The organism is Sphingomonas gellani, assembly GCF_900110035.1.
Lineage (GTDB): Bacteria > Pseudomonadota > Alphaproteobacteria > Sphingomonadales > Sphingomonadaceae > Sphingomonas > Sphingomonas gellani.
The window spans coordinates 1-42,852 of record NZ_FOCF01000013.1 but is presented as its reverse complement, the minus strand read 5'-3'; the positions used below and the strand labels follow the sequence as shown (position 1 = coordinate 42,852).

The 42,852-nt window shown below is 67.8% G+C and carries 36 protein-coding genes; 22 read left to right on the top strand and 14 right to left on the bottom strand.

The features are described from left to right. The 4 genes from BMX37_RS17635 to BMX37_RS17620 form a co-directional block, all read right to left on the bottom strand. Window positions 1-327: copper homeostasis protein CutC (locus BMX37_RS17635; RefSeq protein ID WP_280139194.1), on the bottom strand; the 327-nt coding region annotated here is incomplete at its 3' end. 1 nt (window position 328) lies between these two features. Next, window positions 329-1,330: a glycosylasparaginase gene (locus tag BMX37_RS17630; protein WP_093663458.1), complete on the bottom strand. Its 1,002-nt coding sequence runs from the start codon at window positions 1,328-1,330 to the stop codon at window positions 329-331. Between the two features lie 93 nt (window positions 1,331-1,423). Beyond that, entirely contained in the window at window positions 1,424-2,098 is a 675-nt protein-coding gene (locus BMX37_RS17625) for a spermidine synthase (RefSeq protein ID WP_093667097.1), read from the bottom strand. Window positions 2,099-2,165: 67 nt separating this feature from the next. Next, window positions 2,166-3,158, bottom strand: a complete 993-nt coding sequence (locus BMX37_RS17620; RefSeq protein WP_093667102.1) for an LLM class flavin-dependent oxidoreductase — start codon at window positions 3,156-3,158, stop codon at window positions 2,166-2,168. Window positions 3,159-3,270: 112 nt separating this feature from the next. Here BMX37_RS17620 and BMX37_RS17615 point away from each other — a divergent pair, with 112 nt between their 5' ends. The 4 genes from BMX37_RS17615 to BMX37_RS17600 all read left to right on the top strand — a co-directional run bounded on the left by BMX37_RS17615 (window position 3,271) and on the right by BMX37_RS17600 (window position 6,546). Beyond that, the gene (locus tag BMX37_RS17615) at window positions 3,271-3,936 is read left to right on the top strand and encodes a pyrimidine 5'-nucleotidase (protein ID WP_093667096.1); all 666 of its coding nucleotides are present in this window, start codon (window positions 3,271-3,273) and stop codon (window positions 3,934-3,936) included. Continuing rightward, the gene (gene dapD / locus BMX37_RS17610) at window positions 3,933-4,757 is read left to right on the top strand and encodes a 2,3,4,5-tetrahydropyridine-2,6-dicarboxylate N-succinyltransferase (protein ID WP_093667095.1); all 825 of its coding nucleotides are present in this window, start codon (window positions 3,933-3,935) and stop codon (window positions 4,755-4,757) included. The genes BMX37_RS17615 and dapD overlap by 4 nt, the downstream gene beginning before the upstream one ends. Window positions 4,758-4,828: 71 nt before the next feature. Next, complete coding sequence (glpX, locus tag BMX37_RS17605) at window positions 4,829-5,800, top strand: class II fructose-bisphosphatase (protein WP_093667094.1); 972 nt, start codon at window positions 4,829-4,831, stop codon at window positions 5,798-5,800. A 2-nt stretch (window positions 5,801-5,802) separates the two neighbouring features. Beyond that, window positions 5,803-6,546 carry a CPBP family glutamic-type intramembrane protease gene (locus BMX37_RS17600; RefSeq protein WP_139198151.1) on the top strand — a complete coding sequence of 248 codons (744 nt, stop codon included), beginning with the start codon at window positions 5,803-5,805 and terminating at the stop codon, window positions 6,544-6,546. Between the two features lie 22 nt (window positions 6,547-6,568). On the opposite strand, the gene BMX37_RS17595 is transcribed toward BMX37_RS17600, so the two are convergent. From BMX37_RS17595 to BMX37_RS17585, 3 genes are all read right to left on the bottom strand, one after another. Further along, window positions 6,569-7,258 (bottom strand): DsbA family protein, encoded by a 690-nt coding sequence (locus BMX37_RS17595; RefSeq protein WP_093667092.1) that lies wholly within the window; start codon window positions 7,256-7,258, stop codon window positions 6,569-6,571. Between the two features lie 45 nt (window positions 7,259-7,303). Next, window positions 7,304-8,659 (bottom strand): M48 family metalloprotease, encoded by a 1,356-nt coding sequence (locus BMX37_RS17590; RefSeq protein WP_093667091.1) that lies wholly within the window; start codon window positions 8,657-8,659, stop codon window positions 7,304-7,306. A 489-nt stretch (window positions 8,660-9,148) separates the two neighbouring features. Then, window positions 9,149-11,923, bottom strand: a complete 2,775-nt coding sequence (locus tag BMX37_RS17585; protein WP_093667101.1) for an Rne/Rng family ribonuclease — start codon at window positions 11,921-11,923, stop codon at window positions 9,149-9,151. 482 nt (window positions 11,924-12,405) lie between these two features. Between BMX37_RS17585 and BMX37_RS17575 the strand changes: the two genes are divergently transcribed. The 4 genes from BMX37_RS17575 to BMX37_RS17560 all read left to right on the top strand — a co-directional run bounded on the left by BMX37_RS17575 (window position 12,406) and on the right by BMX37_RS17560 (window position 18,783). Next, complete coding sequence (locus BMX37_RS17575; protein ID WP_093667089.1) at window positions 12,406-13,668, top strand: N-acetylmuramoyl-L-alanine amidase family protein; 1,263 nt, start codon at window positions 12,406-12,408, stop codon at window positions 13,666-13,668. 663 nt (window positions 13,669-14,331) lie between these two features. After that, the gene (locus BMX37_RS17570) at window positions 14,332-16,830 is read left to right on the top strand and encodes a penicillin-binding protein 1A (protein ID WP_093667088.1); all 2,499 of its coding nucleotides are present in this window, start codon (window positions 14,332-14,334) and stop codon (window positions 16,828-16,830) included. A gap of 110 nt (window positions 16,831-16,940) precedes the next feature. Then, window positions 16,941-18,068: a peptide chain release factor 2 gene (prfB, locus tag BMX37_RS17565; RefSeq protein WP_093667100.1), complete on the top strand. Its 1,128-nt coding sequence runs from the start codon at window positions 16,941-16,943 to the stop codon at window positions 18,066-18,068. Next, on the top strand, window positions 18,058-18,783 hold the full coding sequence (locus BMX37_RS17560) for a class I SAM-dependent methyltransferase (protein WP_093667087.1): 726 nt from the start codon (window positions 18,058-18,060) through the stop codon (window positions 18,781-18,783). Before prfB ends, BMX37_RS17560 begins: the two co-directional genes overlap by 11 nt. Window positions 18,784-18,815: 32 nt before the next feature. On the opposite strand, the gene BMX37_RS17555 is transcribed toward BMX37_RS17560, so the two are convergent. Then, a complete protein-coding gene (locus BMX37_RS17555; RefSeq protein WP_170842060.1) occupies window positions 18,816-19,214 on the bottom strand; it encodes a JAB domain-containing protein in 399 nt (132 codons plus the stop codon). A 76-nt stretch (window positions 19,215-19,290) separates the two neighbouring features. On the opposite strand from BMX37_RS17555, the gene BMX37_RS17550 reads away from it, so the two are divergent. The 6 genes from BMX37_RS17550 (at window position 19,291) to BMX37_RS17525 (ending at window position 25,448) form a co-directional block, all read left to right on the top strand. Then, entirely contained in the window at window positions 19,291-20,085 is a 795-nt protein-coding gene (locus tag BMX37_RS17550; RefSeq protein WP_093667085.1) for a thymidylate synthase, read from the top strand. Window positions 20,086-20,098: 13 nt separating this feature from the next. After that, the gene (locus tag BMX37_RS17545; RefSeq protein ID WP_093667084.1) at window positions 20,099-20,578 is read left to right on the top strand and encodes a dihydrofolate reductase; all 480 of its coding nucleotides are present in this window, start codon (window positions 20,099-20,101) and stop codon (window positions 20,576-20,578) included. A gap of 113 nt (window positions 20,579-20,691) precedes the next feature. Continuing rightward, window positions 20,692-21,618 carry a bifunctional riboflavin kinase/FAD synthetase gene (locus BMX37_RS17540; RefSeq protein ID WP_093667083.1) on the top strand — a complete coding sequence of 309 codons (927 nt, stop codon included), beginning with the start codon at window positions 20,692-20,694 and terminating at the stop codon, window positions 21,616-21,618. Between the two features lie 78 nt (window positions 21,619-21,696). After that, window positions 21,697-24,522, top strand: coding sequence for an isoleucine--tRNA ligase (ileS, locus tag BMX37_RS17535; protein ID WP_093667082.1), 2,826 nt, complete (start codon window positions 21,697-21,699; stop codon window positions 24,520-24,522). Then, window positions 24,515-25,039: a signal peptidase II gene (gene lspA, locus BMX37_RS17530; RefSeq protein ID WP_093667081.1), complete on the top strand. Its 525-nt coding sequence runs from the start codon at window positions 24,515-24,517 to the stop codon at window positions 25,037-25,039. Before ileS ends, lspA begins: the two co-directional genes overlap by 8 nt. Further along, on the top strand, window positions 25,032-25,448 hold the full coding sequence (locus BMX37_RS17525) for a DUF3035 domain-containing protein (protein WP_093667080.1): 417 nt from the start codon (window positions 25,032-25,034) through the stop codon (window positions 25,446-25,448). The genes lspA and BMX37_RS17525 overlap by 8 nt, the downstream gene beginning before the upstream one ends. Window positions 25,449-25,945: 497 nt before the next feature. Here BMX37_RS17525 and metC read toward each other — a convergent pair whose 3' ends face one another. After that, on the bottom strand, window positions 25,946-27,142 hold the full coding sequence (metC, locus tag BMX37_RS17520; protein ID WP_093667099.1) for a cystathionine beta-lyase: 1,197 nt from the start codon (window positions 27,140-27,142) through the stop codon (window positions 25,946-25,948). 61 nt (window positions 27,143-27,203) lie between these two features. Beyond that, window positions 27,204-28,055: a 3-mercaptopyruvate sulfurtransferase gene (sseA, locus tag BMX37_RS17515; RefSeq protein ID WP_093667079.1), complete on the bottom strand. Its 852-nt coding sequence runs from the start codon at window positions 28,053-28,055 to the stop codon at window positions 27,204-27,206. 119 nt (window positions 28,056-28,174) lie between these two features. Here sseA and queF point away from each other — a divergent pair, with 119 nt between their 5' ends. The 3 genes from queF (at window position 28,175) to BMX37_RS17500 (ending at window position 32,391) form a co-directional block, all read left to right on the top strand. Further along, window positions 28,175-28,621 carry a preQ(1) synthase gene (gene queF, locus BMX37_RS17510; RefSeq protein ID WP_093667078.1) on the top strand — a complete coding sequence of 149 codons (447 nt, stop codon included), beginning with the start codon at window positions 28,175-28,177 and terminating at the stop codon, window positions 28,619-28,621. Between the two features lie 172 nt (window positions 28,622-28,793). Continuing rightward, window positions 28,794-31,061: a glycosyltransferase family 4 protein gene (locus tag BMX37_RS17505; RefSeq protein WP_093667098.1), complete on the top strand. Its 2,268-nt coding sequence runs from the start codon at window positions 28,794-28,796 to the stop codon at window positions 31,059-31,061. Between the two features lie 49 nt (window positions 31,062-31,110). Next, window positions 31,111-32,391, top strand: a complete 1,281-nt coding sequence (locus BMX37_RS17500) for a glycoside hydrolase family 130 protein (protein WP_093667077.1) — start codon at window positions 31,111-31,113, stop codon at window positions 32,389-32,391. A 406-nt stretch (window positions 32,392-32,797) separates the two neighbouring features. Here BMX37_RS17500 and BMX37_RS17495 read toward each other — a convergent pair whose 3' ends face one another. Genes BMX37_RS17495 through BMX37_RS17485 form a run of 3 tightly spaced genes read right to left on the bottom strand, consistent with a single transcriptional unit; the run spans window position 32,798 to window position 36,088 of the window. Further along, window positions 32,798-33,397: a response regulator transcription factor gene (locus BMX37_RS17495; RefSeq protein ID WP_093667076.1), complete on the bottom strand. Its 600-nt coding sequence runs from the start codon at window positions 33,395-33,397 to the stop codon at window positions 32,798-32,800. Then, window positions 33,394-35,697 (bottom strand): sensor histidine kinase, encoded by a 2,304-nt coding sequence (locus BMX37_RS17490; RefSeq protein ID WP_139198150.1) that lies wholly within the window; start codon window positions 35,695-35,697, stop codon window positions 33,394-33,396. Before BMX37_RS17490 ends, BMX37_RS17495 begins: the two co-directional genes overlap by 4 nt. Next, window positions 35,687-36,088 (bottom strand): response regulator, encoded by a 402-nt coding sequence (locus tag BMX37_RS17485; protein WP_093667074.1) that lies wholly within the window; start codon window positions 36,086-36,088, stop codon window positions 35,687-35,689. Before BMX37_RS17485 ends, BMX37_RS17490 begins: the two co-directional genes overlap by 11 nt. Window positions 36,089-36,215: 127 nt before the next feature. Here BMX37_RS17485 and BMX37_RS17480 point away from each other — a divergent pair, with 127 nt between their 5' ends. The 5 genes from BMX37_RS17480 (at window position 36,216) to BMX37_RS17460 (ending at window position 40,201) form a co-directional block, all read left to right on the top strand. Beyond that, window positions 36,216-36,407: a hypothetical protein gene (locus BMX37_RS17480; RefSeq protein WP_093667073.1), complete on the top strand. Its 192-nt coding sequence runs from the start codon at window positions 36,216-36,218 to the stop codon at window positions 36,405-36,407. After that, entirely contained in the window at window positions 36,404-37,621 is a 1,218-nt protein-coding gene (locus BMX37_RS17475) for a sensor histidine kinase (protein ID WP_093667072.1), read from the top strand. The genes BMX37_RS17480 and BMX37_RS17475 overlap by 4 nt, the downstream gene beginning before the upstream one ends. Continuing rightward, window positions 37,618-38,247 carry a response regulator transcription factor gene (locus tag BMX37_RS17470; protein WP_093667071.1) on the top strand — a complete coding sequence of 210 codons (630 nt, stop codon included), beginning with the start codon at window positions 37,618-37,620 and terminating at the stop codon, window positions 38,245-38,247. The genes BMX37_RS17475 and BMX37_RS17470 overlap by 4 nt, the downstream gene beginning before the upstream one ends. A 117-nt stretch (window positions 38,248-38,364) precedes the next feature. Continuing rightward, a complete protein-coding gene (locus BMX37_RS17465) occupies window positions 38,365-39,789 on the top strand; it encodes a methyl-accepting chemotaxis protein (RefSeq protein WP_093667070.1) in 1,425 nt (474 codons plus the stop codon). 97 nt (window positions 39,790-39,886) lie between these two features. Then, window positions 39,887-40,201 carry a hypothetical protein gene (locus BMX37_RS17460; protein ID WP_093667069.1) on the top strand — a complete coding sequence of 105 codons (315 nt, stop codon included), beginning with the start codon at window positions 39,887-39,889 and terminating at the stop codon, window positions 40,199-40,201. On the opposite strand, the gene BMX37_RS17455 is transcribed toward BMX37_RS17460, so the two are convergent. Beyond that, window positions 40,171-42,621, bottom strand: a complete 2,451-nt coding sequence (locus BMX37_RS17455) for a TonB-dependent receptor (protein ID WP_093667068.1) — start codon at window positions 42,619-42,621, stop codon at window positions 40,171-40,173. The two genes, BMX37_RS17460 and BMX37_RS17455, sit on opposite strands and share 31 nt — an antisense overlap. Between the last annotated feature and the right edge of the window lie 231 nt (window positions 42,622-42,852).

Here is a 42,852-nt window from a genome sequence, read left to right as displayed (position 1 = left end):
GAGCCGCCGGTCGGCTTCGCTCGCGCCGATCACCACGCCGGCCAGACCCGCCTCGGCCGCGAGGCGGATGTCGTCGGCGACCAGCGCCCGTTCGGCGGTGGAGGCGATGAAGTCCCCTTCGCGGGGGCGGCAGAGCAGGTGGACGGGCAGGGTCCCCGCCGCGGCGGCGCGGATCAGCGACTCCGGCGGGGTCAGGCCGCCGATGCCCAGCGCGGCGCACAGCTCGATCCGGTCGGCGCCGCCCTGCGTGGCCGCGACGAGCCCCGCGACCGAATCGACGCACACCTCCAACAGGCGGCGCGGGGGCTTTGCTGGCGTCGGTGTCACCTCAGGCCCGGAACAGCGATCCGGCCTTGTGGACGACCGTGCGGCCGGCGGCGTCTGTCGCAGCATAGGTGAAGCCCGGCAACAGGCAGAACGCGCCCACTTCCCCTTGCGGGCCAAGCGCCAGGAAGCCGACCTGAACCCCCCGGATCGCGTCGCCGCGCAGGGAGGCGATGTGCCGCACCACCTCTTCGCAGGCGGCCTGCGGGGACAGGCCGGCGCGCATGGAGGCGACCACGCGTGCGGTGCCGGCCACGCGCGTCACCTCTTCGCCCAGGCCGGTGGAGGTCGCGGCACCCACACCGCGCTCCACGAACAGGCCGCAGCCGACCTGTGGCGAATCGCCGACCCGGCCGCGCATCTTGAACGCCATGCCGGAGGTCGTGCAGGCGCCCGCGAGCCGCCCGGCCGCGTCGCGCGCCAGGATGCCGATCGTGTCATGGTCCAGCGCGCCGCCAGGCGTTCGCGACACGCGGTTCTCGACATTCGCCTCCGGCCGGTAGTTCGCGGTGCGCAGCCAGTCGCGCCACGCCTTTTCCGCCTCCGGGGTGAGCAGCGCGCGCTGTGGAAAGCCCTGGTCGCGGGCGAAGCGGGTCGCGCCGTCTCCCACCAGCATGGTGTGCGGCGTCTTTTCCATCACCCGCCGCGCGACGGAGACCGCATGCACCGTGTCTTCCAGCGCCGCGACTGCGCCCACCTGACCGGTATCGTCCATGATGACCGCGTCGAGCGTCACATGCCCGTCGCGGTCGGGATAGCCGGAATAGCCGACCGAGTGATTGGCGGGATCCGCCTCCGGCACCATGCCGCCGGCCTCCACCGCGTCGAGCAGGGAACCGCCCGCGCTCAGCCGCGCAAACGCCGCCGCATTGGCCGCCGCGCCGAAATCCCAAGTCGACAGGACCGTCGCGCCAGGCCCCGCAGCGCGCTTGCGCCGTTGCAACGCGGCGGCAGGCGTCGCGGCCAACAGGCCCATGGCGGAGAGCAGAGAACGTCGATTGGTCATACGGGTCCCTAATGCGGAGTTCTCACAATGCCACATCCCGATTTCGTATGGAAAGTCACTAACCGGGAAGCGGCGCCTGATGGGGCAGGAACCCTAGCTGCGTCGGCCGAGCCAGATGACGTGCCGCGGGCCCTTGCCGTTGCTGCGGGCGCGGACCGCGACCTCTTCGGTGACGAAGCCGGCCTGTGCCATGCGCCGGGCAAAGGCGTTGTCAGGTGCGGCCGACCAGACCGCCAGGATACCGCCGGGCGCCAGCGCCCGCCGCGCGGCCATCAGTCCGGCGGGCGAATAAAGCCGGTCGTTCGCGTCGCGGGTCAGGCCATCGGGACCATTGTCCACGTCCAGCAGGATCGCGTCATAGTCGCCCACGCCGCGCCCGATCACCGCCGCGACATCGTCCGCCACCAGTCGAACCCGCGGGTCGTCGAGGCAGCCGGCGGCCAGCTCCGCCATCGGGCCCCGCGCCCAATCGATGATCTCCGGCACCAGTTCGGCGACCGTCACCTTTGCGCGCGCGTCCAGCCGGGTTAGCGCGGCGCGCAGGGTGAAGCCCATGCCATATCCGCCGATCAACAAGTGCGGCGGCTTCGACCCGTTCAGCCGGTCGCAGGTGAGCGTGGCCAGCGCCTCCTCCGACCCGCTCATCCGGCTGCTCATCAGCTCGTTGCGATCCAGCGCGATGATGAAGTCGCCGCCGCGTCGGAACAGGCGTAGCGTCTCGCCCCCGCCGGGGACGACGGCCGTTCCGATCAGCTCGCGCGGGGTCATGCTCAGTCCAGTTCCGGTTGCAGAATCCCTAAGCGCCTACACGCCCGCGTCATTCGACGCGAGCGGTTCAGGCGGTCAGTGCCTGCATCGCCTCCGCCGCGATGGCGATCGAACGCTTGCGGGCGGTGTGATCGTGGATGGCGCTGGTGATCATCACCTCGTCCACCTGCGTGCGATCGATGAACGCCTTCAGCCCGGCCTGCACCGTCTGCGGAGAGCCGATGGCCGAGCAGGCCAGCACATGGTCGAGGATCACGGCCTGCGCCGGCGGCAGGCTGGCGCGGTAGCCGGGCACGGGCGGGGGCAGCTGGCGTGGATTGCCGGTCCGGAGCGCGACGAACGCCTGTTGCTGGGATGAGGCGAGCAGCTCCGCCTCCGCGTCCGTGTCGGCCGCGAACACGTTGAAGCCCGCCATCGCATGGGGGCGATCGAGTTGCGCGGAGGGGCGGAAGTCGCGGCGATAGATGGCCAGCGCCTGATCCAGCGCGTCGGGCGCGAAATGCGAGGCGAAGGCGTAGGGCAGACCCAGCGCGGCGGCGAGCTGCGCCCCGAACAGGCTGGACCCCAGGATCCAGAGCGGCACGTTCGCCCCCGCGCCGGGGGTGGCGCGGATGCCGGTTTGGCCATCGTCGGCGAAATAGCTCATCACCTCCAGCACATCCTGCGGGAACGCGTTGGGGTCTGTTTCCAACGTCCGGCGCAGCGCCCGCGCGACCCGCTGGTCCGATCCCGGCGCGCGGCCAAACCCCAGGTCGATGCGACCCGGGAACAGCGCCTCCAGCGTGCCGAACTGTTCCGCGATCACCAACGGCGCGTGATTGGGCAGCATGATGCCGCCGGCACCAACGCGGATGGTGCTGGTCGCGGCGGCGACATGGCCGATCACCACGGCGGTGGCGGCGCTGGCGATGCCGGTCATGCCGTGGTGCTCCGCCACCCAGTATCGCCCATAGCCGAGCGTCTCTGCATGGCGCGCGAGATCGGCGGCGTTGGCGAGCGCGGTGCCCACCGTGCCGCCTTCGACGACGGGAACCAGGTCCAGCAGTGAAAAACGTGTCATGGGCGTGAACATGGGAAGCGGCTATGCGGCGCGCAATTGGTTGTTTCGGCAACCATGCCCGATCTTTCGGCCGCCTTGCCCCGCAACACCGCCACGCCTAGACGCCACAGCCATGATCGCGCGGCTGGCCCATGTCCGAAACTGGATCTTCGATCTGGACAACACGCTGTACCCGGCCCGCACCAACCTGTTCGCGCGCATCGACGCGCGCATGACGCGTTTCGTCGCCGACCTCTTGGGGATCGGGGAGGCGGAGGCGTACCGCGTCCAGAAGGATTATTTCATCGGCCATGGCACCACGCTGGCCGGGCTGATGGCGCATCATCAGGTCGATCCGCATGCCTTTCTCGACTATGTCCACGATATCGAGATGGACGTGCTGGAACAGGACGCGCCGCTCGCCGCCGCCATCGCGCGGCTGCCGGGTCGCAAGCTGGTCTTCACCAACGGCGACAAGCCTTATGCGCTGAAGGTGCTCGACCGGCTCGGCCTGGGCGAGAGTTTCGAGGCGATCCACGACCTGCACGCCATGGACCTGGTGCCCAAGCCGGCGGCCAGCGCCTATCGCGGACTGTGCGACGCGTTCGGGCTCGACCCGGCCGAATGCCTGTTCGCGGAGGACATGGCGCGCAATCTTAAACCGGCCAAGGCGATCGGCATGACCACCCTGTGGGTCGACAACGGGTCCGAACAGGACCCGGACGTCGACCGCGCATTCATCGACTTCACCACGGCGGACTTGTCCGCCTGGCTGCATCACATCCTGGAGGACCAATGACCGACCTTGCCGCCACCATCGACGCCGCATGGGAGGATCGTGCGAATCTGGGGTTCGATACCGGCGGCGAGGTGCGGGATGCGGTCGACGCGGCGCTAGAGATGCTGGACGCGGGCGAGGCGCGGGTCGCGGAGCCTGACGGGGCCGGCGGCTGGCGCGTCAACCAGTGGCTGAAAAAAGCGGTGCTGCTGAGCTTTCGCCTCAACGACAATGTGCTGATCGACGGGGGTCCGGGTGCGGGCCACTGGTTCGACAAGGTGCCGTCGAAGTTTTCCGGCTGGTCGCAGGACCAGTTCCGCGCCGCCGGTTTCCGCGCGGTGCCCGGCTCGGTCGTGCGCCGGGGCGCGTTCGTCGGCAAGGGTGCGATCCTGATGCCCAGCTTCGTCAACATCGGCGCCCATGTCGGGGAGGGGACGATGGTCGACACCTGGGCGACCGTGGGCAGCTGCGCGCAGATCGGCCGCAACGTCCATCTGTCGGGCGGCGCCGGCATCGGCGGCGTGCTGGAGCCGTTGCAGGCCGATCCCGTCATCATCGGCGACGGCGCGTTCATCGGCGCGCGGGCCGAGGTGGCGGAGGGCGTGCGCGTCGGTGAGGGCGCGGTGCTGTCGATGGGTGTGTACCTGGGCGCGTCGACCAAGATCATCGACCGCGACACGGGCGAGGTCTTCCGCGGAGAGGTGCCCCCCTATGCGGTCGTCGTGCCCGGATCGACCGGTGGCGAGAACGGGAAGCCATCCCTGTACTGCGCGGTGATCGTGAAGCGCGTCGACGAGCGCACCCGCGCCAAGACCAGCATCAACGACCTGTTGCGCGACTGACGCTTGCGGGGTGCTCCGCACGTCTCTACCTACGCGTTAAACGTGTTCAACACGAACGGCTGGAGAGCAGGATGACGACCCCGACGGTGAGCAGCGTCCTTGACCGCGTGCTGGTGCTGGAAATGGTGCGCGTGACGGAGGCGGCGGCGATCGCGGCCTCCACCCTGGTCGGGCGCGGCGATGAAAAGGCGGCGGACGCGGCGGCGGTGGAGGCGATGCGCGCCGCGCTGAACGAGCTCGACATGAACGGCACGGTCGTGATCGGCGAGGGCGAGCGCGACGAGGCGCCGATGCTGTTCATCGGGGAAAAGGTCGGCACCGGGCAGGGTCCCGCCATCGACATCGCGCTCGATCCGCTGGAGGGCACGACCATCTGTGCCAAGGCTGGCCCGAACAGCCTGGCCGTGCTGGCCATCGCGGAGGCGGGCGGCCTGCTCAACGCCCCCGACGTGTACATGCAGAAACTGGCGGTCGGTCCCGGTTACCCCGACGGGATCATCGACCTGGACAAATCCACGACGGAGAATGTCTGTGCAGTCGCGGCCGCCAAGGGTGTGGAGCCGCGCGACATCATCGTCTGTGTCCTCGATCGACCGCGCCATGAGGGGCTGATCGCAGAGCTGCGGGGCCTGGGCTGTGGCGTGATGCTGATCGGCGATGGCGACGTGGCGGGCGTGATCGCGACCAGCGATCCGGACACGACCATCGACATGTACATGGGTTCGGGCGGCGCACCGGAGGGTGTTCTCGCCTGCGCCGCGCTGCGCTGCGTCGGCGGCCAGTTCAAGGGCCGGCTGCTGTTCCGCAACGACGACGAGCGGGCGCGCGCGGCCAAATGGGGCGTCACCGACCTCGACAAGCAGTACGACCTGGACGACCTGGCGAAGGGCGACTGCATCTTCGCCGCGACCGGGGTCACGGACGGGTCGCTGCTGGCGGGCGTGAAGCGTCGGGCGGGCAAGATGACGACCGAAAGCGTGGTGATGCGCGCGTCCTCCGGCACGGTGCGCTGGGTGAAGGGCGAGCACCGGATCGGCGGGTGATCGTGCCTGCGCTCCTGCTGGCGGGGGCGTTGGCGGCCTATGGCTGGTTCCTGTGGGGCGGCCGGTTGCGTCGCGACTGGTTCCGGCCTCGCATGGCGCGATCCGGTGGTGGAGGCGAGCATCCGCTGGCGCGGACGGCGCGGCGAATGCTGTTGCTGTTCGGCGGCAGCGGTCTGGTCGGGCTGCTGCTGATCGGCCGGCTGGATGCGCCGGTGACGATGCCGAGCGTGTTCACCGACGCACAGGCGCTGGCGGCGCGCTGGACCGGCATTCCCGCACCATCGCCCTGGCCGGTCGGGACCCTGCTGGCCGCGATGGTGGTCGGCGGCGTAATCGCCGGACTGGTCGCGAGGATTCGGCGTCGTCCGCCCGCGACGCTGGGCCGCGCGGACATGCTGGTGCCGAAATCCTCCGGTGATCTGGGCTGGGCGCTTGTCGTGTCGGTTGTGGCGGGCACGTGCGAGGAGCTGTTCTTTCGCCTGTTGCTGCCGTTGCTGATCGCGCTTGTCGGCTTTGGTGCGCCGATCGGATTCGGGGTGTCCGCGATCCTGTTCGGGATCGCGCACCGGTATCAGGGCGTCGTCGGGGTGGTGACGACCGCCGTGCTCGCGCTGCTGCTCAGCGCCGCCTATCTGCTGACGGGCCAGCTATGGATGGCGATGGTGCTGCATACTGCGCTCGACCTCGTCGCGCTGATCGTGAGGCCGCTGGTCGCGGGGACGATGCGCCGCCCGCATCGAGGGTGACCGGGACGGTGCTGTCCGCCGGTCAGCGCCCGCGTGCTGCCGCGACCGCGCGTTGCAGTTCCTCCAGCGGCAGGGCGCCCGACAGGACCCGGTTGCCGATGATCCAGCTGGGCGTGCCGTTGATCCCCAGCTGCGCCGCCGCCTTCAGGTTGGCGGCGATCTCCGCCTCGTTCTTCGCGCTGCCCGCCTTGGACAGGTCCACGCCCGCCTTGGCCGCTGCACTTGCAATGCTGGCGTCGCTGACCGGGCCGCCGGTGTAGAGCGCGTCGTGGAATGCGGGCCAGCGGCCCTGGCGCGCGGCCGTCAGGCTGGCGCGCGCGGCGGCGTGGCTGGACTGGGCCAGGATCGGCAGTTCGCGGTACACGACCCGGACGTTCGGGTCCGCCTTCACCAGCGCGGCGATCACCGGCAGGCTGGCCCGGCAATAGCCGCAATTATAGTCGAAGAACTCAACGACGCTGACGTCGCCCTTCGGATTACCCGACAGTGCGTTGCCGATCGGCTGGGTCAGCGTCGCGTCCGCCTGTGCCACCAGCTTGCCGGTCTCACGATCCTGCAGCGCCTGCATCGCCTCCGTGATGATGTCGGGATGCGCGACCAGCGTACGGCGGATCGTCGCCTCGTCCGCCTGGCGACCGGCCACCGTCCACATGCCGAGCGCACCCAGGGCGGCGCCGATCAGCGCGACCAGCAGCATTGTCCATCGATTCATCGAATTCCCCGTCGTTCCGCCGTTCGGTGTATCAGCAACGATGCGTCACCGGCGGCGCTTGCGCGACTTGGGATCGTCGTCGATCGCGTTCTGCGACACCATGGCGATGTCCTGCGCACGAATCCAGTCGGGGGTGTTGGCCGGAATGCCGGCCATGGCGGCGCGGGCGCTTTGCACCGCCGTGCGGTTGTCGCCAGTCATGTTCGCCCGCTCCGCCGTGGCGAGCGACGCGCGTGCGACATCGCCGGTCCGTTCATAGGCGATGCCGAGCTGGTACCAGGCAAAGGGATTCTCGTCGTCGCGCGCCACGGCGGTCTTCAAAACCCGCTTCGCTTCCTCGTAATTCGCCTTGTCTTCGGTCGCGATCAGCGCGTGGCCGAGCGTGGTCGCGATCAGCGGATTGTTGCGCGACCCCGCGGTGGCCGCACGCAGCGGTACCAGCGCCTGATCGGGGTGTCCGGCCTCCAATAGGATCTGCCCCTGGATCTCCTGAAAGAACGGGTCGTGCGGGTCCGCGCGGATCAGCGCCGCCGCCTCCGCATCCGCTTTGTCGGGGTACCCGCCCTTGTGATAGGCATAGGCACGCGCATAGTGCGCGTAGATCGAATTGTCGCTTTCGGGATACGCGTTCAGCGTACGGCCCGGGTCCTGCACATAGCCGTTCAGCTTCGCCTTCACCCGGCGGAACCGTTCCTCCAGCGCGGGATCCGGCGTCTTGTCATAGGCGGCCGATTTCTGGATGTCGGCGGTCAGCGTCTGGATACGCTCCCCCGACAAGGGGTGCGACTGCATGAACGGGTCGATATTCTCCAGCCCGTAGCGATATTCCTGCTGCTGTAGCTTCTTGAAGAAGGCCAGCATCCCGCGCCCTGAAATGCCGGCGGTGTTCAGATACTTCACCCCGCTGGCATCGGCGGTCGATTCCTGCACCCGGCTGAAGGCGAGGTACTTGCCCATCGCCGCCTGCTGCCCCGCCGCCATGATGCCCGCACCCGCATCGCCGCTGCCCGCCGCCATCGCGGCCAGCCCTAGCACCATGGACAGGAGGTACATGCCCATCGCCGGCTTCGCCGCCGCCGCGCCCGACAGGACATGGCCGTCGGCGATGTGGCCCAGTTCGTGCGCGATCACGCCCTGCACCTGGTTGGCGTTGTCCGCCGCCTGGATCAGCCCGGTATGGACGTACACCGTCTGGCCCCCGGCGACGAAGGCGTTGATCGAATCGTCGTTGATGAGCACGACCTGCACGTTGCGCGGGGACAGGCCGGCCGCCTTGATGAGCGGCGCGGACATGTCGGCGAACATGGTTTCGGTTTCCGCGTCGCGCAGGATCGATTGCGCGGCGGCTGGCTGCGCCCAGAGCAGGACGATCGTGGCGAATGCGGCGAACGCGCGTTTCATGCGACGGACCTTAGCCGATACGGCGGTGGAACACAGGCGGGAAAAAACCCTGGCCGACTTTGACGCCGCACGGGTGAACCCTCGCTGATCGGCTGGCACCTTAGCGAGCGGTGATGATGTCGTCGCGGGGATTTGTTCAAGCGGTAGGCTGCGAGCAGGCGTCTGCGCACGACGCCGCTTTACATGTGCGCCAACATTCGCGCGACCGACCGCATCAGTGATCCGCAACAATGCGAACGCGGCCAAATCGACGGCGCATCTGGAGATGCTCGCCCCGTCTCGCTCCGTTCCGCCGGTCGGCTCGCAATGCGCGGTGGTGAAGGTGATCACGCGGCGGGGCGCATGGCGTCCGTGTTAGCGAGCGGCCGGAACGGGCAACGGCGATATGGGGTTGGGGACGGTTGAGCGGGCTTCCGCACGGATGTGCCGGCGGCGACGATAGCGTAGGGCGACCCTCCCGGTGCCGCAGGACACCAGGAGGGGGCGTTATTAGGCGCCGAACGTCCGCTGCCACCAGCCGCGACGTGCGGGAGGCGCAGTGCCTTCCTCGGTCGGACCTGCGGCGTCCGTTTCTTCCGACGCGCTGTCAGTCGTGTCTACCGGGCTTGCACTTTCCGGCGCCGGCGCCGGCGCTGCCTCTGCGGCAGGAGCCTCCGCCGTCTCGGCTGCCGTCGGCGCGGCCTCCGCCTTGCGGCGCGTACGGCGCGGCTTGGGCGCGGGCTCGGCGGCGTCGGCCACAGGTGCCGCGGCTTCGGGCTTCGCGTCTGCCTCGGCCGTGTCCGGCGCGGCGGCCGTTTTGCGACGGCTGCGACGCGGCTTCGGTGCCGCTTCGGCGGGCTCTGCCGCCGGCGTCTCGACCTCGGCCGCAGGCGCTTCGGCCGGTGCGGCAGCGGTGTCGCCCACGACATCGGCGGCGGGCGCGGCGCGGCGGCTGCGCGTGCGTCGACGCGGTGCCGGCTCTGCAGCCGCTTCGTCCGCGACGGCTGCGGGCGCGATCACCGGCGGCACGTCGCTTTCGAGCACGACAGGCTCCGCACCCAGCGGATTGCCGGGCGCCGAGTCGCCGGCCTCTACCAGCACCGGCTCACCCTCGTCCGCGTCGGACGCCGCATCATCGACCTCGGCCGACTGTGCGTCGTCGCGGGCGGCGTCGCCACCGTTGCCGCCGCCACGACCGCCACGGCGGCCGCGACGGTTGCGCCGCCGGCGTCCTTCGCGCTGCGCCGGCTCATCCTCGCTCACCGTGGCTTCGGGCGCGACGTCATCAGGCTCGGCCGTGTCGGTTTCCGACTCGTCGATCGCCTCCTCGACAACGTCCTCGCTCGTCTCGTCGGTCGCATCGGACTGCTGCTCCTCGTCGCGGTTGCGACCGCCGCGCCCGCGACGGCGGCGACGGCGCTTGCGATTGCCTTCACCCTCGCCACGATCCGACTGCTCGCCGGACGGCCGCGTCTCCTCGACGACCTCTTCTTCCTCCAGCTCGTCGATCTCGTCGGGAATGTCGTCCTCGACCTCCTCGATGATCGGAGCCTCGAAGCGGGGCGCATGAGCGGGCGGGGGGCCGGAGGCCTCGACCGACATGCGCGCACCTTCCTGCTCGCCGCCCGGCAGAACCTCGACCACGACGCCGTAGCGGTCCTCGATCTCCGCGATATCGGCACGCTTGCGGTTCAGGACGTAGAACGCCGCCTCCTGGCTGGCGCGCAGCGTCAGGCACGATCCGCGACCGCGTGCCGCCTCGTCCTCGATCAGGCGCAGCGCCGACAGACCCGCCGACGCGGCGGTGCGGACCAGCCCGGTGCCCTCGCAATGCGGGCAGGTGCGCGTGGACGCCTCCAGCACCCCGGTGCGCAGCCGCTGGCGGCTCATCTCCATGAGGCCGAACGAGCTGATGCGGCCTACCTGGATGCGGGCGCGGTCATTCTTCAGCGCCTCCTTGACGGCCTTCTCGACCTTGCGGACGTTGGAGCCGTTGTCCATGTCGATGAAGTCGATCACGACCAGGCCCGCCATGTCGCGCAGGCGCAACTGGCGCGCGATCTCCTGCGCTGCCTCCAGATTGGTGGCGGTGGCGGTCTGTTCGATATTGTGTTCGCGGGTCGACCGGCCGGAATTGATGTCGATCGACACCAGCGCCTCGGTCGGGTTGATGACCAGATAGCCGCCAGACTTCAGCTGAACCACCGGATTGTACATCGCGGCCAGCTGGTCCTCGACATGGCTGCGCTGGAACAGCGGCACCGGGTCGGAATAATGCCGCACCTTCTTCGCGTGGCTGGGCATCAAGAGCTTCATGAAGTCCTTGGCGTGGCGATACCCTTCTTCGCCCTCGACGATCACCTCGTCGATGTCGCGGTTGTAGATGTCGCGGATCGCCCGCTTGATCAGGTCGCTGTCGCCATAAATCAGCGCCGGCGCCGCCGATTGCAGCGTCTGGTCACGGATGCCGTCCCACAAGCGCGCCAGGTAGTCGAAGTCGCGCTTGATCTCGGTCTTGGTACGCTGAAGCCCGGCAGTGCGCACGATGCAGCCCATGGATGGCGGCAGCTGCATTTCCGCCATGATCGACTTCAGCCGCTTGCGGTCGGACGCGGAGCTGATCTTGCGGCTGATCCCGCCGCCATGCGACGTGTTGGGCATCAGCACGCAGTAACGGCCGGCGAGCGACAGATAGGTGGTCAGTGCGGCGCCCTTGTTGCCGCGCTCCTCCTTGACGACCTGGACCAGCAACACCTGGCGGCGGCGGATCACGTCCTGGATCTTGTACCGGCGGCGCAGGTTCATGCGGCGCTGGCGCAGCGCCTCCACCTGGTCGTCGTTCTGGCCACGCGGACGCTTGGACGTGCCGGCATCGTCGTCCTCGCCGGAATCGTCCTCGGCAGGCGCATCGTCGCGGTCCTCGCCCGCTTCGGCGTCGTCATAGCCGTCGGCGTCGTACTCGTCCTCGTCGGCGTCCTGCTCGGCGCGCAGCGCGGCCTCTTCGGCGGCGTGCTCGGCCTCTTCCCGCAACAGGGCCTCGCGGTCCTCCTTGGGGATCTGGTAATAGTCCGGGTGAATTTCCGAAAAGGCCAGGAAGCCGTGGCGATTGCCGCCGTAATCGACGAACGCCGCCTGCAGCGACGGTTCGACGCGCGTCACCTTGGCGAGGTAGATATTGCCCTTGAGCTGTTTACGCTCGGCGGACTCGAAGTCGAATTCCTCGATCCGGTTACCCTTGACGACGGCTACCCGGGTCTCTTCCCGGTGGCGAGCGTCGATCAGCATACGCATGGTCATGTGAAAGTCTCCACGCGCGCATCGAAGCGTTCAGCCGTTGCGCGCGGCGATTGGTCGCGCCGGGCATGGGGCCCGTGGCGCGGAAGGTTAGCGAGAATGCGTCTGCTCGCACGGCATGGCGGGGCGAAAACCCCTCGCTTTTCCGCGAAACGGCGAGCCCGCCGGCAAGGGCCGGTCGGACTGGCAGGGGCGGAACATGCGTCATGTGAGCGTCAACCTGGTTGGCGGCGCCGAATCCCGGCGCGGCAACGATCATGATCCTGCGAACCGACGCCGCAAGGTCCATGGCCGTTATCGCATTAGCTAGCATCCGCTTCGGTTCATCGCAACTGGCGGGCGCAGCGTCTGCAAAGGTGGCAGAACGGGGCTGGTAAGCAGCAGGTTAACCGCATTTCGGAAGCTGGCGGCGACCGTGTTCAACTATGACCAGGCCATTCGCCCGGTGTTGAGGGCGGGCAAGGGGTTGCGTGATGGCTTTTGGCTGGACCGGCGGGACGGCTGCACGGCATGGACGCGGCGTGCTTGCGGTTCTTGCCCTTCTTCTGACCTGGTTCGGTGCGGCGCCCGCCTGGGCCACGGCCGTCACCGGCGTGTCCGTGTCGGCGGACCGAATCGCGATCGCCTTCGATGCGCCGGTGTCGGGCGCACGGGCGGTGCTGTTGAAGGACCCGCGCCAAATCGCGATCGACCTGCCCGATGTGCCGGCGACCGGAGATGCTTTGCCGACCGTGCGCGGTGGTGCCCTGGTGTCGGCCGTGCGGCAGCGACCCGGGCCGAACGGCGGCACCCGAATCGAATTCGCGCTGACCCGTCCCGCGACGGTGGCGGATGGTGGTTTCCGGAGCGGTGGCAGCCAGCTTTCCGTCGCGCTGACGCCGGCGGATGGGCCCGCTTTCGCCGCGGCCAGCGTGGCCGGGCCGCTGGATTTCTTTCCCTTCAACCTGGGCGGCCTCGGCACGCATGCGCCGCGTTACAAGCTGTCGATCCCGGTGCCGCCGCGCACCCGCAGCGCCGCGTTGCCGCGCGTCGCGGGTGATGCGAGCCGGCCGCTGGTGGTGATCGACGCCGGGCATGGCGGGTTCGATCCCGGTGCGATCAGCCCCACGACCGGGCTGCGCGAAAAGGATGTCACGTTGCGCATCGCCCGTGCGATTCGCGACGAGCTGGTCGCGAGCGGCCGGGTGCGCGTCGCGCTGACCCGCGACACCGACCGTTATCTGGTGCTGCGCGAGCGGTTCGGCATCGCACGACGGTTGGGCGCGGACCTGTTCATCTCCATCCACTGCGACAGCACGGGGACGGAGGATGCCACCGGCGCCTCGGTCTACACCCTGTCCGAAGTTGCGTCCGACAAGGAGGCGGCCCGGCTGGCGTCTCGGGAGAACAAGGCGGACGTGATCTCGGGCGTCAATCTGGGCGATGCCGGATCGGACGTGTCGTCCATCCTGATCGACCTGACGCAGCGCGAGACCATGAACGCATCGGCCAGCTTCGCGCGCCTGCTGGGTCGCGAGGCGAAGCCGCTGATCCCGGTCAAGCCGGTGTTCCACCGCATGGCGTCGCTGATGGTGCTGAAGGCGCCGGACATGCCGTCGATCCTGTTCGAAACCGGCTATATCTCGAACCCGGCCGATGCGGCGTTCCTGGACAGCGAGGCTGGCCGCGAGAAGATCGCCCAGGCCGTGCGCCAGGCTGTGGAGGTGCATTTCGCGAGGCGTATGGCGGCGCGGTGAGGGGCGCGACGGCTGATCGTTCCTCGATGCTGCGAGGCAGGGCCAGCCGTGAACAGAGTGGGTTGCCTGGGCATGGGGAACCATCAACGCTGGTGTTGATCCTGTCCGGTGCGCTGAGCAAGCCGGGGATGGTCCGGCCGCCCCTGTCCTTTCCCCGCGTGGCTGTGACCGGCTCTTACTGCGGTGAAAGCCGATGGTCGAAGGCGGCCCCTCGCCTGCAACAGACCATCTTGTTCGATCCGGTGGAGCGGTAAGCTGCGCGCGCTGCGATGAAGCCTGCATCGTCGATGCTGTCCCTTCCTCCTGAATTGCGAGATCGCCCCAGGATAGCCAAAAAACTGTCTGGCGAAGGATCACATGAGGGGCAAGAGGACCCGCATGCGATCGCCATCGCGCTTGCGCACCGACTGCGCGTCCTGCCGTTATAGCGCGGCGCGGGCGGGGTGGCGGGTTCCACCCATCGCTCATTCCGGAGGGTCCTGCCCGCCCCGATAGGAATGCGTTTCCGAGGGGCCGCCGCCGCCCCGGTCGCTGCGGCCGTCATCGCCATCACCGCACAGGAAGGGATCTGCCTGACAGCGACCGTCCGGTGCGCCGCACCGACGCGGTGATGCAGGGCGGCTTTCCCCCGCGAGGGAACCTGCTAAACGCTGGCCGCTGAAGATGGCGTCCGAACCTCCCCCCGAGTACAGCTCCGGCTTTCGCATCAGGCGACCTGCGTCCGGCTTCGCGCGTCCGTTATGGGCGCGCTGGTGGGTGAAGGGGCTTGCTGTTCTGGCTCTGCTCGGCCTGATCGCTTTTGGCATCCTGTGGGCGACGGTGATCCGCACGCTGCCCTCCGTCGAGCAGCTGCGCACCTATGAGCCGCCGCTGCCGACCAACGTGCGCGGGATCGATGGCACCCCGATCCAGAGCTACGCACGCGAGCGGCGGGTGGAGCTGAGCTTCGCCGAATATCCCAAGAACATGGTCCACGCGATCCTGTCGGCGGAGGACAAGACGTTCTTCGAGCATCACGGCCTGGATTATCCCGGCCTGGCGCGCGCCGCCTATCAGGGCGTGGTCAAGGGACAGACGCCGCGCGGCACCTCCACCATCACGCAACAGGTGGCCAAGAACCTGCTGGTCGGCAACGAGGTCAGCTATGGCCGCAAGTTGAAGGAGGCGATCCTCGCATGGAAGATCGAGGACACGCTGACCAAGCCGCAGATCCTGGAGCTGTACCTCAATCAGATCGCACTCGGCCGTAACGCCTTCGGGGTCGAGGCGGCGGCGCACGCTTATTTCGACAAGGAGCTGAGCGAGCTGGACCTGGCGCAGCTCGCCTATCTGGCCATCCTGCCAAAGGGGCCGTCCAACTACGACCCGTTCCGCCACACCGAACGCGCGCTGGAGCGGCGCAACTGGGTGCTGGGGGAGATGGAGAAGAACGGCTTCATTTCCGGAGCCGAACGGGCCGAGGCGACCGCGGAGCCGATCGGCGCGGTGCTGCGCCGTACGCCGAAGTTCGAGGCGCGTTCCGGCTATTTCGTCGAGGAGGTTCGCCGCCAGCTGATCGCCAAGTTCGGCGAAACCGCGCGCGATGGGCCGTACAGCGTGTATTCGGGCGGGCTGTGGGTGCGCACCAGCCTGGACAACCGGTTGCAGGACCTGGCGGCGCAGGCGCTGCGCGACGGGTTGCTCCGGTTCGATCGGGGCCGCGGCTGGGGCGGCCCGATCCGCCATGTCGATATCGACGGGGAACGGTGGCAGCAGGCGCTGCTCAACACCAACATCGGCCTTGATTACAGCAACTGGCGCGCGGCGATCGTGATCGACAAGTCCGCGGGCGGCGCGACGATCGGCTTCGCCAATGGCGAGACGGCCGCTTTGCCCCGGTCGGGTGCGCAGATGGCGCTGAGGGGCAAGCCGGGCAACGCGTTCGGCGCGCTGGCGGTGGGCGACATCGTCGCGGTGGGGCCGGAGGGTGGCGCCTACGGCCTGCGCGCGATCCCCCGCATCTCCGGCGGGTTCGTTGTGGAGGAGCCGGCGACCGGACGCGTGCTGGCGATGCAGGGTGGCTTCGACAACCGGTTGCAGGCGTTCAACCGCGCCACCCAGGCGATGCGCCAGCCGGGGTCGACCATCAAGCCGATCGTCTATTCGGCGGCGCTGGACGCGGGCATGACGCCGGCGTCGATCATCGTCGACGGGCCGTTCTGCGTCTATCAGGGCGCGCGGCTGGGCAACAAATGCTTCCGCAATTTCACGGGCGGCGGCTCCGGCCCGCATACTATGCGCTGGGGCGTCGAGCAGAGCCGCAACCTGATGACGGTGCGCGCCGCCGCCACGACCGGCATGCCGCGCGTGGTCGACCGGATGAAGCGCATGGGTGTCGGCGACTATCCCGCCTACCTGTCGTTCGCGCTGGGGGCGGGCGAGACCACCGTGACCCGCATGGTCAACGCCTATGCGATGCTGGAGAATAACGGCCGCGGCGGTCTGCCGACGCTGATCGACTTCGTGCAGGACCGGCATGGCAAGGTCATCCTGCCGGAGAACTGGCGCGCCTGCGACGGCTGCAACGCGCGGGATTGGGACGGCAAGGCGATGCCCCGGCCGATGTCGCGGCAGAAGCAGATCCTGGATGCGATGACCGCGTATCAGGTCGTCCACATCACGGAGGGGGTGATCCAGCGGGGCACCGCCACGGTGCTGCGCGATCTGAACCGGCCGATGTTCGGCAAGACGGGCACGAACTCCGGCCCCACCGACGTGTGGTTCATCGGCGGCACACCGCAGTTCATCGGTGGCCTGTATATCGGATACGACTCGCCGCGCAGCCTGGGCGGGGCGGCGCAGGGCGGCACGCTGGCCGCGCCGATCTTCAAGGAATTCGCGGCCAAGGCGTATGACGGGCTGGAAAAGCTGCCGTTCCGCGCGCCCGCCGGCATTCGCATGGTGCGCATCGACCGCGCCTCCGGCCGCCCGGTGTACGGCACGTGGCCGAACACCGCCGATCCGAAGCCGGCGGTGATCTGGGAAGCGTTCAAGCCGGAAAGCGAGCCGCGTCGCGCCGCCCGGCGGGCGGGTCCCGTCAGCGCCGCGCCGACCGTGGCCACCCAGCCGAAGCGGGCACGCAGCGACAGCGACTTCTTGCAAAGGGAAGGTGGAATCTACTAGCCGCGCGTCTTCGTGACGATTTCCCGGCACGGGTCTGCGCCTTTCGCCGCGAAAGCGCCCGCCCGACCAAAACAGACATGCCGGCACCCGGTCGGCCGATGGAGAGTTCGATGCGCGCCGAAGCGCAGGCACATGTGGACAGCATCAACGAGGCGCTTCAGCTGCTGCGCCGGTTCCTGGATTGGGACCGTGCGCTGCGTCGGCTGGATGAGCTGAACGCGCGGGTCGAGGACCCGACGCTGTGGAACGACGCGAAGGCGGCGCAGGACGTGATGCGCGAGCGGCGCCGGCTGGACGAGGCGATCACCGCCACCCGTTCGATCCAGACCGAGATGGACAGCACGGTCGAACTGATCGAGCTGGCCGATGCGGAGGGCGACGCGGAACTGGCCGATGAGGGCGCGCGCAGTCTGGCCGAGCTGGCCGAGCGCGCGAACCGCGACAAGGTCAAGGCACTGCTGGCCGGAGAGGCGGACGCCAACGACACCTATCTGGAGATCAACTCCGGCGCGGGCGGCACGGAAAGCAACGACTGGGCCGAAATGCTCCAGCGCATGTACACCCGCTGGGCCGAGCGGCACGGCATGAAGGTGGAGCTGGTCGACTACCACGCCGGCGAACAGGCGGGGATCAAGTCGGCGACGCTGCTGGTCAAGGGCGAGAACGCCTATGGCTATGCCAAGGTCGAAAGCGGCGTGCATCGGCTGGTGCGGATCAGCCCGTATGATTCCTCCGCGCGTCGGCACACCAGCTTTTCGTCGGTGTGGGTGTATCCGGTGATCGACGATTCGATCGACATCGAGATCAACGACAGCGAACTGCGCATCGACACCTATCGCGCGTCGGGTGCGGGCGGTCAGCACATCAACACGACCGATTCGGCGGTGCGTATCACCCACATCCCGACCGGGATCGTGGTCGCGTGCCAGAACCAGCGGTCGCAGCACAAGAACAAGGCGGAAGCGTACAACCAGCTTCGCGCGCGGCTGTACGAGCACGAGCTGCGCAAGCGCGAGGAGGAGGCGAACGCGGTCAACGCCACCAAGACCGATATCGGCTGGGGCCACCAGATCCGCTCCTACGTCCTGCAGCCCTATCAGCTGGTCAAGGACCTGCGCACCGGCGTCACCTCCACCAGCCCCGGCGACGTCCTGGACGGCGACCTGGACGATTTCATGGCGGCGGCACTGTCGCAGCGCGTGACCGGCGAGGCGGTGGCCGTGGAGGATGTCGACTAAGGTGCGCATCCGCCGTCTGCTTCCCCTGCTGGTGCTGTTGGCGGCGTGCGACGGCAGCAAGCCGCTGATCCGCCATGATGCCGAACAGCCGGGTCCGTTCCCGGCCGCCGACCGTCCGGTCGCGCGGATTGTGTCCTCGCGCTGGTCGACCGAGGAGGTGCGCGACCGCCTGAACGAGGCGGGCGAGGTGATGAACAAGGCCGGGATCGCGCCGGGCATGACCGTGGCCGACATCGGCGCGGGCGAGGGCTATTACACGATCCGTCTGGCGCAGCGGGTCGGCGCCGAGGGGCGCGTGTTGGCCGAGGATATCCAGCCGCAGTTCCGCGACGCCCTGGCGGAGCGCGTGGCGCGCGAGCGGCTGGACAATGTCTCGGTGCGACTGGGCGCGCCGGTCGATCCCAAGCTGCCGCCCGCCAGTTTCGACCGGGTGCTGATGGTGCACATGTACCATGAGATCGAGCAGCCCTACGAATTCCTGTGGCGGCTGCGCCCCTCGCTGAAGCCGGAGGGGCTGGTCGTCGTCGTCGACGCCAATCGACCGACGGAGGCGCACGGCACGCCGCCCGCGTTGCTGCGCTGCGAATTCGCCGCGGTGGGGTATCGCCAGGTGGCGATGATGGAGATGCCGTCGGCCGGTGGCTATCTGGCGGGGTTCCGCCCGGCCGGCCCGCGTCCCGAACCTGCGACGATCAAGGCCTGCCGCATCGACTGACGGCGGGGCCAGTGCTGGCCGCGTTACCGGACCTAGAGAAAGCCGCTTTCGCGCAGGCTGGTCATGCGGTCGCCGGCGATGACGAAATGGTCGATCAGGCGCATGTCGAGCGCCTCGACGCACAGCACCAGGCGCCGGGTGAAGGCGAGGTCGGCCCGGCTGGGCTCCGCGATGCCGCTGGGGTGATTGTGCGCCATCACCAGTTTGCGCGCGTCGAGCGCCAGCGCGTCGCGGATGATATCCCGGATGGGCAGTTCCAGCCAGTCGGTCGCGCCGACCATGTGACGCATGCCGAGCAGCGCGCGGCGGCCGTCCAGATACGCGACCGTCGCCACTTCGTGCGACAACGCGCCGAGCGGCGCGAACAGTCGCGCGATGTCCTGATCCCCCCGATCCACACGCCGCCATGGCCCGGTGGAAGCGCGCCGCACGAGCGTAACCGCATCCATTTCGGCGGCGTCGCATGGGCGCTGGCATGTCGGTGCGGCTCGCGCTACGCGGCGTTGCATGCGCCAGTATCTCGACCTGATGGACCGCGTCCTTGCGACCGGCAGCCGGCAGATGGACCGCACCGGTACCGGCACGCTGAGCGTGTTCGGTCACCAGATGCGTTTTGACCTGACGCAGGGTTTTCCGGTGCTGACCACCAAGAAGCTGCACCTGCGATCGATCATCGTGGAGCTGTTGTGGTTCCTGCGCGGCGACACGAACGTCCGCTGGCTGCAGGAACAGCGCGTCAGCATCTGGGACGAATGGGCGGATGAGGCAGGGGATCTGGGTCCCGTCTATGGCCAGCAATGGCGCGACTGGGTGGCGGCGGACGGCCGGCATATCGACCAGATCAAAGGACTGGTCGACGATCTGAAGAGCAATCCCGCCTCGCGCCGGCACATCGTCACCGCGTGGAATCCCGGCGACCTGCACGCCATGGCGCTGGCGCCGTGTCATTGCCTGTTCCAGTGCCATGTCGCGGACGGGCGGCTGTCGCTGCAGCTGTATCAGCGTTCGGCGGATATCTTTCTGGGCGTGCCGTTCAATATCGCCAGCTATGCTCTGCTGACGCACATCCTGGCCCAGCAATCCGGGCTGGAGGTCGGGGACTTCATCTGGACCGGCGGCGACTGCCACCTGTACCTCAATCACCTGGACCAGGCGCGCACGCAGCTGGCGCGGAACCCCGGCCCGCTACCCCGGCTGGAGGTCGTCCGCACGCCGCCGTCGATCGATGCCTACACGCTCGAGGACTTCGTGCTGACCGGTTACGAGGCGCAGGCGCATATCAAGGCGCCGGTCGCGATATGAAGCGCCGCTCGGCATGACAATCGTGTTCCATCTCGCCCGCGCGGACAATGGCGTGATCGGCCGTGACGGCGCATTGCCCTGGCACCTGCCCGCCGACCTGAAGCAATTCAAGGTCGCCACCATGGGTCGGCCGATGGTGATGGGACGCAAGACGTTCGACAGCTTTCCGGCGCCCCTGCCGGGACGTCGCCACATCGTCCTGACCCGCGATCGCGACTGGCGCGCGGCCGGCGCGGAGGTGGCCCATTCGCCCGAGGAGGCGCTGGTGCTGGCGGGCGAGGACCGGGGCGAGGTGGCGGTGATCGGGGGTGCGGAGATCTTTCGCCTGTTCCTCGACCGCGCCGATCGGATCGAGCTGACGGAGGTGCATGCCGCGATCGACGGCGACGCCACCGTGCCGCCGTTCGAGGGCTGGCGCGAAATCGCGCGGGAGGATCATCCGGCCGAGGGCGAGCGTCCCGCCTATAGCTTCGTCACGCTGGTTCGCGCGTGACAGCGCACGCAGGGGTTCGCGCGTGACGTGGCACGCAGGGGTTCGCTCGTGACATCGCGCGCTGGGTTCGGCGGGATTGCTCCTTTCGGGGCCCGGCCGTAGAGCGCACGGCCATGGAGCGGCTGGACGGCAGCGCGGCCATTCCCGCGCATCTTGCCGGCGGGATCGTCGCGCTGGGCAATTTCGACGGATTCCACCTGGGTCATCAGGCGGTGGCGGGTGCGGCGGTGGCGCGCGCGCGGGCGGAGGGGCGCCCGGCCCTGATCGCGACGTTCGACCCGCATCCGGTGCGCTTCTTCCGGCCCGACGCCCCCCCGTTCCGGCTGACCACGCTGGATCAGCGCGAGCGGCTGTTCGCGGCGGCGGGCGCGGATGCGATGGTCGTGTTCCATTTCGACGGGTCGCTGGCGGCGCTGACGGCGGAGGATTTCATCGCGGAACGGCTGGTCGCCGCGCTGCGTGTCGGCGGCGTGGTGACGGGTGAGGATTTCACCTTCGGCCGCGCCAAATCGGGGGATGCCGCGATGATGGCGCGAGCCGGCGGGGTGTTGAACTTTTCCACCGAAACGGTGGCACCGGTGGTGCTGGACGGAGAGGTCGTGTCCTCCAGCCGCATCCGTTCCGCTTTGTCGCATGGCGATTGCGGCGTCGCGTCCCGCCTGCTCACCCGACCCTTCGCGATCCAGGGTGTGGTGCAGCACGGCGACAAGGTGGGGCGCACGATCGGCTATCCGACCGCCAATCTGGACATGGGCAAGTATCTGCGCCCGGCGTACGGCATCTATGCGGTACGCGGCCGGCTCGCGGATGGACGCGTGCTGCACGGGGCCGCCAATCTGGGCATCCGGCCGCAGTTCGAGCCGGCGAAGGAGCTGCTGGAACCCTATTTCTTCGACTTCGACGAGGACCTGTACGGTCAGGTGATCGAGGTCGAGCTGGTGGAATATCTGCGGCCCGAGGCTCGGTTCGACGGCCTTGACGCGCTGAAGGCGCAGATGGCGGCGGATTGCGACCGCGCCCGCGCGATCCTGGCGCGATAGCCCTGCGGTCGAAAGCCGCGAATGGGGCCGGATCGTTATTTGTTTTGAAGAGGTCCTTTCGCTAATGCTCGAAGCCGCATGACCGACGCTTCCGACAACGCCGCCGCCGCTTCCGCGAACAGGGACTGGCGCGACACCGTCTTCCTGCCGAAGACCGATTTCCCGATGAAGGCGGGGTTGGCCCAGAAGGAGCCGGCGATCCTGGAACGCTGGGCGCGGATCGGCGTGTACGACCGGCTGCGTGAACAGCGCGCCGGGCGGGAGCGGTTCATCCTGCATGACGGCCCGCCTTACGCCAATGGCGACATCCACATGGGTCACGCCATGAACAAGGTGCTGAAGGACATCATCGTCCGCAGCCAGACCCTGATGGGCAAGGATGCGCCCTATGTCCCCGGCTGGGACTGTCACGGCCTGCCGATCGAATGGAAGGTCGAGGAAGCGTACCGCGCGAAGAAGCAGGACAAGGACAGCGTCCCCGTCGACCAGTTCCGCGCCGAATGCCGCGCCTATGCCGCCAAATGGGTCGACGTGCAGCGTGCGGAGTTCGAGCGGCTGGGCGTGATGGGCGATTGGGCCGACCCGTACCTGACCATGAACTACGACGCCGAGGCGACGATCGTCGGTGAGCTGTTGAAGTTCGCGGAAAGCGGACAGCTGTATCGCGGTGCGAAGCCGGTGATGTGGTCGCCGGTAGAAAAGACAGCGCTGGCCGAAGCCGAGGTCGAATACGAGGACGTCGTGTCCACCCAGATCGACGTCGGGTTCGAGGTGCTGGACTGCCCGGAATGGCCCGCGCTGAAGGGGGCGCAGGCGGTGATCTGGACCACCACGCCCTGGACGATCCCGGTGAACCAGGCGATCGCCTATGGCTCCGCGTTCGATTACCTGGTGGTCACCGTGGCGGGCCGCCGCGTCATCGTCGCGGAACCGCTGCTGCCGGCCTATCTGAAGCGGGTGGGCGAGAAGAAGTTCGACTTCGAAGCGCTCATCAAGGGCACGATCTTCGAAGGGGCGACGGTGCGTCACCCCATGCACGCGCTGGGCGGATTCTTCGCGAAGCCGCGGCCGATGCTGGCGGGCGACTTCGTTACCACCGATGCGGGCACCGGTCTGGTCCATATGTCGCCGGACCATGGCGAGGACGATTTCCTGCTGTGCAAGAGCCACGGCATCGACCCGGTGTTCGCGGTCGACGGCGGTGGGTTCTACCGCCCTGACTGGCCGTGGCTGGGTGGTCAGGGCAGCGTCATCAACAAGAAGTTCGTCGCCAGCGACGGTCCGATCTGCAACGACCTGCGCGAGGCGGGCGGACTGATCGCCGCGTCCGACGACTTCGCGCACAGCTATCCGCACAGCTGGCGTTCCAAGGCGAAGCTGATCCAGCGCGCGACGCCGCAATGGTTCATCCCGATGGACCGGGAAATCAGCGACGGCGCGCCATCGGCCGAAGGGCGGGGCGAGGTGGTCGGCAACGGCGCATCGCTGCGCGAGGTGGCGCTGGACGCGATCGCCCGCACCCGCTGGGTCCCCGCGCGCGCGGAGAACCGCATCACCGCCATGGTGCAGGGGCGTCCAGACTGGGTCATCAGCCGCCAGCGCGCCTGGGGCGTGCCGATCGCGCTGTACGTGCATCGCCAGAGCGGCGAATATCTGAACGATCCGGCGGTCAACGCGCGCATCGTCGACGCTTTCCGCAGCGGCGGGGCGGATGCGTGGTTCACCGCCGATCACACGACGCTGCTCGGCCCCGACCACGATCTGGCCGATTACGAGCCGGTCAACGACATCCTGGACGTGTGGTTCGATTCGGGCAGCACCCACGCCTTCACCGTCGAGGCGCGCTATGGCGAGGGCGTACGCGCCGACCTGTATGTCGAGGGGTCGGACCAGCATCGCGGCTGGTTCCAGTCGTCGCTGCTGGAAAGCTGCGGCACGCGCGGCCGGGCGCCCTATGACGCGGTGCTGACCCACGGCTTCGCGCTGGACGGGCAGGGACGCAAGATGTCCAAGAGCCTGGGCAACGTGGTCGATCCGCTAAAGGTGATCGGCGAGTCGGGCGCGGATATCCTGCGCATGTGGGTCGCCTCCACCGATTATTTCGACGACGTCCGCATCGGCAAGGAGGTGCTGGGCACCGCGTCCGACGCGTATCGCAAGCTGCGCAACACCTTCCGCTACCTGCTCGGCGCGCTGGACGGGTTCGACAAGGCGGAGGTGGTGCCCGTCGCGGCCCTGCCGGAACTGGAACGCTATATCGTGCACCGGCTGGGCATGCTGGACGCGGAGTTGCGCGAGGCGGCGACCGGGTTCGAGTTCAACCGCTATCTGCGACTGCTGACCGATTTCGCGCAGGACGACCTGTCGGCGTTCTTCTTCGATATCCGCAAGGACTCGCTGTACTGCGACGCGTCGTCAGACCCGCGGCGGCGTGCGTACCGGTCGGTGCTGGACACGCTGTTCCACGCGCTGGTCCGCTATGCCGCGCCGGTGATCCCGTTCACCGCCGAGGAAGTGTGGCAGACCCGCTTTCCCAGCGAGGACGGATCGGTCCACTTCCTGGAATGGCCCGAACTGCCCGCGATGCCGGGCGATGCGGTGGTCGGCACCAACTGGCGCGATGTGCGTGGCCTGCGCGAACAGGTGACGGAGGCGATCGAGCCGCTGCGCCGGGAAAAGACGGTGCGGTCCAGCTTGGAGGCGGAGGTGACCGTGCCCGACCTGCCTCTGTCGGCGGATGCGCTGGCGGAAGCGTTCATCGTCGCGAAAGTGACGAAGGGCGAGGACATCGACGTGACGCGGACCGGATACCACAAATGCGGCCGCTGCTGGCGCCACCTGCCAGAAGTGAGCGACGACGGCGATCTGTGCGGCCGTTGCGAAAAGGTCGTGTCGCATGCGTGACGTGCCGCGCGGCGGGTTGGGCTGGGCGGCGCTGCTGTTCGTCCTCGATCAGCTGACCAAATGGGCGGTGACCGGGCCGCTCGGCATCAGCTATTCGGGTGCGGTGCGGGAGATCACGGGATTCTTCGCGCTCCGCTTCGTGCCGAACCATGGCGTGTCGCTCGGCTTCCTGACCGCCAACGGCCATTTCTCACGCTGGGCGCTGGTCGCGCTGACCGGCGCGATCGCGGTGGGTGTCGCGGTGTGGATGTTTCGGGAGCGGAACCGCGCCGATCAGGCCGCGCTCGGCCTCGTGCTGGGCGGGGCGTTGGGCAACATCGTCGACCGGGTTCGGTTGGGCTATGTGACCGATTTCGCCGATCTGCACTTCGGCGACTGGCGACCGTTCCTGGTGTTCAACCTGGCCGACGCGGCGATCACGATCGGCGTGCTGGTCCTGCTTGTCCGAGCGCTCCTGATGCGCGACAAGCGCCCCGATGCCCCCAAGGATTCTCCCGTGGAGAAAGTGAATGCGTAAGATTGTGCCGATCGCCCTCGGGCTTGCGGGCGTCGCCCTGTTGTCGGGTTGCGGGAAGCGTGGTTTCGACCGCGCCCGGCCCGACGAGTTCGCCGTGGCACGCCAGGCGCCGCTGGTGATCCCGCCCGATTTCTCGCTGACCCCGCCCCAGCCGGGCGCGGCGCGGCCGCAGGATGCCGCATCCAACACCCAGACGCTGGACGCGCTGTTCGGCGGCCCGGCGCAGCGCAGTGCCGGCGAGTCGGCAACGGTGACCCAGGCCGGCGGCGACACGGCGGATGAGGGCGTGCGCTCCACGGTCGGCGATCCCGACACCAGCGTCGTCGACAAGGGCGCCACCACCCGCGACATCGTCGCCGCACCCGAGGGTGACGGTCAGGACGCGCGGGCGTCGACGCAGGGCAAGTAAGCGGCGGGACGGCGAGCCATGCTCCGTGTCGGCCCACAGTTCGTCGTGTCTGCGCCGATAGCGATCGCATTCGCCAGTCGGGTAGCTGTGGGCCTCGGATAGACCGTCCTCTGGGTATGAGAACGCACCGTTAGCGTTGCGGCGCGTTTGCCGCTGTTCCAGCCGGCCTGATCGCGTCAGGCTCCACTGGTCACACCGCCGCCTAAGTCTGCACAACGCGAACCCGAGACGGCTGCGCGATCGTGGAGCGCAGGCGGGGCCGGCCCCGGCGACCGGGCCCGCCATTGTGAATCCGCCGCGTGGAAGCTTACCGGCCCCGTCGCGGAACTTCACGCCTCCGCGCGGATCCGTTCCCGGCTTGCGCGCTGCTGTTGCTACAGGCGGGCAGTCGAAAGCGCTGTCGGATTTCCTTGGTCCTCAGCGGCGTCGGCCGAATCACGCGCGTCCGCTGCTTCGTGCCGCCTACAACCGTGCCGCGCGACGGCCTTACGGGTGCTTCAGCGCAACGCCCGAAACCGCGCCAGGCCCGCGTCCAGGTCGGCAATCAGGTCGTCGGTGTCCTCCAGCCCGATGTGCAGGCGGATCACTGGGCCTGCGTCGTCGCGACGGGTGGCGCTGCGATGCCGTGCCGGGTCGATCGGCAGCGCCAGGCTTTCGAACCCGCCCCAGCTATAGCCGATGCCGAAATGCGCGAGGCCGTCGATCAGCGCCGCGCGCGCTGCTTCGCCACCGCCGTCGAGCACGAACGAAAACAGCCCCGATGCGCCGCGGAAGTCCCGCATGAAGCTGTCATGGCCGGGGCAGGAGGGCAGCGCCGGGTGCAGCACCCGCGCCACGCCCGGCTGTTCCGCCAGCCACCGCGCGATGGTGAGTGCGCTTTCGCCATGCTGCCTCAGGCGCACGGCCAGCGTCCGCAGGCCACGGCTGCCCAGCCAGGCGTCGTCCGGGCTGATCACCTGACCCAATTGGAAGCTGGTGTCGCGCAGCGCGGCGAAGCGGCCGGGGCCCGCCGTCACCGACCCCATCATGACGTCCGAATGGCCGACGATGTACTTCGTCGCGGCGAGGATGGTCAGGTCGATGCCGCGTTCGATCGCGGGAAACAGCAGCGGCGTCGCCCAGGTGTTGTCGAGCAGCGTCACCACGCCGCGCGCCTTTGCCGCCGCGACGATGGCGGGAATGTCCTGCACCTCGAAGGTCAGGCTGCCGGGGCTTTCCAGCATGATCGCGCGTGTCCGCTCCCCGATCAGCCCCGCGATGCCGGCGCCGATCATCGGATCGTAGAAGCGGGTGGTGATGCCGAACCGCTTCAACAGCGTGTCCGCCATCGACCGGGTCGGGTCGTACGCGCTGTCGACGCACAACAGCTCGTCACCGGGGGACAGCACCGACAGGAGGGCGGCCGCGATCGCGGCAACGCCGGAGGGATAAAGGAACGTCCCCTCCGCCCCGGGCTCCATCTCCGTCAGCGCGTCGGCCAGCGACCATTGCGTCGGCGTGCCGCGCCGGCCGTAGAACAGGCGGTGGTGCGTGTCGCGCGCGCCACTCGCGCGCAGGTCGGCGACGGTGGGATACAGGATCGTGGAGGCGCGCCAGACGGGCGTGTTGACGATGCCGCCCGTCCATTCGGGCCGCCGCCCGGCCTGCACCACACGCGTGGCGGGGCGGGTGGGCTGATCGGGATCGTGGCTCATGCGGTGCGCCATAGCGGCAGGGGAGGGCCCCGCGAAAGGCGCAAACATGCGCCCTTTGCGATCAAGCGGCCGGGGTGGTTGCTTTCGGCGTGTCGGCGTGGCTGCCCCACTCGGACCAGCTGCCGTCATAGATCGGCATGTCGTGGCCCAGCAGATGGGCGCCGAATGCGAGCACGGCGGCGGTGATGCCTGATCCGCAGGTGGCGACCAGCGGCCGATCGAGCGCGACGCCTGCGTCCGCGAAGGCGGCCCGCAGCGGCTCGCCGCGCTTCCATGTGCCATCGGGGTGGAACAGCCGACCATAGGGCAGGTTGATCGATCCGGGTATGTGTCCAGCGTCGGTGCCCGGCCGTGGGTCCGGCTCCGCGCCGGAGAAGCGGGCAGGGGAGCGGGCGTCCACCGCCTGTTCCGCGCGGGAGTTGAGGTTCTCGCGCATCTGGACGAGCGACCGCACGGCTCCGCCATCGCGTCGTGCGGTGAAGCTGCGCCTGGGTGAAGTCTCTCGGCCCGATCGCACCGGCCGCCCCTCGGCCCGCCATTTCGCCAGGCCACCGTCCAGGATCGCGACGTTTGTCGCACCGAACAGAGTCAGCATCCACCACGCACGCGCGGCGGTGTGGTGCGGCGAGTTGTCGTACAGCACGATGCGATCCGCCTCTGCGACGCCCAGCGCCGATAGACGTTCGGCGAACAGGTCGGCATCGGGCAGCATCATCGGCAGGTCGCTGTCGGTGTCGCGGAGCGTGCCCAAGTCCAGGAACAGCGCGCCGGGGATGTGAGCGGCGTCATGCTCCGCGGCGGCATCACGCGGCGCCTCGCCGGGGAAGTTCGCGAAATAGGCCGCGTCCAGAACCCGCAGGTCGCCATCGCCCAGCTCACCGGCCAGCCATGCGGTATCGACAAGTGCGTCCATGCTGCTGATCCTCTCCGTACACGCCGACCCAGTCGGTCGAGGACTAGTCGTGCCCGTGCCGGGCGTCGAGGCCGGGATGCGCCCTTGCACCGCGCAGGCAGCACCTTAGATGGCCGGGCATGACCCCAACGCATCTCGGCCAGACCAGCGCGCTTCCCGCATCGCCGGAGGAAGCGGCGCTGGACTATGTTCCCAATCCGCGCCCCGGCCGTACCTATCTGGTGCGCTTCGCCGCGCCGGAGTTCACCTCCCTGTGCCCCGTCACCAGCCAGCCCGATTTCGCGCATCTGGTGATCGACTATGTTCCCGGCGACACGATCGTCGAGTCGAAGTCGCTGAAGCTGTTCCTGGGTAGTTTTCGCAATCACTGCGCTTTTCACGAGGATTGCACGGTCGGCATCGGCGAGCGGCTGTTCAACGAGATGAAGCCGGTCTGGCTCAGGATCGGTGGATATTGGTATCCGCGCGGCGGCATTCCGATCGACGTGTTCTGGCAGTCCGGCGCGCCGCCTGCGGACCTGTGGCTCCCGGACCAGGGCGTAGCCAGCTATCGCGGCAGGGGATGACGGCCAGAATCACCGGCCCCAGTTCTTACCGGCCCAGTCTTCTGCCGCGTGATCCCACCTGAACATATCGACAGGATTCTTTGTTGCGCCGCAACGAAAGTGCAACCATCTTCTACCTCGACCGTTTGTTGCGTGACCCCCATGGGGAGCCATAAAAATAGCTGAGGGTATGATGGTGAAGGTGCTCGGGCACGACATCAAGCGTCTGGCGCTGATCGGAAACTTCCTGCCGCGCAAGTGCGGCATCGCGACCTTCACCACCGACTGCTACACCGCTTTGCGCGAACGTTTTCCGGAAACGCATGTCGACGTCTACGCGATGGACGACCGCCCCGGCCGCTACGCCTATCCCAACGCGGTGATCGCCGCGATCCCGCAGGACGATCTGTCGGCCTACGTCGCCGCCGCGCGCCAGATCGAGGCGAGCGGCGCGCAGGCGATCTGGATCCAGCATGAATATGGCATCTTCGGCGGCCCGGCGGGTGAGCATCTGCTCGCCATGCTCGATCGCACCACGTTGCCGGTCATCATCACGCTCCACACGATCCTTGAAAAGCCGAACGGCGACCAACGGCGGGTCATGGAAGGTCTGCTGCGCCGCGCCGACCGCATCGTGGTCATGGCCGACCGTGGCGGCGACATCCTGCGTCGCGTGTATGGTGCCAACGCCAAGCAGATCGTCACCATCCCCCACGGTGTTCCCGACCGCTCGCTGGTCGAGCCGGATACGCTGAAGAGCCGCTTCGGCTGGGAAGGTCGCGAGGTCGTGCTGACCTTTGGCCTCCTCGCGCCGAACAAGGGCATCGAGACGATGATCGAGGCGCTGCCGGCGATCGCCGTGCGCCATCCGCACCTTCTCTACGTGGTGCTGGGCGCTACCCACCCGCATCTGGTGGAGCATGAGGGCGAGGCGTATCGTGATCGGCTGAAGGCGCAGGCCGAGCGTCTGGGCGTCGGCGACAACATCGCCTTCATCGACGAGTTCGTCGAGCATGACGCGTTGCTGGAATATCTCCAGGCCGCGGACATCTATGCGACGCCGTACAACAATCCGGCGCAGATCACGTCGGGTACGCTGTCCTACGCCATCGGTGTCGGCAAGGCGGTGGTGTCCACCCCCTATGTCCACGCCACCGAGATTTTGGCAGACGGACACGGCGTGCTGGTCGATTTTGGCGACAGCGCGGCGTTCGCGCGTGAGATCGATCGCCTGCTGTCCAGCGACCGCGACCGCCGAAGGTTGCAGGAGCGTGCCTATGCCCGCGGCCGTACGATGATCTGGTGCCGTCTGGCCGAGGCGACGATGACGGAGGTGGAGACGATCGTCGCCGCCCGTCCCCGCCGGATCGTGAAAAGCCCGGCCTCGCCCAGGATGCTGAAGCCGGACTTCGCCGCCGTGGAGCGGATGAGCGACGCGACCGGTATGTATCAGCACGCGATTTATTCGGTGCCCGACCGGCGTCACGGTTATTGCATCGATGACAATGCCCGTGCGCTGATGCTGGTCAGCCAGATGGCTGATCTGGACCCTGCGATCCGCGACAAGTGGATGACGACCTATGCGTCATTCGTGCAGTTCGCATGGAATCCGGACGAGCGGCGCTATCGCAACTTCATGCGCTTCGACCGTAGCTGGTGCGAGGATGTGGGGTCGGAGGACTCCAACGGGCGCACGCTGTGGGCGCTGGGCGTCACGGCGCGCGATGCTACGGACAAGAAGCATCGCGATTGGGCGCGTTCGTTCTTCGACATGAGCGGGTCGATCGCGCTTGAACTCGGGTCATTGCGCGCCCAGTCGTTCGCCATGCTTGGCGCCGCTGCGATGCTGGAGGCAAGCCCTGGGCATGCGCTGTCGCTGTCGATCCTGCAGCGTTTCCCAGACGAGCAGGTGAAGCTGCTGGAACAAGCGCGCCGCGACGATTGGGAATGGTTCGAGGCGGTCCTTGCCTATGACAATGCGCGTGTACCGCATGGGCTGATCGTGGCCGGCATGGCGCTGGATCGCGCGGATCTCGTCGACATCGGCCTGCGCACGTTGGACTGGATCATCGCCAAGCAGACGTCGCCCGATGGTCGTTTTCGCGCGATCGGTCATGAAAGCTTCTACCGCCCCTATTCGGAGCCGTTGAAGTTCGACCAGCAGCCGCTGGAAGCGCAGGCGACGGTGGAGGCCTGCGCCGCCGCGTTCGCAGCGTCTGGTGATCCGCGCTGGATGGTGGAGGCGAACCGCGCCTATGGCTGGTTCCTGGGCGCGAACGATCTCGACATGCCGCTGGCGACTGCGACCGACGGCGGCTGTTTCGACGGTCTGATGCCCAACGGGCTCAACCAGAACCAGGGTGCGGAGTCCATTCTGGCACTGCAACTGTCGAGTTGTGCGATTTGGGGGCTTTCAAAGGCGGTAGAAGGCGTGGCAGACAGGACCCGCGCCGTCGCCTGACGGTTCGGCGGCGCGGCGAACACCAACAACGCACGGTTCTTCTTTCGCGATGGAACTCTTCAACCACCGCCTGCGGCTGCATGCCGATCCGTCGCGCGTCGTCGTGCGTCCTTTTCACATTGCCAGCGATCCGAACGGAAAGGCGCCCAGTCGCACCGAACGGTTGGTCGCCGAGGTGCTGAAGATGACGCCCGAAGAGGCGCGCGACCAGCTTGAGCTCGTGCTCAAGGATTTCGAGGCACGGCACTGGCAGACGCGGCGCGTGTTCATGACCCGCTATCGCGAGGTGCAGCAACAGCTGGGCCTGGACGATGCGGACATCGATGACGAGAAGCGGCAGCTGATCGGCGCCTATTTCTGTCACGAATACAGCTATGCCGCCGCTGCCCTGATGAACCCCAGCGCGGTGCCGCATTTCGACCAGTCGGGCATGTCCGAGGGGTCGATGCGCATCCTGATGTCGATGCGCGCCGTGGGGGAGGGGCATATCTCCTCCGTTGCGTTCCGAGAGGGGATCATCAACGACGAGAACCAGCTGAAGCTGGCGCCGGAGCCTCCCTTCGCGACCGCGACCGACGTGCACCACAGGCCCAAGGACGGCGTGCTGGAGGGTCCGGTGACGGTGCACCGGCATCGCGATTCCACTCTGTCGGGCACGGTGATCTTTCCGATCACCGATGCGCAGTCGAAGGGGTTGGAGGACATGCGCATCGTGCACTTCACGCACGATGACGGCAGCCAGGAATGGATCGGCACCTACACCGCCTATAACGGGTCGCAGATCCAGTCCGAACTGATGCGCACCCGCGACTTCCGCGCGTTCGATCTGGTACCGATGACGGGTCCTGCCGCGCGCAACAAGGGCATGGCGCTGTTCCCGCGCAAGGTCGCCGGTCAGTACATGATGATGGGGCGGCAGGACGGCGAGAACCTGTTCCTCCTGAAATCCGACACGCTGGGACATTGGGAGGAAGGCGAGAAGATCCTGACCCCTATCTATCCATGGGAGCTGGTGCAGATCGGCAATTGTGGACCGCCGATCGAGATCGACGAGGGGTGGCTGCTGCTTACGCACGGCGTCGGCGCGATGCGCAAATATTCGATCGGTGCGGCGCTGCTCGACAAGAACGATCCGTCTAAGGTGCTCGGCCAGACCCGCGAACCGATCCTGGCCGCGCGCGACCAGGACCGCGAGGGCTATGTGCCCAACGTGGTCTATTCGTGTGGCGCGGTGCGGCATGGCGACCGGCTGTTCCTGCCCTACGGCATCGCGGACAGTTCGATCGGGTTCGCATTCGTGGCGATCAAGGACATGCTTGCAGCGATGTGAGTGGCGGCCTGAGCGGTGCCCTTCGGGGCCTGTTCGGGTTGGCGGCGCCTCGGCGTAGGATGGATCGGCGGGTTGTACGGGTCGGCCTGCGATCCATGGGGCGGGTTGATGACGTCCGGGCATTCGCTCGGTTGTTGTCGGTGGAACGTCACAGCAATGACGCGGCCACGGTGACTTGCAGCGTCATGCGGCGACGGGGACGCGCATGGCAGTACATGGCTGAAGGTGTTCCGGACCCGCTCTATCGATGGCCGACGTTAGGCCGTAGACCTGGAAAGCTGCTCGGCGGTCTCCACGCAAGCCAGACTTCGCGGGGACAAATTCCTCCGCTCCAGACGTGAAGCGCAGGCATTTGGAAGCGGCCTCACGCCACTCCCCCCAAGTAAGCATCTTCCGCTACCGTCGTTCAGGCGCCCGCCAAGGCGATCTTGACCGCGTCGGACAGGCTCTTGGTGCCAAGCTTCGTCAGCGTGTTGGCCCGGTAGACTTCGACCGTGCGGGTGGAGAGGCCCAGGCGATGCGCGATCAGCTTGTTGGGCAGGCCATCGACCATGCCCTGGAGCACCTCCCGCTCTCGCGCGGAGAGGCGGGCGAGGGCGGTGCTGGCCTGGATCCGGCCCGTGCGCTCGTGATCGTCGGCGTCCAGTCGCGCAAGACCCTGCTCCACCGCCACGACCAGCTTGCGCAGGGAAAAGGGCTTTTCGAGAAAGTTGACCGCGCCGGCCTGCATCGCGGCGACCGCGACGGGAATGCTGCCATGCCCCGTCAGCATCACCGCACTGTGCGCCGCGCCCGCCCGGCGGATCGCGTCCAGCACCATCAGTCCGTCGCATCGCGGCATGGTCAGGTCCAGCACGACGCAGCCGGGCTCCAGCTCCCCGACCGCAGCGATGAAGCCGCAGCCGTCTGCGAATGCCACCGTGTGGAAGCCGGCTGTGGTCAGCGCCTCGTTCATCTCGCCACGCAACGCGTCGTCGTCGTCGACCAGGTAGACGGGGCGGGTCATGCGGCCTTCTCCAGTTGGGGCGTGGGATCGGGTACAGTCGGAAAGCGCAGCGTGAGGACGCAGCCGGGTCGGCCGTCGGCACGGGGCGCCAGGTGGATGCGGCCGCCCACCTCGCGCATGATCTGGCGGGAAATGTACAGGCCGAGGCCCGTTCCCTTACCCTCCGGCTTCGTCGTCAGGAATGCGTCGAACACGTCGGCCTCCAGATCGCTCGCAATGCCCGTGCCGTCGTCGGACACGGTCAGCACGGTGCCGTCATCGTCCTCGTCCTCGTCCAGGGTCAGGCGGATCAGCGAGTCCATCGCCTGGCCGCCGTCCCGCTCCCGCCGGGACACGATCGCATCCACGGCGTTCTGGATCGCGTTCACCAGCACCTGTTCCACGCCGACCTGCGGCGCGACGGCATGGAAGCGGTCCGACTCCGCCTCGATCTCCACGCGCACGTCGTGTTCGACCAGCACCGGGCGCATGAAGCGGGCGGCGGAGGCGATGGTGTCGGCCAGGTCGATGCGACGGTCCGCGCCACTGTCGACGCGCGCGTAATGGGAAATGCGTTCGATGATGGAGCTGGCGCGCTCCACCTGCTCACCGATGCGGTCGAATTTCTCGCGGGCGCGACGGCCCGGCTCCGTCTGGGCGTTCGCCAGGATCACGCCGCCATTCTCCGCCGCGAGTGAGATGGTGAACAGCGGCTGGCGCAGCTCGTGGCTGAGTGCGGAGGCCATGCCCCCCAGCTCGATCAGGCGGGCCTGATGGAGCATGGAACCCTGCGCATGTTTGGAGCGGCGCAGCTGGAGGATGCAGCCCGATCGCCAGTGGAACATGCCGTCGCGTTCACGCAGGATCAGCATGTACCATTCGGCGCCGTCGTCCTGCAGGCGGATTTCGACCCAGGGTTCCTGTTGCTCGATCGCGGTCAGCAGGGCCGCGGTGTCGTTGGCGTGGACGACCAGCTCGCCTGGCGTGCTGCCGTGCGCGGAGTCGACTTGTGTAAAGGACAGCCGATGACTCGCCGGATCATAGCGGATGGCGCTGAGCATGCGCAGGTGGATGGCGGCCTTCAGCTCGGTCGCCGCGGCGACCAGCCGGCGACGATCGCTGTCGATGGCCAGGAAACGACGGTTTGCGTCGCGGAACTGGCGGACGGGGACGGCGAACTCGGCGAAGTTCCAGCGGTCCGCGTTGTCGCCCACGCCGGCGCGGCCGAAATCGTCCAGCGTCTCTCGCCAGATCCGCATCGAGCGTTCCAGCGCGCGTCTGGTGAGCAGGTGGAACAGGAAAGCGCAGGCGATCAGCACGACCAGCGCGCAGATCTTCGCGAGCAGGCTGGAAAACGCCTTGGTCACGGCGGGTCCCGTCTGCGTCACGTACCAGCCCGATCCCCGCTCCGCATGGAAGCGCCCGACATGGCAGGCGTGCAGTTCCGACATCAGCGATCCGTCGGGCGGCAGGGTGGTGGTTCCCGTCGTGGGCGGGCATTGCAGGCGCAGCTTGCCCAACGCCACGGCGTCCGTCCGTCGGCGCGCGAACACCGCGGGTTGATCGAAGTCGCGGTTGGTCAGCGCCAGCATCGCGCCGGTCGATAGCGCCGCGCTCGGCCGGGCCTCCGCCACGCGTCCGGCGGTGGCATCCAGTTCCAGCTTGTACCGGTCGAGATTGCCGGCGAACTGCAACGCGTCGCCGACGAACAGCGACATCGCCGCCAGCGTCAACAGGCCGAGCGTCGCCGCCTCCACAAGGCCGGTCAGCGATATGTCGCGCCGCAGGCTGAAGGTCAGCCGGCTGCGATCGAACGCGATGCCGATGCACAGCAGGTCGACCATCAGCGCACAGATCAGGTCCAGCAGCACCTTGCGCAGCACCGTCATCGCGGTCAGCGCGACGGGCACGTGGAATTGCGTGACGAGGTAGATGGACAGCGCCGCGACGCCGATCGTCGCGTGGAACAGGACGGTGCGATGCGCGAGAGATGCGTTGCCCAGACGCGGGCTGGCGCAGAACAACATGTGGACGGTGCCCATCGCCAGCGGCATCCACGTGTTCCACCACGCAAGCGTGGGCGCGACCAGCACCGGAACCGCGAGCAGACCGCCGACCGGCCCGAACATCCGCAGTGCGAGAAGGTAGAACAAGGGCGCCGCGTAGAGTTCGACGCCGGGGGCGAGTTCCAGATGCTGTGCACTGATCCAGATGCAGCCGATCGCGACAAGGCCCAGCATCACGGCCCGAACCGGCAGCATCATACCGGGAAGCTGCGCGCGCTCCGCAGGCCGGTCGGCGGCAGAACGATCAAGCCACATCGCGAACACCTTCGCCAATAAGCGAGTCGAGCAGGGCGCGCAGATCGCGCAGCCGGATCGGCTTCAACAGAAAAGCGCTAATAAGATGATCCATGTTATCGCACTGGCTCTCGACCAGCGCCGTATGTCCGGTCATCACGATCACCGCTATTCTTGTAAAAATCTCACCAAGCTCCCCGTGCATCCGCCTGATGAGGTTAAGACCGTCTTCACCAGCCAGATTGACGTCACAAAGTAGCAGATCTACCCTCTCGCACTTTAGAACATCAAAAGCCGCTGCGCCGTTGTCCGTCGCCAGACAACGAAAACCCAGTGTTATCAACAGCTCAGCCAGTTCGTCGCGTAGGCTGGGCTCGTCTTCGACAAGCAGGATCGTCCGCGCTTTGATCATCGTCGGAACCTAGCAGGAAATGCTTGAGGGCCCCTTAAGTCGTTCGATCGACTATCGTATTTTCCCAATACAGACGCGTCGCGCGGCATCGGCCATTGACCGGGCAGGATTTGGACGCAGGTGCAACATGAGTGCGGGATCGGGCGCGGGCAGCGCAAAGGTGCAGGGGGAGCGCAAGCGCATCGGGGGATATGTCCGGTGGGTCGGCGCGCATGGCGTGGTGGTGATCGCCGCCGCGCTGCTGTCCACCTGTGCGCTGCTGGCGATCGCGGCCGCGCTGGATGTCGACGCCGCATCGATCCTGGGAAGCGGCCTGTGAGCTGCCTGTCCGCCGAGATCGAGACGATGCCGCCGATGCCGAGTGGCGTACCCGGCGCGCAGACGTCCGCCGATCCGTTCTTTGCCGTGAATTGGAGCGAGCATGGGCTGCTCGAACTGGCGCCGTGGCTGGAGATCGTGGCCGAGGCCAACGCGATCAGCTTCTTCAACTGGCATGTTCGCCCCGATCGGCTGACCTGGAACAGGGGCGGGGAAGAGCGCATGGGGTTCCAGAGCGGAACGCTGAGCAGCTTCGGCCAGTGGCGGCGCTTCGTCGCGCCGGAGGATGCCGCCTGGATCGCCGCCGACGTGGCGCAACATATCCGTTCCACCGGCCACCTGCATTTCCGTTACCGGGCCTTGCCGCCGGAATCGCGGCCGCGGATCATGGATGCGGTGGGACACTGCGTCTACGGACGCCATGGCGAGCTGGAGCGGATCATCGGCGCGGTTCGCGACGTGACGGAGAACGTGGAAACGGCGCGCGACCTGCATCACCTGCGCGACCAGTTCCTGCGCCGCGCACGGCTGGACTCGGTGGGCGCGGTCGCGGCCGGGCTGGCGCATGAGCTGAACCAGCCGCTGTCCGCAGCGGCGAACTTCCTGGCGGCGGCCGAGATCGAGGCGCGGCGCGCGGAGAACGCGGCCGTGTTGCCGCACATGGTGCGCGCCGCGCATCAGATCGAGTTGTCCGGCGACATCATCCGCAGGCTTCGCACGTTCCTGTCGGAAGAGGACCGTTTTCCGGAGTGGGTGTCGGTCGACGCGCTGGTGGAGGATGCGCTGGCGCTGGCGCTGCCAGGGCATGAGCGGCGCCGGGTCGATGTCCGGCTGGGCCTGGAACCGGGGTTGCGCGTGTTCGCGGACCGGATCCAGTTGCAGCAGGTGCTGGTCAATCTGTTGCATAACGCCCTCGGCGCCATGGCGGAGATGCCGCGCGAGCAACGGGCTGTGGTGATCACCGGTTGCGCGCGGGACGAGCGGGTTGAGATCGCGATCAGCGACACGGGCGGCGGCTTCGCGCAGGACCTGCTGGACCGGTTCGCCGAGCGCTCCGCCTCCCTGTCGTCGGCGCACGGCATGGGGATCGGCCTGTCGATCTGCCGCCACATCGTGGAGGCTCAGGGCGGCGAACTGCTGGTCGCGAACGGTGTCGGCGGCGGCGCGCTGATCCGTGTTCTCCTGCCCGCCGACATCATGGAGGATCAGGCGTGACCCGCTTCGTGTACATCGTGGACGACGAGGCAGAGGTGCGTGAATCGCTGCGCGCGCTGCTCCAGACACGGCGGGACCTGCACCTAGTGCCGTTCCGGTCGGGCGATGCGTTCATGGAGGCGATGGAGGAGCATGAGCCCGGCTGCGTCCTGCTCGACCTGCTGATGCCCGGCATGCACGGCATGGACCTGCTGGAACAGGTGTCGCAGCGCGAGGATGCCTGGCCCACCGTGGTGCTGACCGGGCATGGCGATGTCGCGTCCGCGGTGCGGGCGATCAAGCTGGGTGCGATCGATTACCTGGAAAAGCCATACCGCGCGGAATTGCTGTTCGCCGCCGTCGACGCCGCGCACGACCGGCTGAGCGCGCTGGAGGCGGAATCACAGTTCCGGCGGGCGGCGCGGGAGCGGCTGGCGCGGCTGACGACGCGCGAACTGGAAGTGCTGGACGCGATCCTGGAGGGCCTCAGCAACAAACGGATCGCCGAGCGGCTGGGCGTCAGCCTGCGCACGGTGGAGGTCCACCGGGCCAGCATCATGACCAAGCTGGAGAGCGGGTCGGTGGCGGCGCTGGTGCGTACAGCGCTGGTCGCGGAGCGCCCCTCACCGTCTGTGGTAAACCACTAGCTTAACCAAAACGGACCTATAACCGGTCCGGTGTAGATGTATCGTCATGCCCCACGGTCCACGCCGCTGCGATGCGGGGCGTGCTCTCACGGCGCAGCACGGCTTCGGAGACCTGTGATGATCAGTTGGTTCAAAAAGCACGCGCCCGTCCGGCGCAAGTTCGACATACTGGGCGTCGCATATGTCCTGCTCACCGCCGTCCCGGTCGCGACGACCTGGCTGGCCGTGCACGGTGCGGCATCGACGACGGTCCTGACGGGCGCCGCGCTGGCCGCCCTTGGCGCGGTCGTGGTGATCGCCTTTGCGTCGAAGAAACTGGTCTGCGACCCGTATGTCGGCACCGTCGTTCGCATGGAGGGCATTGCCGCCGGCGACCTGCAATCGGTGATCCCGTTTGCCGATCACCGCGACTGCGTGGGCCGCATGACGAAGGCGATGGAGGTGTTCCGCGCGAACGGCGTCGCGGTCGCCGCCGCCAGCGTCGCGCAGAAGCAGGTTGTGGAGGCGCTGGGCACCGGTCTTGGCAAGGTGGCGGAGAACGACCTGACCTTCCGCATCGAAACCACGTTCCCGGAGGGGTATGAGGGGCTGCGGCTGGACTACAACCGCGCGATGGACGCGGTGGCGCATGCGATGGCCGCGGTGAAGCAGGCGGCGACCGGCATCAACAACGGCGCGGCCGACATCCGCCAGGCATCGGACGACCTGTCGCAGCGCACCGAGCAGCAGGCCGCCAGCCTGGAAGAAACCGCCGCCGCGATGGACGAGATCACCAGCACCGTGCGCGAGACGGCGGCCGGAGCGGTGCGCGCCAACACGGCGGTGCGGGAGGCGCGTGGCGAAGCGGAGCATTCGGGTGACGTCGTCCGCCGCGCGGTGGACGCGATGGGCGGGATCGAGCGCTCCTCGACCGAAATCTCCGACATCATCAGCGTCATCGACGGCATCGCGTTCCAGACCAACCTGTTGGCGCTGAACGCCGGCGTCGAGGCGGCGCGGGCCGGTGATGCGGGCAAGGGTTTCGCCGTGGTGGCGTCCGAGGTGCGGGCGCTGGCGCAGCGGTCCGCCGACGCGGCCAAGGATGTGAAGACAAAGATCACCGCATCCTCCGAACAGGTCGAGGCGGGTGTCGCGCTGGTCAGCGAGACCGGCAAGGCGCTGCAACGGATCATCGGCCGGATCGGCGAGATCAGCGAACTGGTGTCCACCATCGCCAATTCCGCCGAACAGCAGGCGACCGGCCTGCAACAGGTCAACACCGCCGTGTCCGAGATGGACGGCGTGACCCAGCAGAACGCCGCCATGGTGGAGGAGGCGACCGCCGCCGCGCGCAGCCTGGCGGAGGAGGCGGATGGCCTGGCGCGCGAGGTCGCTCGCTTCACGCTGGACGGCCACGCGCCGGCCGTATCGGATGGCGGCACCGTCCATCAGCTCGCGCCGCGCGCGCCGGCACGCGCCCGCTCCATCGCCCGTGTGGCTCGGCCGCAATCGTCCGGAAACACCGCGCTGGCCGTCGCGCAGGACGATTGGGCGGAGTTCTGAGGCAGGGTGGCCGCAGTTACCGCATGGTGACGCGGGAGCGGTTGCGCCCTCCGGTGGTTATGGAACATCCTGCCCGACCACCGGAGTTCGCCTGCCCATGAGCCAAGACATAATCAGCCTGCCGCGCGCCTATGCCGAGGCGCTGGTCGCGGAGCTGACGCGGGCGTCCGTCATGCTAGGCGACCTGGCCTGGGAACTGGGCGGTGATCCCGACACGCTGCGCCGCCACATGGACAGCCTGCAACAGGTCGATCACATCACCCAGATCCAGCTGGCGGTGGCGGACCTGCTGCGCGACGCGGACGACCCCGACGCGGCGGTGTCGCGCATCACGCTGGAGGACATGGCCGTCCGCCTGCGCGATGCGCTGGGTGGCAGCGATCAGAACGCCTTGGACACGGTCACGCCGTAAGTGCGCGGATCGCCGGGCTGACCGACGATCAGGCCGGTGCTGCCGGATTGCGTGGCCAGTAGCTCGAAATAGTCGCGATCGAATGCATTGCGCACCCAGGCGAAGATGTTCCACCGCGTGTCGGTCTTCACCCCCAACCGGAAATTGCTGAGCGCGTACCCGCCGATATAGGTGTAGGCGGAGGGCGACGGGTTCGACGAAAAGCGCGAGCGATAGCTGCCGTCATAGCCGAAATAGACCTGACCGGCGGTGTCGCCCAACTGCACCGGCACGTCATATTCCGCCCCATAGGACAGGGCCCATTTCGATACGCCGGGCAGCACCCGTCCGGAAATGTCGCAGACCAGCGGGCTGAGCCCCGGCGTGCCGGCGGCAGCCGGCGTGGCGCCGTTCAGAGCCGGATTGCCGCCCGACAGTTCGGGCGGGCAGGGGGCGTTGGGGAAGCGGACATATTTCGCGTCGGTGTAGGCCGCATTGGCATACAGGTTCAGCCGGTCGGTGGGCCGCAGGGCGGTATCCAGTTCCACGCCGCGCGTACGCACCTTACCGGCATTGGCCAGATAGCCGCGGATCACCGTCAGCTGGCCGTTGTTCACCGTCGCCTGGTAATCGTCGATCTCCGTCCAGAACGCGGCGAGGTTGGCGGTCAGGCGACGGCCCAGTGCCTGCGTCTTCAGCCCCAATTCGAAATGATTGACCTTTTCCGGGTCCACGGTCTGCGTGGACAGGTCGACGCCGGTGTTGGTCGCGTTCAGCGGCAGGCCGGACAGGTTGATGCCGCCCGACTTATAGCTGCGGGCATAGGTGGCATAATAATGCACGTCCGGCGTGACGTCATAGGCGACGGTCAGATCGCCCGACAGGTTCCAGTTGCTGAAACGCGGATCGTAGCTTTGCGGCGCCAGCACGCCGAGCTGATCCGCAGTCAGCGCGGTACCGGTGCCGTTGGTCACGGTCGACAGGTAATGGCCGCTCTTGCGGTCGTAATTGACGCGCAGCCCCGGCGACACGGACAGCCGGTCGGTCGCATGCCAGGTCAGCTTGCCGAACACGGCCGCGCTGGTATTGGTGAAGCCGATCGTATTGCGCGACGTCAGGTTGTTCAGCGTCGCCGGATTGCGCCCGCCCGTGCTGGTCGGATTGAGCAGAAACGCGCTCGCGGCCGGGCCCTGTACCTGCAACCCCTGCGTATCGATCGTCTGGCGGAAGTAGAACAGCCCGGCGACGTAATCGAGCGTGCGGTCGCCGTCCGAGGCGATCCGCACCTCCTGGCTGACCTGGCGCTGTTGCGACGGGTTGGCGGAGACGGTGGTGATTGGCAGGCCGATGAAATCACGGTCGTTGGACGGGTTCCAGTTCCAGAACCGCCACGCGCTGACCGATGTCACGGTCGCGCCGCCCAGGTCCCAGTTGGCGAGCAGGGACAGTCCGCCCAGTTCCTGCTTGGCGCGCAGGTCGGTGTCCACATCGGCCAATCGGTCGAAGGGGTCGGTGGACGGCACCCGGTATCCTTGCGCGGCGGCGAGCGCGGCATATTGCCGGGTCACCGGCCGCTGCGTCGCGCCGACACGCGCATAATATTGCACGCAGCAATTCGGGTTCTGGTGGTTGTAGTCACCCGACAGGGTCAGGTCGAGACTGGGCGTCGCCTTCCACAGGATCTGGCTGCGAAAGGACTGGTTGTCCTGGCTGTTCTGCCATTCGTCCTGGCGGACATTGTAGATGGTGCCGCGGCGCGTGGTGACGGAGGCGGACAGGCGGATCGCCACCTTGTCATCGACCAGGGGGCCCGACACCGACGCCTTGCCCCGAAAGAACGCGTAATTGCCCCCGGTCAGCTCCACGCGTGCTTCGGGCGTGAAGCTGGGCGCGCGGCTGATGATGTTGATCGCGCCCGCGGTCGTGTTCTTGCCGTACAGCGTGCCCTGCGGCCCGCGCAGCACCTCGATCCGATCGGTGTCGGTAAAATCGAACGTCGCCGATGCGATGCGGCTGTAATAGACCTGGTCGACATAGATGCCGACGCCCTGTTCGATGCCGTCGTTGGTCAGGCCGAACGGGGCGCCCAGGCCACGGACGTTGGCAGCGGAATTGCGCGGATTGGTGGAATAGAATTGGAGCGTCGGCTGGATCTGGGTCAGCCGATTGACATTGTAGGTGCCGGTTTCCGCCAGCGCCGTGCCGCCGATCACGGAAATCGCGATCGGCACCCGCTGCGCCGATTCGGCACGGCGGCGGGCGGTGACGACCACTTCGCCGCTGCCCGATTGCGCGGCGGGGCCGGTGCGGCCGCTGTCTTCCCCATCGGCTGCGTCATCGGCCTGTTGCGGGGTGGAGGTGGCGGGACCCGCAGTCTGGTCCTGCGGGGTCGGCGTACCGGCGATCTGGCCGGCGAGAAGAAGGGCAAGCGTCAGCGACATGGGTGTCCTTCCGAAAGGGTCGGTCGAACATCCCCTGATTCAGTGGGCGATCAATGTAGCTGTGCGTTGGCCGGGCCCAAGCCCAGCTTTGTGTGAAGAGGAGGAGGGGGCGGCCGGTGCTGCGCCCCTCCCGCCGTCACAGCTTGCTTGTCAGTTCGGGGATCAGGGTGAAGAGGTCGCCGACCAGACCGATATCGGCGACCTGGAAGATGGGGGCGTCGGCATCCTTGT

Bases quoted from the DNA above. Each gene is read 5' to 3' on its own strand.
- BMX37_RS17630 (WP_093663458.1), bottom strand. From the start codon at position 1,330: ATGACCAATCGACGTTCTCTGCTCTCCGCCATGGGCCTGTTGGCCGCG.
- BMX37_RS17625 (WP_093667097.1), bottom strand. From the start codon at position 2,098: ATGACCCCGCGCGAGCTGATCGGAACGGCCGTCGTCCCCGGCGGGGGC.
- BMX37_RS17620 (WP_093667102.1), bottom strand. From the start codon at position 3,158: ATGACACGTTTTTCACTGCTGGACCTGGTTCCCGTCGTCGAAGGCGGC.
- BMX37_RS17615 (WP_093667096.1), top strand. From the start codon at position 3,271: ATGATCGCGCGGCTGGCCCATGTCCGAAACTGGATCTTCGATCTGGAC.
- dapD (WP_093667095.1), top strand. From the start codon at position 3,933: ATGACCGACCTTGCCGCCACCATCGACGCCGCATGGGAGGATCGTGCG.
- glpX (WP_093667094.1), top strand. From the start codon at position 4,829: ATGACGACCCCGACGGTGAGCAGCGTCCTTGACCGCGTGCTGGTGCTG.
- BMX37_RS17595 (WP_093667092.1), bottom strand. From the start codon at position 7,258: ATGAATCGATGGACAATGCTGCTGGTCGCGCTGATCGGCGCCGCCCTG.
- BMX37_RS17590 (WP_093667091.1), bottom strand. From the start codon at position 8,659: ATGAAACGCGCGTTCGCCGCATTCGCCACGATCGTCCTGCTCTGGGCG.
- BMX37_RS17585 (WP_093667101.1), bottom strand. From the start codon at position 11,923: ATGCTGATCGACGCTCGCCACCGGGAAGAGACCCGGGTAGCCGTCGTC.
- BMX37_RS17575 (WP_093667089.1), top strand. From the start codon at position 12,406: ATGGCTTTTGGCTGGACCGGCGGGACGGCTGCACGGCATGGACGCGGC.
- BMX37_RS17570 (WP_093667088.1), top strand. From the start codon at position 14,332: ATGGCGTCCGAACCTCCCCCCGAGTACAGCTCCGGCTTTCGCATCAGG.
- prfB (WP_093667100.1), top strand. From the start codon at position 16,941: ATGCGCGCCGAAGCGCAGGCACATGTGGACAGCATCAACGAGGCGCTT.
- BMX37_RS17560 (WP_093667087.1), top strand. From the start codon at position 18,058: ATGTCGACTAAGGTGCGCATCCGCCGTCTGCTTCCCCTGCTGGTGCTG.
- BMX37_RS17550 (WP_093667085.1), top strand. From the start codon at position 19,291: ATGCGCCAGTATCTCGACCTGATGGACCGCGTCCTTGCGACCGGCAGC.
- BMX37_RS17545 (WP_093667084.1), top strand. From the start codon at position 20,099: ATGACAATCGTGTTCCATCTCGCCCGCGCGGACAATGGCGTGATCGGC.
- BMX37_RS17540 (WP_093667083.1), top strand. From the start codon at position 20,692: ATGGAGCGGCTGGACGGCAGCGCGGCCATTCCCGCGCATCTTGCCGGC.
- ileS (WP_093667082.1), top strand. From the start codon at position 21,697: ATGACCGACGCTTCCGACAACGCCGCCGCCGCTTCCGCGAACAGGGAC.
- lspA (WP_093667081.1), top strand. From the start codon at position 24,515: ATGCGTGACGTGCCGCGCGGCGGGTTGGGCTGGGCGGCGCTGCTGTTC.
- BMX37_RS17525 (WP_093667080.1), top strand. From the start codon at position 25,032: ATGCGTAAGATTGTGCCGATCGCCCTCGGGCTTGCGGGCGTCGCCCTG.
- metC (WP_093667099.1), bottom strand. From the start codon at position 27,142: ATGAGCCACGATCCCGATCAGCCCACCCGCCCCGCCACGCGTGTGGTG.
- sseA (WP_093667079.1), bottom strand. From the start codon at position 28,055: ATGGACGCACTTGTCGATACCGCATGGCTGGCCGGTGAGCTGGGCGAT.
- queF (WP_093667078.1), top strand. From the start codon at position 28,175: ATGACCCCAACGCATCTCGGCCAGACCAGCGCGCTTCCCGCATCGCCG.
- BMX37_RS17505 (WP_093667098.1), top strand. From the start codon at position 28,794: ATGGTGAAGGTGCTCGGGCACGACATCAAGCGTCTGGCGCTGATCGGA.
- BMX37_RS17500 (WP_093667077.1), top strand. From the start codon at position 31,111: ATGGAACTCTTCAACCACCGCCTGCGGCTGCATGCCGATCCGTCGCGC.
- BMX37_RS17495 (WP_093667076.1), bottom strand. From the start codon at position 33,397: ATGACCCGCCCCGTCTACCTGGTCGACGACGACGACGCGTTGCGTGGC.
- BMX37_RS17490 (WP_139198150.1), bottom strand. From the start codon at position 35,697: ATGTGGCTTGATCGTTCTGCCGCCGACCGGCCTGCGGAGCGCGCGCAG.
- BMX37_RS17485 (WP_093667074.1), bottom strand. From the start codon at position 36,088: ATGATCAAAGCGCGGACGATCCTGCTTGTCGAAGACGAGCCCAGCCTA.
- BMX37_RS17480 (WP_093667073.1), top strand. From the start codon at position 36,216: ATGAGTGCGGGATCGGGCGCGGGCAGCGCAAAGGTGCAGGGGGAGCGC.
- BMX37_RS17465 (WP_093667070.1), top strand. From the start codon at position 38,365: ATGATCAGTTGGTTCAAAAAGCACGCGCCCGTCCGGCGCAAGTTCGAC.
- BMX37_RS17460 (WP_093667069.1), top strand. From the start codon at position 39,887: ATGAGCCAAGACATAATCAGCCTGCCGCGCGCCTATGCCGAGGCGCTG.
- BMX37_RS17455 (WP_093667068.1), bottom strand. From the start codon at position 42,621: ATGTCGCTGACGCTTGCCCTTCTTCTCGCCGGCCAGATCGCCGGTACG.